53 protein-coding genes are annotated in these 55,464 nt (G+C 73.8%); 25 read left to right on the top strand and 28 right to left on the bottom strand.

The features are described 5' to 3' along the window. Positions 1–210 precede the first annotated feature (210 nt). The 3 genes from IE305_RS31175 to IE305_RS31165 all read left to right on the top strand — a co-directional run bounded on the left by IE305_RS31175 (position 211) and on the right by IE305_RS31165 (position 4,614). Positions 211–2,097: a lectin-like domain-containing protein gene (locus tag IE305_RS31175; RefSeq protein ID WP_190133195.1), complete on the top strand. Its 1,887-nt coding sequence runs from the start codon at positions 211–213 to the stop codon at positions 2,095–2,097. A gap of 116 nt (positions 2,098–2,213) precedes the next feature. Further along, the gene (locus IE305_RS31170; RefSeq protein ID WP_190133194.1) at positions 2,214–3,836 is read left to right on the top strand and encodes an amidase family protein; all 1,623 of its coding nucleotides are present in this window, start codon (positions 2,214–2,216) and stop codon (positions 3,834–3,836) included. A 112-nt stretch (positions 3,837–3,948) separates the two neighbouring features. After that, positions 3,949–4,614 (top strand): hypothetical protein, encoded by a 666-nt coding sequence (locus IE305_RS31165; RefSeq protein ID WP_229891767.1) that lies wholly within the window; start codon positions 3,949–3,951, stop codon positions 4,612–4,614. 42 nt (positions 4,615–4,656) lie between these two features. Here IE305_RS31165 and IE305_RS31160 read toward each other — a convergent pair whose 3' ends face one another. The 4 genes from IE305_RS31160 to IE305_RS31145 all read right to left on the bottom strand — a co-directional run bounded on the left by IE305_RS31160 (position 4,657) and on the right by IE305_RS31145 (position 7,815). After that, on the bottom strand, positions 4,657–5,229 hold the full coding sequence (locus IE305_RS31160) for a GNAT family N-acetyltransferase (protein ID WP_190133193.1): 573 nt from the start codon (positions 5,227–5,229) through the stop codon (positions 4,657–4,659). 42 nt (positions 5,230–5,271) lie between these two features. After that, entirely contained in the window at positions 5,272–5,454 is a 183-nt protein-coding gene (locus IE305_RS31155; protein WP_190133192.1) for a hypothetical protein, read from the bottom strand. Between the two features lie 110 nt (positions 5,455–5,564). Then, positions 5,565–7,151 (bottom strand): APC family permease, encoded by a 1,587-nt coding sequence (locus tag IE305_RS31150; protein ID WP_190133208.1) that lies wholly within the window; start codon positions 7,149–7,151, stop codon positions 5,565–5,567. Between the two features lie 67 nt (positions 7,152–7,218). After that, positions 7,219–7,815 carry a GNAT family N-acetyltransferase gene (locus tag IE305_RS31145; protein ID WP_190133191.1) on the bottom strand — a complete coding sequence of 199 codons (597 nt, stop codon included), beginning with the start codon at positions 7,813–7,815 and terminating at the stop codon, positions 7,219–7,221. Between the two features lie 222 nt (positions 7,816–8,037). Here IE305_RS31145 and IE305_RS31140 point away from each other — a divergent pair, with 222 nt between their 5' ends. After that, positions 8,038–8,574: a hypothetical protein gene (locus IE305_RS31140; protein ID WP_190133190.1), complete on the top strand. Its 537-nt coding sequence runs from the start codon at positions 8,038–8,040 to the stop codon at positions 8,572–8,574. A gap of 59 nt (positions 8,575–8,633) precedes the next feature. On the opposite strand, the gene IE305_RS31135 is transcribed toward IE305_RS31140, so the two are convergent. Both IE305_RS31135 and IE305_RS31130 read right to left on the bottom strand, forming a co-directional pair. Next, a complete protein-coding gene (locus IE305_RS31135; protein ID WP_229891766.1) occupies positions 8,634–9,764 on the bottom strand; it encodes a serine hydrolase domain-containing protein in 1,131 nt (376 codons plus the stop codon). 132 nt (positions 9,765–9,896) lie between these two features. Continuing rightward, positions 9,897–10,070, bottom strand: coding sequence for a hypothetical protein (locus IE305_RS31130; protein ID WP_190133188.1), 174 nt, complete (start codon positions 10,068–10,070; stop codon positions 9,897–9,899). A gap of 135 nt (positions 10,071–10,205) precedes the next feature. Between IE305_RS31130 and IE305_RS31125 the strand changes: the two genes are divergently transcribed. Genes IE305_RS31125 through IE305_RS31115 form a run of 3 tightly spaced genes read left to right on the top strand, consistent with a single transcriptional unit; the run spans position 10,206 to position 13,773 of the window. Next, a complete protein-coding gene (locus tag IE305_RS31125; RefSeq protein WP_190133187.1) occupies positions 10,206–11,402 on the top strand; it encodes an ROK family transcriptional regulator in 1,197 nt (398 codons plus the stop codon). Positions 11,403–11,426: 24 nt separating this feature from the next. Then, complete coding sequence (locus tag IE305_RS31120; RefSeq protein ID WP_190133207.1) at positions 11,427–12,725, top strand: 6-phospho-beta-glucosidase; 1,299 nt, start codon at positions 11,427–11,429, stop codon at positions 12,723–12,725. 1 nt (position 12,726) lies between these two features. Beyond that, a complete protein-coding gene (locus IE305_RS31115) occupies positions 12,727–13,773 on the top strand; it encodes an N-acetylglucosamine kinase (RefSeq protein WP_190133186.1) in 1,047 nt (348 codons plus the stop codon). Here the strand turns inward: IE305_RS31115 and IE305_RS31110 are convergent. Further along, a complete protein-coding gene (locus IE305_RS31110; RefSeq protein ID WP_190133185.1) occupies positions 13,755–14,720 on the bottom strand; it encodes a CHRD domain-containing protein in 966 nt (321 codons plus the stop codon). The two genes, IE305_RS31115 and IE305_RS31110, sit on opposite strands and share 19 nt — an antisense overlap. A gap of 178 nt (positions 14,721–14,898) precedes the next feature. On the opposite strand from IE305_RS31110, the gene IE305_RS31105 reads away from it, so the two are divergent. Both IE305_RS31105 and IE305_RS31100 read left to right on the top strand, forming a co-directional pair. Beyond that, positions 14,899–15,438 (top strand): sigma-70 family RNA polymerase sigma factor, encoded by a 540-nt coding sequence (locus IE305_RS31105; RefSeq protein WP_190133184.1) that lies wholly within the window; start codon positions 14,899–14,901, stop codon positions 15,436–15,438. Next, positions 15,435–16,169 (top strand): zf-HC2 domain-containing protein, encoded by a 735-nt coding sequence (locus tag IE305_RS31100; protein WP_190133183.1) that lies wholly within the window; start codon positions 15,435–15,437, stop codon positions 16,167–16,169. Before IE305_RS31105 ends, IE305_RS31100 begins: the two co-directional genes overlap by 4 nt. A 34-nt stretch (positions 16,170–16,203) precedes the next feature. Here IE305_RS31100 and IE305_RS31095 read toward each other — a convergent pair whose 3' ends face one another. Then, positions 16,204–17,211 (bottom strand): Lrp/AsnC family transcriptional regulator, encoded by a 1,008-nt coding sequence (locus IE305_RS31095; protein ID WP_190133182.1) that lies wholly within the window; start codon positions 17,209–17,211, stop codon positions 16,204–16,206. A gap of 155 nt (positions 17,212–17,366) precedes the next feature. Between IE305_RS31095 and IE305_RS31090 the strand changes: the two genes are divergently transcribed. From IE305_RS31090 to IE305_RS33940, 3 genes are all read left to right on the top strand, one after another. After that, positions 17,367–18,902, top strand: a complete 1,536-nt coding sequence (locus tag IE305_RS31090; protein ID WP_190133181.1) for an MFS transporter — start codon at positions 17,367–17,369, stop codon at positions 18,900–18,902. Between the two features lie 126 nt (positions 18,903–19,028). Next, positions 19,029–20,114 (top strand): hypothetical protein, encoded by a 1,086-nt coding sequence (locus tag IE305_RS31085; protein WP_190133180.1) that lies wholly within the window; start codon positions 19,029–19,031, stop codon positions 20,112–20,114. A gap of 87 nt (positions 20,115–20,201) precedes the next feature. Further along, a complete protein-coding gene (locus IE305_RS33940; protein WP_373311794.1) occupies positions 20,202–20,279 on the top strand; it encodes a 50S ribosomal protein L37 in 78 nt (25 codons plus the stop codon). Positions 20,280–20,308: 29 nt separating this feature from the next. Here the strand turns inward: IE305_RS33940 and IE305_RS31080 are convergent, their stop codons facing one another. Together IE305_RS31080 and IE305_RS31075 are read right to left on the bottom strand one after the other, a co-directional pair. Beyond that, a complete protein-coding gene (locus IE305_RS31080; RefSeq protein ID WP_190133179.1) occupies positions 20,309–21,865 on the bottom strand; it encodes an AMP-binding protein in 1,557 nt (518 codons plus the stop codon). 102 nt (positions 21,866–21,967) lie between these two features. After that, positions 21,968–22,855 (bottom strand): LysR family transcriptional regulator, encoded by an 888-nt coding sequence (locus tag IE305_RS31075; protein ID WP_190133178.1) that lies wholly within the window; start codon positions 22,853–22,855, stop codon positions 21,968–21,970. A 111-nt stretch (positions 22,856–22,966) separates the two neighbouring features. On the opposite strand from IE305_RS31075, the gene IE305_RS31070 reads away from it, so the two are divergent. Next, the gene (locus IE305_RS31070; RefSeq protein ID WP_190133177.1) at positions 22,967–23,455 is read left to right on the top strand and encodes a macro domain-containing protein; all 489 of its coding nucleotides are present in this window, start codon (positions 22,967–22,969) and stop codon (positions 23,453–23,455) included. A 30-nt stretch (positions 23,456–23,485) separates the two neighbouring features. On the opposite strand, the gene IE305_RS31065 is transcribed toward IE305_RS31070, so the two are convergent. Continuing rightward, positions 23,486–24,670, bottom strand: coding sequence for an erythromycin esterase family protein (locus IE305_RS31065; RefSeq protein ID WP_190133176.1), 1,185 nt, complete (start codon positions 24,668–24,670; stop codon positions 23,486–23,488). Positions 24,671–24,758: 88 nt separating this feature from the next. On the opposite strand from IE305_RS31065, the gene IE305_RS31060 reads away from it, so the two are divergent. Then, a complete protein-coding gene (locus IE305_RS31060; protein ID WP_190133175.1) occupies positions 24,759–25,445 on the top strand; it encodes a TioE family transcriptional regulator in 687 nt (228 codons plus the stop codon). On the opposite strand, the gene IE305_RS31055 is transcribed toward IE305_RS31060, so the two are convergent. Next, positions 25,427–26,056, bottom strand: coding sequence for a TetR/AcrR family transcriptional regulator (locus IE305_RS31055; protein WP_190133174.1), 630 nt, complete (start codon positions 26,054–26,056; stop codon positions 25,427–25,429). The genes IE305_RS31060 and IE305_RS31055 overlap by 19 nt on opposite strands. Positions 26,057–26,141: 85 nt before the next feature. Between IE305_RS31055 and IE305_RS31050 the strand changes: the two genes are divergently transcribed. Both IE305_RS31050 and IE305_RS31045 read left to right on the top strand, forming a co-directional pair. Next, complete coding sequence (locus IE305_RS31050) at positions 26,142–26,561, top strand: DUF4345 domain-containing protein (protein WP_190133173.1); 420 nt, start codon at positions 26,142–26,144, stop codon at positions 26,559–26,561. Positions 26,562–26,598: 37 nt separating this feature from the next. Beyond that, a complete protein-coding gene (locus IE305_RS31045; RefSeq protein WP_190133172.1) occupies positions 26,599–27,060 on the top strand; it encodes a MarR family winged helix-turn-helix transcriptional regulator in 462 nt (153 codons plus the stop codon). Between the two features lie 89 nt (positions 27,061–27,149). Here the strand turns inward: IE305_RS31045 and IE305_RS31040 are convergent, their stop codons facing one another. Next, entirely contained in the window at positions 27,150–27,704 is a 555-nt protein-coding gene (locus IE305_RS31040; RefSeq protein ID WP_190133171.1) for a carboxymuconolactone decarboxylase family protein, read from the bottom strand. A 373-nt stretch (positions 27,705–28,077) separates the two neighbouring features. Beyond that, positions 28,078–29,082, bottom strand: a complete 1,005-nt coding sequence (locus tag IE305_RS31035) for an alpha/beta hydrolase (protein WP_190133170.1) — start codon at positions 29,080–29,082, stop codon at positions 28,078–28,080. A 166-nt stretch (positions 29,083–29,248) separates the two neighbouring features. Between IE305_RS31035 and IE305_RS31030 the strand changes: the two genes are divergently transcribed. Both IE305_RS31030 and IE305_RS31025 read left to right on the top strand, forming a co-directional pair. Continuing rightward, positions 29,249–29,827 (top strand): HAD family acid phosphatase, encoded by a 579-nt coding sequence (locus tag IE305_RS31030; protein WP_190133169.1) that lies wholly within the window; start codon positions 29,249–29,251, stop codon positions 29,825–29,827. A 170-nt stretch (positions 29,828–29,997) separates the two neighbouring features. After that, a complete protein-coding gene (locus tag IE305_RS31025) occupies positions 29,998–31,566 on the top strand; it encodes a pyrrolo-quinoline quinone (RefSeq protein WP_190133168.1) in 1,569 nt (522 codons plus the stop codon). Between the two features lie 29 nt (positions 31,567–31,595). Here the strand turns inward: IE305_RS31025 and IE305_RS31020 are convergent, their stop codons facing one another. The 4 genes from IE305_RS31020 to IE305_RS31005 are packed head-to-tail and all read right to left on the bottom strand — an operon-like array spanning position 31,596 to position 33,977. After that, entirely contained in the window at positions 31,596–32,012 is a 417-nt protein-coding gene (locus tag IE305_RS31020; protein WP_190133167.1) for a hypothetical protein, read from the bottom strand. A gap of 45 nt (positions 32,013–32,057) precedes the next feature. Continuing rightward, on the bottom strand, positions 32,058–32,540 hold the full coding sequence (locus IE305_RS31015; RefSeq protein ID WP_190133166.1) for a DUF6508 domain-containing protein: 483 nt from the start codon (positions 32,538–32,540) through the stop codon (positions 32,058–32,060). 35 nt (positions 32,541–32,575) lie between these two features. Then, positions 32,576–33,004, bottom strand: coding sequence for a nuclear transport factor 2 family protein (locus IE305_RS31010; protein ID WP_190133165.1), 429 nt, complete (start codon positions 33,002–33,004; stop codon positions 32,576–32,578). 52 nt (positions 33,005–33,056) lie between these two features. Then, positions 33,057–33,977: a zinc-binding dehydrogenase gene (locus tag IE305_RS31005; RefSeq protein WP_190133164.1), complete on the bottom strand. Its 921-nt coding sequence runs from the start codon at positions 33,975–33,977 to the stop codon at positions 33,057–33,059. Positions 33,978–34,105: 128 nt separating this feature from the next. Here IE305_RS31005 and IE305_RS31000 point away from each other — a divergent pair, with 128 nt between their 5' ends. The 3 genes from IE305_RS31000 to IE305_RS30990 all read left to right on the top strand — a co-directional run bounded on the left by IE305_RS31000 (position 34,106) and on the right by IE305_RS30990 (position 37,123). After that, positions 34,106–35,149, top strand: a complete 1,044-nt coding sequence (locus IE305_RS31000; protein ID WP_190133163.1) for a LysR family transcriptional regulator — start codon at positions 34,106–34,108, stop codon at positions 35,147–35,149. Between the two features lie 137 nt (positions 35,150–35,286). Then, complete coding sequence (locus tag IE305_RS30995; RefSeq protein WP_190133162.1) at positions 35,287–35,997, top strand: GNAT family N-acetyltransferase; 711 nt, start codon at positions 35,287–35,289, stop codon at positions 35,995–35,997. A gap of 172 nt (positions 35,998–36,169) precedes the next feature. After that, entirely contained in the window at positions 36,170–37,123 is a 954-nt protein-coding gene (locus IE305_RS30990; RefSeq protein ID WP_229891764.1) for a CPBP family intramembrane glutamic endopeptidase, read from the top strand. 34 nt (positions 37,124–37,157) lie between these two features. Here the strand turns inward: IE305_RS30990 and IE305_RS30985 are convergent, their stop codons facing one another. After that, on the bottom strand, positions 37,158–38,075 hold the full coding sequence (locus tag IE305_RS30985; protein WP_190133161.1) for a PhzF family phenazine biosynthesis protein: 918 nt from the start codon (positions 38,073–38,075) through the stop codon (positions 37,158–37,160). A 91-nt stretch (positions 38,076–38,166) separates the two neighbouring features. On the opposite strand from IE305_RS30985, the gene IE305_RS30980 reads away from it, so the two are divergent. Together IE305_RS30980 and IE305_RS30975 are read left to right on the top strand one after the other, a co-directional pair. Then, complete coding sequence (locus IE305_RS30980) at positions 38,167–38,820, top strand: hypothetical protein (RefSeq protein WP_229891763.1); 654 nt, start codon at positions 38,167–38,169, stop codon at positions 38,818–38,820. A gap of 47 nt (positions 38,821–38,867) precedes the next feature. Continuing rightward, on the top strand, positions 38,868–39,512 hold the full coding sequence (locus IE305_RS30975) for a maleylpyruvate isomerase N-terminal domain-containing protein (RefSeq protein WP_190133160.1): 645 nt from the start codon (positions 38,868–38,870) through the stop codon (positions 39,510–39,512). 38 nt (positions 39,513–39,550) lie between these two features. On the opposite strand, the gene IE305_RS30970 is transcribed toward IE305_RS30975, so the two are convergent. From IE305_RS30970 to IE305_RS30955, 4 genes are all read right to left on the bottom strand, one after another. Then, positions 39,551–40,870: a ricin-type beta-trefoil lectin domain protein gene (locus tag IE305_RS30970; protein WP_190133159.1), complete on the bottom strand. Its 1,320-nt coding sequence runs from the start codon at positions 40,868–40,870 to the stop codon at positions 39,551–39,553. Between the two features lie 136 nt (positions 40,871–41,006). After that, positions 41,007–41,597 (bottom strand): hypothetical protein, encoded by a 591-nt coding sequence (locus tag IE305_RS30965; protein WP_190133158.1) that lies wholly within the window; start codon positions 41,595–41,597, stop codon positions 41,007–41,009. Between the two features lie 63 nt (positions 41,598–41,660). Beyond that, positions 41,661–42,104, bottom strand: a complete 444-nt coding sequence (locus tag IE305_RS30960) for a hypothetical protein (RefSeq protein ID WP_190133157.1) — start codon at positions 42,102–42,104, stop codon at positions 41,661–41,663. Between the two features lie 68 nt (positions 42,105–42,172). After that, a complete protein-coding gene (locus IE305_RS30955; RefSeq protein WP_190133156.1) occupies positions 42,173–42,493 on the bottom strand; it encodes an ArsR/SmtB family transcription factor in 321 nt (106 codons plus the stop codon). A 98-nt stretch (positions 42,494–42,591) separates the two neighbouring features. Here IE305_RS30955 and IE305_RS30950 point away from each other — a divergent pair, with 98 nt between their 5' ends. Both IE305_RS30950 and IE305_RS30945 read left to right on the top strand, forming a co-directional pair. Beyond that, on the top strand, positions 42,592–43,815 hold the full coding sequence (locus tag IE305_RS30950; protein WP_190133155.1) for an MFS transporter: 1,224 nt from the start codon (positions 42,592–42,594) through the stop codon (positions 43,813–43,815). 188 nt (positions 43,816–44,003) lie between these two features. Continuing rightward, a complete protein-coding gene (locus tag IE305_RS30945) occupies positions 44,004–45,242 on the top strand; it encodes a serine hydrolase domain-containing protein (RefSeq protein ID WP_190133154.1) in 1,239 nt (412 codons plus the stop codon). 16 nt (positions 45,243–45,258) lie between these two features. On the opposite strand, the gene IE305_RS30940 is transcribed toward IE305_RS30945, so the two are convergent. From IE305_RS30940 to IE305_RS30920, 5 genes are all read right to left on the bottom strand, one after another. Next, positions 45,259–46,395 carry an acyl-CoA dehydrogenase family protein gene (locus IE305_RS30940; RefSeq protein ID WP_190133153.1) on the bottom strand — a complete coding sequence of 379 codons (1,137 nt, stop codon included), beginning with the start codon at positions 46,393–46,395 and terminating at the stop codon, positions 45,259–45,261. After that, a complete protein-coding gene (locus tag IE305_RS30935; RefSeq protein ID WP_190133152.1) occupies positions 46,392–47,624 on the bottom strand; it encodes a cytochrome P450 in 1,233 nt (410 codons plus the stop codon). Before IE305_RS30935 ends, IE305_RS30940 begins: the two co-directional genes overlap by 4 nt. Positions 47,625–47,838: 214 nt before the next feature. Beyond that, complete coding sequence (locus IE305_RS30930; RefSeq protein ID WP_190133151.1) at positions 47,839–50,754, bottom strand: AfsR/SARP family transcriptional regulator; 2,916 nt, start codon at positions 50,752–50,754, stop codon at positions 47,839–47,841. Between the two features lie 98 nt (positions 50,755–50,852). Next, the gene (locus tag IE305_RS30925; RefSeq protein WP_190133150.1) at positions 50,853–52,886 is read right to left on the bottom strand and encodes an AfsR/SARP family transcriptional regulator; all 2,034 of its coding nucleotides are present in this window, start codon (positions 52,884–52,886) and stop codon (positions 50,853–50,855) included. A gap of 206 nt (positions 52,887–53,092) precedes the next feature. After that, positions 53,093–55,009, bottom strand: a complete 1,917-nt coding sequence (locus tag IE305_RS30920) for an ATP-binding cassette domain-containing protein (RefSeq protein WP_190133149.1) — start codon at positions 55,007–55,009, stop codon at positions 53,093–53,095. Positions 55,010–55,464: the final 455 nt, after the last annotated feature.

Genomic DNA, 55,464 nt, shown 5'->3' with positions numbered 1-55,464 from the left:
ACTTACCCGTCCAGCTCCGCGCTTCCGCGGCTCCTCGTCATCGTCCGGTGAACGGCGGGAAGCGATCGGACGGTCGTTCAGCGCCCCCGAGGCTCAAAAGTCCGGGCGGCTCCGCATACGCGGTCAATACTTCTGCTGCGACCGCTCGACCTGTCCGACCGCTCCGACCGCTCCGACCGACTCGACCGATTCGACGACCGGAGGTCCCGCATGACGGCGTCCATCTTCCCGTACAAGCAGTCCTTCGCCGGATCCACCGTTCCGCCCGACTGGAAGCTGTACGGGTCGGCGAGGATGACCGGCAAGGGCTGGCTCAGCCTCACCCAGGCGCAGGGGTTCCAGGCCGGCACCGCCCTGCTGAACCTGGCCTTCCCCAGCAGCGACGGCATCTCCGTCCAGTTCGACCTCGCCGCCTACGGCGGCTCCGGCGCCGACGGCCTCTCGTTCTTCCTCATCGACGGGGCGTACGAGACCGGCGTGGGCGGCCCCGGCGGTGCCCTCGGCTACGCCTGCTACCACAAGGCGGACGCGCACGACCGCAAGCCCGGCGTGACCAAGGGCTACATCGGTGTCGGCATCGACCAGTACGGCTCGTTCTCCGACCCGACCCAGGCCGGTGACACCGGTCCCGGCCCGAAGCCGAACAACGCCGTGCTCCGCGGCTCGGGCGACCAGTACGACGGCTACCGCTACCTCGCCGGCGCCGCCCTGCCCTCGCTGAGCCTGACGCGCGAGACCCCGGCCCGCATCCTGCTGTCGGTCGACGACCGGCGCGTGACGGTGGCCGTCCGCAAGGACAACGCCTGGCTGAAGCTGATCGCGTACGACCTGCGCGACGCCACCGGTCAGGTGCCGCTGCCCGGCACCCTGAAGCTCGGTCTCTCGGCCGCCACCGGCGCGAACACCAACCACTATGAGGTCCGCGACCTCGAGGTCACGCTCCCTGCCGAGACCGACGTCACGCCGACGGCCCCGGAGACCGCCACCGCCGGTTCCCCGATCGGCTACCGCATCACCGTGGTGAACAAGGGCCCCAACGCCGTCCCCGACGCCAAGCTCACCGGCAAGATTCCCACGGAGGTCACGGGCGCCGCGTTCGGCACGGTCGAGCTCTCCGGAGGCGCCACCGCCGGGACGGGCACCATCGTGAACGGCACCTACACCCAGCCGCTGTCCCTGCCCAAGGGCGGACAGGCCGTCGTGCCGCTCAACGGCACGATCGGCACCGGCGTCGTCGGCGACATCACCCTGGACGCCACCGCCGTGTCGGAGACGCGGTCCCTCGTCGGGAAGTACTCCGGATCGGCCACCACCAAGGTGACCGCCCCGCCGACCGCCGACGTCCCGATCGGGCTGCGCGGGCCGGCCACGGCCGACTTCGGCAAGCCGGTCTCGTACACGGTGACCGTCGACAACAAGGGGCCGGGCGCCGTGCCCGAAGCGAAGATCACCGGTACGTTCCCGGGGCAGCTCACCGGAGCGACGTTCGAGGCGCCCGTCCTTACCGGCGGCGCCACCGCCGGCCAGGGCACCATCGCCGCCGGCGCCTTCACCCAGCCGCTGAACCTGCCCAAGGGCAGCCGGGCCGTCATCCGCGTCAGCGGCACCGTCCAGGCCAACTACACGGGCGACCTCACCGTCACCGCGCAGATCGACACCGGCAAGGTCATCAACTCCTCGCCGTACAAGTCCGCCACCTTCACCACCAAGGTCAGCGCGCCGAAGATCGATGTGACGGTCAAGGAGAAGACGGGCTTCGACCAGACCTGGCCTCCGGAGGCCCAGGGCTACGTGTGGTCGTACCTCTTCGAACTGGCGGCCAGCAAGAACCGTGTCCAGCAGTGGCAGCTGTCCTTCGACGGCCTGCCGGCGGGCAGCAGGTTCAACCCGCAGTACAAGGAACACTGGTACACCGTGGTCAAGGACGGCAGCACCGACGGCCAAGTCCTCATCGAGTCCCCGGCCACCGGCCACAGCATCGAGCCCGGCACACCGCTCCAGGTGCGCGTCCAGGTCCTCCACCACTCCAAGGCCGGGTCCAACGACGGCACCCTCTACAACCTCCAGGGCATCGCCCTGAAGGAGAGCGCCCACTGACCGTCCCGGCAATCCCGCGGCCGGACACCGCTGCCCCGCGCGGCCGGTGTCCGGCCGCCGCACGCCCGAAACGGCACCCTTGCACCCGACGAGGACGGCGGGGTCGGCTACCCCGCATGAGGAACCCGAGAACGAGCAAGAGAATCGTTGCCGCACTGACGGCCGTGACCGCCCTGGCCGCCGGAGCACTGCTGCAAGAGCCCCTCGGCCGGCCCGCGGAGGCCGCCCCGGCGAAGCCCGCACCCGCAAAGGCCGCACCCGCGAACGTCGCCCCGCACCACCCGCCCGGGCTCGCCGGCACCGATCTCGACACCGTGACGATCCCCGAGCTCCAGGCCCGCATGGCCGCCGGATCGCTCACCTCCACCGCCCTGACGGCCGCCTACCTGCGGCGGATCGACACGGTCGACCCCCTCGTCCACGCAGTGCTGCGCACCGACCCGACGGCCCTGCGCCAGGCCGCCGCCAGCGACGCCCGGCGCCGGCAGGGCACCGTCCGCGGTCCGCTCGACGGCATCCCCGTCCTGCTCAAGGACAACGTGAACACCCGTGACATGCCGACGACGGCCGGGTCGCTGGCCCTCGCCGGCAGTCCGCCGGACACCGACGCCGCGCTGGTGACCCGCCTGCGGGACGCCGGGGCGGTGATCCTCGGCAAGACCAACCTGTCCGAGTGGGCGAACTTCCGCGCGGACCGGCCGACGTCGGGCTGGTCCGCGGTGGGCGGCCAGACCCGCAACCCCCACGTCCTGGACCGCAACCCCTGCGGGTCGTCCTCAGGCTCGGCCGCCGCGGTCGCCGCCTCCCTCGCCCAGGTGGCCATCGGCACCGAGACGGACGGCTCCATCGTGTGCCCCGCGGGCATGACCGGCGTGACCGGCCTCAAGCCCACCCTCGGCACCGTCAGCCAGGCGGGTGTCGTGCCCATCTCCGCCCAGCAGGACACCGCCGGGCCCCTGGCACGCAACGTCACCGACGCCGCGCTCACCTGGTCCGTGCTCGCCGGCCACCGGGCCGCCACCGCACCCCCGGCGGACCTGCGCGGCCGGCGGATCGGCCTGTGGCGGCTGCCCGCCCTCGGCCCGGAGGTGGACGCCCTGATGACCCGTACGGCCGGCGCGCTCCGGGCGGCAGGGGCCGAGGTCGTCGAGGTGACACCGCCGTACCAGGAGCGCCTCGCCGCCCTCGAGTTCCCCGCGCTGCTCAGCGAGTTCCACCGGGACATCGACGCCTACCTCGCCACCCGCCACGGCCCCCGGGACCTTGCCGGACTGGTCCGCTTCAACCGCACCCACCCGGCCGAACGGACCTGCTTCGCCGGCCAGGAACTCTTCGAACGGGCCCTCGTCGCGCCGCCCGCCGCCGGCCGCGAGCACCGGGCCCGGCGCGCCGAGCTGACGGACCTGGCCCGGCGGTCCCTGGACGGGACGCTGGCCGCCCACCACCTGGACGCCCTCGCCGCACCGGCCAACCCGCCCGCCTGGACGACCGACTGCGCCCGCGGCGACAACGACGTGATCCCGTCCTCCACCCCCGCGGCCGTGGCCGGCTACCCGTCGCTGGCGGTGCCCGCCGGGTTCGTGGGCGACCTGCCCGTCGGCCTCCTCCTGATGGCCGGCGGCCACCAGGACGCCCGGCTCCTGTCCCTGGGGGCGGCGGTGGAACACCGGCTGGCGGCCCGGCGCGCCCCGCGCTACCTGCCCTCGACGACGGCCGGCGGGAGCGGGCCGGGCAACTGACCGGGCACCGGTGGCGAGCGGGCGTCCCCGGTAGGAGAGGATGCTCCGCACGGTGCACGCCGCGTCCGGACGCGGCCCCGTCCTCACGCACCGCAGGAAGGACACAGGAAGCATGAACCACCAGGTCCCCCAGGGGCCCCCGCCACCCGCCGCCCCCAGACGGTCCGGACGCAACCCGGTCATCGTCGTCCTGGCCGTGATCATCGGCCTCGGCTACGGGGCGTTCAAGGTGTTCGACCACGACAAGGGCGGGTCCCGCTCGACCCCCTCCTCGTCGGCCTCCGCCGGGCACAAGGGCGGCGAGTGGCAGGTGGGCGACTGCGGGGGACCCGACCCCGACCGTGCTCCCGACGGCTACAAGCCCTACGACTGCGGCGACTCGCACGCGTCGTTCAAGGCCGTCGAGATCAAGGACGGCACGTTCATGCCGGAGTCCATACAGTGCCCCGGGGGCACCGACCTCATCATCCGGGTGAGCGTCTCCTTCGGCTCCAAGAGCAGCTCGGGCGGCGGCATCCCCACCAAGACGGTCTGCGGGCGCAACCTGGCGGGGAACCACCCCGGTGACCCGGGCGCCGGCGGCGGCCAGCTGGTCAAGGGCGACTGCGTGACGTCCACCGCCAAGGAAGTGCCCTGCTCCGGGGCGGCGTCGGACTCCTACAAGGTGCTCGACCTCGTCAAGAACCAGAACCAGTGCCCCGCGGGCACCACCGAGCCCATGGAGCTCACGCTCGCCATCGGCAGGCCGTACGACGTGATCTGCGCGGCGAAACAGTAACCGGAGCAGCAGCCGGCGCGCAGCAGCCGGCGCCGGGCGGTCTCAGCCGGCCGCGTCCGCAGCCAGGTCCCTGCCCGCGTCCGCGTACGACGGTGTCGTCGCCGGCCGCACGGCCTTCTCCCACAGGGTGAACGACTTGGGCGGACCGGCCGGCTGCGGCTTGCCCTCCGCGTGGCCGACGGCCCGGTAGCCGGCGTCCCGGTAGTAGGCGTGCAGGCGGGCGTTGCCGGCCAGGCAGTCCAGCCGGACGCACGCCCGGCCCGTCTCGGCCACGCGGCGCTCCGCGGCCCGCAGCAGCAGCCGTCCGGTGCCGGGGGCGGCGTGGCGCCGGTCCACCATCAGGCGGTGGACGTAACCGGCCACCGGGGGCTGCGGCCCCCAGGCGTCCTCGTCGTCCCACCACAGTTCCCAGGCCCCGGCCGGCCGCCCGCCGGACTCGGCGAGCCAGACCTCGCCGGCCGCCGCGACCCGGCGGAAGTGGTCCTCGCCGAGCTCGCCCGGCCGCCACTGGCCGGTGACGCCGAGGCCGAGCATCCAGCGCGCGGCGTCGTCGCGCAGGCGGACAAGGGCGGGCAGGTCGGCCTCTTCGGCGAGGCGGAAGTGCAGATCGGTCACGCGGTGATCTTCGCACGTGCCCGCCGCGGGCCGGACGGCCCGTCAGTGGCGTTCGCGGCGGTCCGCCAGCAGCACGTGGGTCTGCGCTCCGGCGGCCATGGCCATCGACGCGCAGGCCAGGGCGGTCACCCAGGCGGGGTACTGGTGGTCGCCGAGGACCAGCATCAGCAGGAAGGTCAGCAGGGCCACGGCACAGGACCAGGTGACGGGGCTCGTACGGGGCATCGTGGGCTCCTCCGGTCGTACGGAAAGGCTGTGGCACGCGCGTACCCGCGCAGCGCCGGCCGAGCCGGGCACGGCGTCAAACCACCCGTGGGAGTGAGCCGGGCGCCGGTTCAGCCGTGACCGCCCTGCGGGGCCGTCGCCCGGTGCCGGATGCCCGAGCGCACCGCCCAGTGGAAGATGCCGAGCGTCACCACCGCCACGGTGAGGGAGTCGTACGGGGCGGGCAGCCGGCCGGAGCCCTTGAAGGTGCCCAGCCAGGACAACAGCGTGAGCACGGACAGGTAGCACAGCAGCCACGCGCCGTCCCGGAGTTCGACGGCGAGGGGCCGGTCGTGGCCGGAGCGCCGCATCCCGAGGAAGAGGACCAGCCCGGCCAGGACGACGGGCAGGGCGAGGCGCAGGTCGTGCCAGCCCGACCAGTACACGAACTCGCTCGACACCACGAAGCTGACGGGCGCGATCCAGCGCAGGCCCGGCACCCAGTCCGCCGTCCGTGTGCCGGGATCGGCGCGGAACACGGCCACGGCGACCGCCGAGGCCGCGTAGATCAGCAGGTACATGTCGCCCATGATGCTGACGATGCGCTGCCAGCCGCCGAACGGCAGCAGGAAGACCACGATCACGGCGAGGTTCAGGGCGAGCGCACGGTGCGGGATGCCCGTCCGCCGGTCGACCTGCATGAAGGTGCGGGGCAGGGTGCGGTTCTTGGCGAGCGCGTACGTGTGGCGGGCGTTCAGGGCCACGCCGACGTACGCCGACCCGCCGGGGGAGACCACCGCGTCGGCGTAGAGCAGGCTGGACAGCCAGTGCAGGTTGAGAATCAGGGCCAGCTGGCCGAACGGCGACTCGAAGTCGACGCCCTTCCAGCCGTGGCCGAGCAGGCTCTCGGGCACGGTGAAGAGGAAGGCGAGCTGAAGGGCCAGGTACATCAGCAGGGCGAGGCCGATGCCGGTGAGCACGGAGGCCGGGATCGTACGGCGGGGGTTGCGGGTCTCGCCCGAGAAGTCGAGCGGTGCCTGGAAGCCGTTGACCGAGTAGACGATGCCGCCGCCGGCGAGGGCGGACAGGCAGGCGGCGTAGCCGTACGGGGCGAACCCGCCATGGTCGGTGAGGCGCCCGGAGTGCCAGCCGGAGGCGAACAGGGCGATCACGGTGACCACGGGAACGGCGATCTTGAAGACGGTCACCAGGTTGTTGAGCCGCGCGAACGTCCGCACCGCGAACCAGTTGAGCGCCGTCAGCAGCACGCTGAGGCCCACGGCGACCCCGAGACCCGTGGGGGTCAGGACGTGGCCGTGGTAGAGGTCCGGCAGGTAGTGGTCGGCGTACTGCATGATGGCGCTGATCTCCGCCGCCGTACCGCCCACCGACAGCAGCACCGACCAGCCCACCAGCGTCCCGACGAGCCGCCCGCTGGCGTACAGCGGCCAGCGCACCGTGCCGCCGCCCTCCGGGCGCGAGGCGCCCAGCTCGATCATCACCAGCGCCACCAGTGCGCACAGCAGCCCGGCACCCACCCAGGTCAGCAGGGACGCGGGCCCGGCCGTGCGGGCGCCGTACATCGCGGCGAACAGCCAGCCCGAGCCGACGATGTTGGAGAACCCGATCGCCGTGAGGGCCCGGAAGCCGAGCTCCCGGTGCAGGCGCCGCTCCTGTCGCGCCGCCTCCTCCCCTCCGGCATCCGGCGGTACGGTCATGTGATCGGCTGTCACGTCGGCCCCCTCGTCGTGCCTGAGTGATCACACAACCGTAGGTGACGGGCGGTCATTCCCCGTCCATGCCGCACCCGGGGTGTTCCCGCTCCCACTCGCTCCTCGTCAGGGCGTACTCGACGTCGCCGTGCTCGGAGCCCTCCACGACGTCGGGCCAGTCGCCGAAGAACGTCCGGACGTACCGGAGCCCGGCCTTCTCCATCACCCGCCGCGACGCCGTGTGGACGGTCATGGCGTTGGCGGTCACCCGCCGGACGCCGAGTTCGGTGAAGCCCTTCCGGATGAGCGCGCGGGAGCCCTCCACCGCATAGCCCCGGCCCCACGCCTCCTTGCGCAGCCGGTAGCCCAGTTCGACCTCGTCCGGGCGGTCGTCCACCAGCGGCCGGAACTCGAACCAGCCCAGGAACGCCCGGGCGTCGTCCCTCGTCTCGGCGGCCCAGTAGCCGTACGTGCCCAGGCCCGGGTGGACGTGGCGGAACCGGGGGAGGCGCTGGGTGCGCATCTCCTCGCGGGAGGTCGGCCGGCCTCCGTTGATGTACCGCATGACGTCGGGGTCGGCGTCCAGCGCGACGAGGAGGCCGAGGTCCTCGTCGTTCGCGCGGAACGCGCGCAGCCTCATGCGCCGGGTCTCCAGGAAGGTGTCGTCCATGGGCCGCATCCTTCCCCCTACCACGCCGGGGGCGGGCGGCGGCGCTGTTCACGCGGTGTGCCGTCCTTGTCACATCGGGGCAGGAGCTCCTGACTTCCCGTCCGTTCTCTGCTGTTCTTTCCGGCGACAGTCATGAAATGAGCATGACGACGGGATCGGAGTGACATGAAGAGACAGTTCCGTTTAAGTGCCCCTTCGGGTGCAGGCCCGCACAGCACCTCGGTGGTCCGGCGCGCGGTCGCCGCGGCCCTGGGAGCCCTCGCACTGATCGCCGCGGCCCTCACCGGCGCGGCCCCCGCCACCGCCGCGGCCCGCGCGGGCGGCTGGTCCTGCTCGGGAGCACCCGTCCCGGACGGGTACGTCATCACCGCGTACGACCGCAACGGGTGCCGGGGCGCGGGCGCCTGGTACCAGCAGCCCGTGCAGGACGGCATCTGGACCTGCTCCGGGTCGCCCATCGTCTCCGGCTACGTCATCACCAACTACGACCGCAACGGGTGCTCCGGCATCGGCGCCTGGTACCACCAGCTCGCCCGTGACGGCCGCTGGACCTGCGCCGGCTCGCCCATCCCGTCCGGCTACGTGACCACCAACTACAACCGCACCGGCTGCAACGGCATCGGTGCCTGGTACCACCAGCTCGTCCGCAACGGCATCTGGACCTGCCCCGGCTCCCCGATCCCGCCGGGCTACCGCAGCACCACCTACAGCGCGGGCGGCTGCGGCGGCCTCGGGGCCTGGTACACCGTCCGCGCCTGACGCCCGCGCCCGGGCGGGCCGCACGGCCGGCGGCCCGCCCGGGGCCCGTCAGGGGTCCGTCAGGGGTTCTCGCACATCGCCGAGCTCGCGGCGGCGTACATCTTCGCCATCGCGGCGTCGAGATTCAGCACGGCCTCGGAGTTGGTCATCACGGCCACGTGACGGCCGTCGGCCGACGCCATCGTGAACGACAGGTACCCGGGCACCCCGCCGGTGTGCCCCCACGCCACCCGGCCGCAGGGCAGGTCCAGACGGTTCAGGCCCAGGCCGTACGGGGCGTAGGCGCTGACCTTCTGCATCTCGGCCAGGCCCGCCGGCGACAGGAGCCTCCCGTCGACGAGCGCCTGGTAGAACGTGACCATGTCCTGCTCGGTGGAGGTCATCGCCCCCGCGCTGAGGAACACCGACGGCTCGAACTCGGTGGTCACGTCACGCCAGAAGAACAGCGGGCCCACCCGCAGGCCGCGGTAGCCGTGCACGTAGGGCGTGGCGAGGCTCCGGTCGCCCGGCGCCGGGAAACGGGTCTCGGTCAGGCCCAGGGGCTCGATGATCCGGCTGGTGATCACCCGGCCCACCGGCGTCCCGGTGATCTTCTCGACGAGCATGCCGAGGATTTCGAAATTGGTGTTGCTGTAGTGGAAGGCCGCCCCCGGCGCCGACGCCGGCGGGTGGCTCAGCCCGTCCCGCACCAGGGCGGCCAGCGTGTACGTGCCGTCGGGACCGGCCTGCGCCGCCGGGTTGCTGGTGGGGATGCCGCTGGTGTGCTGGAGGAGCTGCCGCACGGTGATGGCGTTGCCGTCGTAGCCGTTGCCGCTGACGACACCGGGCAAGTACCGCTCGATCGGGGCGTCGAGGGACACCTTGCCCTCGTCGGCCAGCTGCACCACCGCGACGGCGGTGAACGTCTTGGTCTGGCTGCCGATGCGGAAGTGCTCCGTGGGCCGGACCGGGCGCTGCCCACCGGTGTCCCCGGTACCGACGGCGAGGCTCCAGGACTCGCCCCGGTCCCCGGCGTACAGCCCGGCCCCCGGACCGCCCACCGCCTGCAACTCCTGGAGCGCCGCCTGCGTGGCCGCGTGATCGCCCTGTGCCCGGCTCTTCGCCTGGGCCGGCGCCGGCAGCACCGACACGGCGGCGACCACCGCGCCGGCCACTGCTGCGAGTCTCCACTTGCCTCGAATGCGTGCCACGGGAACTCCTTGCCGGATGGACGCGGATGGACGCGTATGAGCGACGGCCATCCTGCTGCACCGGGCGTACGGAGAAGAGATCGTCTTCGGCCAACTACCGGTCACCCCGGCGGGAGTTCCCCTCCCCGGGCGTCAGAGCGGGGCGAGGCACATGAGCACCTCGTCGCGGTCGCCCGCCGGCAGCCGGAGCACACCGGGCCGCCGGCCGGTCTCGCGCCAGCCGAGCCTCCCGTAGAACGCTTCGAGACCGGCACCGCCCCGTACGGCGATGTGCAGCTGCCCCTGTTGCGACGGCTGCGTCTGCACGTGGTGGAGCGTTCCCCAGTGCGAGACGAGGGGTCCGGCCCATTGACAACCGACAGGAAACCTTCCTGATAATGCGGCGGAACGGTTGACGGTCAGTGCTTCACCCCCGGCGGCTGCGGAAGGGGCTCCCAGGACGTGACCACCCCCGGACAGCACCACGCCCGTACCCCCGGCACGCCCAGCCTGCTGCGCGCCCTCAACGACCGCGCCGCCCTCGACCTGCTGCTCGCCCACGGACCCCTGTCCCGCAGCCGGATCAGCACGCTCACCGGGCTGTCCAAGCCCACGGCCTCCCAGCTGCTGGCCCGCTTGGAGGCCGCCGGGCTGGTCGTGCCCGTAGGCACCACGGCCGGCGGGCCCGGCCCGAACGCCCGGCTCTACCAGGTCAACCCGGCCGCCGCCCACGTCGCCGCCCTCGACGTGACCAGCACCGAGGTCCGGGTCGCCGTCGCCGACCTCACCGGCACCACGCTCGCCGAGCACCGCGCCCCCACCACGGGCTGGGCCACGGACGCCACCGCCACCGAGGTCGCCCACGCCGTCGCCCGCACCGTACGGGCGGCCGGCCTCCCCCCAGGGGCGGTGGACCAGGCCGTCATCGGCATCGGCGGCGCCCTCGACCCGGCCACCGGCCGGCTGCGCTACGCCGCCCACCTGCCCGGCTGGCACTCCCCGCAGCTCGTCCCCGCGCTACGGGCCGCCATCGGCGCACCCGTGTCCGTCGAGAACGACGTCAACCTCGCCGCCGTCGCCGAGCAGACCCACGGCGCGACCCGCGGCTGCGACGACTTCGTCCTCCTCTGGGCCGGAAGGGGCATCGGCGCGGCCGTCGTCATCGGGGGCCGGCCGCACCGGGGCTTCACCGGCGGCGCGGGCGAGGTCGGCTACATGCCGCTGCCCGGCGCGCCCGTCGTCCGCGACGTCCGCCGGAAGAACTCCGGCGGCTTCCAGGAACTCGCCGGCGCCCCGGCGGTCCTGGCCCTGGCCCGGCAGCACGGCCTGACCGCGCCCACCGCCGGACAGGCCGTCGCCGAAGCCCTGCACACGCCGGGGAAGGGCGACTCCTTCCTCACCGGGCTCGCCGGACGGCTGGCCCTGGGCCTGGCGTCGATCGTCACCGTCGTCGACCCGGAACTCCTGGTCCTCGCCGGCGAGGTGCCCGCCGCCGGCGGCGAACGGCTGCGCGCCCTGGTCCAGGACGCCCTGCACGACCTCACCGTCGCCCGCCCCGAGGTGCGCTCCAGCACCGTCCGCGGCCACCCCGTGCTCCGCGGCGCCCTGCAACGCGCCCTCACCACCGTCCGGGACACCGTCTTCACCACCCACCACTGAAGGAGCTGAGGGCTGATGTCCGCACTGAAGCTGGCCGTCGTCGGCGGTGGCTCCACCTACACCCCCGAACTCGCCGACGGCCTCGCCCGCCTCCGGGACACCCTCCCCGTCGGCGAACTCGTCCTCGTCGACCCCGCCGCCGAACGCCTCGAACGCGTCGCCGGCCTCGCCCGCCGCATCCTCGCCCGCCAGGACCACCCGGCCACCGTCACCACCACCGCCTCCGTGGCGGCCGGCGTGGAGGACGCCGACGCCGTGCTGCTCCAGCTGCGGGTCGGCGGGCAGGCGGCGCGCGAGCAGGACGAGACGTGGCCGCTGGAGTGCGGCTGCGTCGGCCAGGAGACCACCGGCGCCGGCGGCCTCGCCAAGGCACTGCGCACGGTCCCGGTCGTCCTCGGCATCGCCGAACAGGTGCGCCGCACCGCGCCCCGCGCCTGGATCGTCGACTTCACCAACCCGGTGGGCATCGTCACCCGGGCCCTGCTCACCGCAGGCCACCGGGCCGTCGGCCTGTGCAACGTGGCGATCGGCTTCCAGCGGAGGTTCGCCCGGCACCTGGGCGTCGACCCCGGACGGATCCGCCTCGACCACGTGGGCCTCAACCACCTCACCTGGGAACGCGGCGTCACCCTGCTCGACACGCCCGGCGCCACCGGCGGCCGCGAGGTGCTGCCCGAGCTGCTGGTCGGCTTCGGCGAGCAGATCGCCGCCGACCTGCGCCTGCCGCTCCCGCTGATCCGGCGGCTGGGCGCCGTCCCCTCCTACTACCTGCGGTACTTCTACCAGCACGACACGGTGGTGGACGAACTGCGCACCAACGGCTCGCGCGCCTCCCGCGTCGCCGCCATCGAACGGCAGCTGCTGGAGATGTACGCGGACCCCGCACTCGACACCAAACCGGACCTCCTCGCCCAGCGCGGCGGTGCCTTCTACTCGGAGGCCGCCGTCCAGCTCGTCGCAGCACTGCTCGGCACGGGCTCCGGATCCGGCTCCGGGGACGGGGCCGGCGTCCAGGTGGTCGACACCCGTAACGACGGCACCCTGCCCTTCCTCCCCGACGACGCGGTGATCGAGGTGCCCGCCGCGGTGGACACCGACGGCGTGCGGCCCCTGCCCGTACGCCCGGTCGAGCCGCTGTACGCCGGCCTCATCGCCCACGTCACCGCCTACGAGCAGCTCGCCCTGGAGGCCGCGCTGAAGGGCGGGTACGACCGGGTCCACAGCGCACTGCTCGCCCATCCGCTGATCGGCCAGGCCGAACGGGCCGACCGGCTGACGGACCGGCTGATCGCCCACAACCGCGCCCACCTGAGCTGGGCCTGACATGATGCGGCGGCAGACGGAACAGATCCCGGGCGTCCTCGCCGTCGACGCCGGGAACAGCAAGACCGACGTCGCCCTGGTCGCCCTCGACGGCACGGTCCTCGGCACGGCCCGGGGCGCCGGTTTCCGGCCCCGGCACGACGGGGCCGACGAGGCGGTCGAGGGACTCGCCCCCCTGGTCGCGGAGGCCGCCGCCCAGGCCGGCCTCCGGCCGGGGCGCGTGCTCACCACCCGGGTCAGCGCCTGCCTCGCCAACGCCGACCTGCCGGTGCAGGAGGAGCGGCTGCGAGCGGCCGTCGCCGCCCGGCCGTGGGGCCTGACCACCGGCGTCGCCAACGACACGTTCGGCCTGCTGCGGGCCGGCACCGACGGGCCGCGCGGCGTCGCCGTGGTCTGCGGCGCCGGCATCAACTGCGCCGGGCTGCTGCCGGACGGCCGCACCGCCCGGTTCCCCGCCCTCGGCAGGCTCACCGGCGACTGGGGCGGCGGCGCGTGCCTCGCCACCGCCGCCATGTGGCACGCCGCCCGCGCGGAGGACGGCCGGGGCGTCCCCACCGCGCTGTCCGCCGCCATCGGCGCCCACTTCGACCTGCCGGGCGCCAACGCCGTCGCGGAAGCGATCCACCTGGGACTGCTGCCGCAGCAGCGCCTGCACGAACTGGTCCGCGTGCTCTTCGCCACCGCCGACGCCGGCGACCCCGTCGCCCGCCGCCTCGTCGACCGCCAGGCCGACGAGATCACCCGCCTCGCCGTGATCGCCCTCCGCCGGCTCGGCCTGCTGGAGGAACCCACCCCCGTCGTCCTCGGCGGCGGCGTCCTGGCCGCCCGTCACCCCTTGCTCATCGACAACCTGACGGCCCGCCTGGCTGCCGAGGCCCCCCTGGCCGAGCCCCGCGTCGTGACCACCCCACCCGTCCTGGGCGCCGCCCTCCTCGGCCTCGACCACCTCGGCGCCCCGACGGCCGCCCACCAGCGCCTCCGCGCCACGTACCCGCCCCCGGCCCCGGCCGGAGGGCCGGGCCGGCCTCATCAGGGGACGAAGACGTAGTCCGCCGTGTACGGCACGGCCGCCCGCTGCCCGGGGGTGCACGTCCCGGCCGGGGCGACGCCGCCGCGCGTGTTGAGGCGCAGGACCTCCCGGGTGTCCGCCAGCAGCCCCTTGTCCGCGCCCGACCGTGTCGCCTTCAGGTCCAGCTCGGGGATGTTTCCCGCGCCATTGGGCGCCTTGTCCGTCACCTCGCCGGTGACCGCCGAACCGTCCGGCGCCTTCCACTGCGGGGCGCCGCCGGGGCGTACAAAGGAGTGGGCGATGTTGCCGCCGAGGGCGGCGGACACGTTCTCCTGCGTGAACGCCGCCGACCCGTCGGGCTGCTTGACGCAGGCGTAGACCTGGCTGCCCCGGACCACGGACGCCTGGAAGCCGCGCCGGGCCACCGTGTCCATGTCGACCGGCGCGGCGAGCCGGTGGAGCTGGCCGCGGACCGCCCCACCGGGGAACTCTCCCGTGTGCAGGTTGGCGTAGAAGCCGCCGGGAGCGGAGGTGAGCGAGGCGAGCAGCTCGCGGTCCGGCACCTTGACCGTGCCCGTCACCGACGTCCGCCCGTCGGGCAGTTTCGACGTGCTCGGCGCACTCGGCGCACTCGACGCACTCGACATGAAGAAGGGGATCTTCACGTCCCCGTTCTTCCCGCGCCCGCCCTGGTGCACATGACCGGCCGTGGGCGTCGCGATCCCCCGGAAGGTGAAGGCGTACGCCACCTCGTCGCCCCGCACCCGCAGAAAGACCAGGGCCCGGCCGTCCTTGTCGCCCACGGCGGGCCCGCCGGGCGTGGGCACCTCCTGGTCACCGGACATGCTGCCGGCGAAGAAGACGGTTTCGGCGCCGGAACGGTCGCCACCGGCGGCGTCGTCCGGCAGCACGGCCAGGGCGGTGCCGGCGGCAGCGGCGGCGACCACGACGGCGGCCGCGCCCACGGCAAGAGCCTTGCGCTTCATGATGGTTCCCCCAGTTCTGCTGTCCCCCCCCGGCGGGTCCTCCCCGCGGGGCCTCCCACCGTCCCGTACGGACGCCGGACCCCGGCCGTTCAGTCCCCCCGCCGTTCCCCGGCCCGGTGAACGGATTCCGGCCGTTGTCCGTACCCCCTCCGGAGGCGCTCTCGACCCAGGGGGAGACGTGCGCGAGGATGCGGCCGTGGCCGACCGGACCAGTCCCGACGAGGACCTCATGCGGTCCCTGTACGAGGAGCACGCCGGCCCGCTGCTCGCCTTCGTCTCCCGGCTGGTGGGCGGGGACCGGCAGCGCGCCGAGGACGTCGTCCAGGAGACGCTGCTGCGCGCCTGGCGCAACGCCGACCGGCTGCGCGGCGCGACCGGTTCCGTACGCCCGTGGCTGGTGACCGTCGCCCGGCGCATCGTCATCGACCACCACCGCAGCCGGCAGGCCCGCCCGCCGGAATCCGACCCCGCACCGCTCGAACTGCTGCCCGCCGCCGACGAGATCGACCGGGCCCTGCGCCTCATGACGCTCTCCGACGCCCTGCGCGACCTCACCGGCGCGCACCGGGAGGCCCTGATCGAGACCTACTTCGAGGGACGCACCGTGAACGAGGCCGCCGCGGTCCTGGGCATACCCCCGGGGACCGTCAGATCGCGGGTCCACTACGCCCTGCGCTCGCTGCGGCTCTCGCTCGAGGAACGAGGAGTGACGCCATGAACCGCCCGGCAGCACCCGACCCCGGGCACTCCGCGGTCGGCGCCTACGCCCTCGGCGTGCTGGACGAGGCAGAGGCCGCCCGCTTCGAGGAACACCTGGCCGGCTGCGACCGCTGCGGCGCCGAGCTCGACGACCTCATGTGCCTCACCCCGCTGCTCGACGAGGTCAGGGAGGCCACGCCCGACCCCGCCGTCCTGACCGGTGCCCCGCGCCCGCAGGTGCTCGACGCGCTGCTCGACGAGGTCACCGCCACCCGCCGGGTCCGCCGTACGCGCCGGCTGTGGCTGACGGCCGCGGCGGCCGCGCTGGTCGTCGCCGGCCCGCTCGCGGGAGCGGCCCTGAGCGACCACGAAACCCCGGGCCACAGCGGAGTGAGCGCCGCCAAGCAGATGTACGAGGAGGGCGACAAGACCGGCACCGTCGACCCGGCCACCCGGGTGGACGCCACCGTCTCGCTCCAGGACAAGCCGTGGGGCACCCATGTCGCCCTGAAGCTGGGCAACGTCAAGGGCCCCTTGACCTGCGACCTCGTCGCCGTCGGCCGCGACGGCCGGGAGCAGACGGTCACCACCTGGGCGGTGCCCGTCCCCGGTTACGGCCTGAAGGAGGGGGACGGGCCCGGCCGCGAACCGCTCTACACCCACGGCGGAGCCGCTTTCGCCCGCACCGACATCGCCCGCTTCGAGGTCCGTACGCTCGACGGCCACCGCCTGGCGACCGTACGGATGTGACGACGGGCCGGGGCCGGTCACGGCAACGGTGGCGTCACGACAGCGGCGGCTCGTGGAGGCGGTTGCCGTCGCTGAGCAGGCCCGCCCGCTTGACGTGCCGCAGGACCGGCAGCACCTCCAGCTGCTGCACGGCGTGCAGGCCGCCGATGCCTTCGGTCATGTACCGGTACAGGTCGCGTTCGTCACGGCACAGCACGGTGGCGGCGAGGTTGGCGGCGCCGGTCGTGGCGGCCGCGAAGGGCACCTGGGGGTGCGCGGCGAGCGCGCGCCCGGCCTCGGCCAGGTCGCCGGGGGCGACCGTGGCGTGGATGCCGGCCTCCGTCTGGTAGCCCAGGTGCCGGGGGAGGACCTCGACGTGGAACTCCAGGGCCCCGGCACGGCGCAGCTGTTCGAGACGCCGCCGGACGGTGGACTCCGAACGGCCGGTGGCCCGGGCCAGTTCCGGATACCCGGTGCGGCCGTCCCGGCCCAGCACGGCCAGCATCGCATGGTCCTGCGCGTCGAGACGGAGGAGGTCGTCCGACGGGCCGGTCCCGGGCGGCGGGGTCAGGGCCCTGATCTGCTCCTCGTCGAGCCCGTCGCCGCCCAGCCAGCGGACCGGGTCCGCGGGGAAGCGGTGCAGCATGCTCTGGGCGGAGACGCCGGTGACCTGGTGGGTGCGCGGCAGCTTCCGCAGCAGCAGCGTCTCGTGGTCCTCCCGGGTGCGCGAGGCGAGCAGACAGCCCACCTCCGTACCGCCCGAGAAGATCTTGACCCAGCCGGTGTCGGGCCGCCGGGCGAGCGACTCGGCGATCGCGACGGCGGCCCCGGGCGCGCACTGGATGCGCAGCCTCGACTCGAACAGCCCGACGCGCTCCGCCACGGGCAGCCCCAGCACCCGCAGCAGCCCGGCGCCGCGCAACCGCCGGTAGCGGCGGATCACCGTCTGGTCCGTCGTGTCCAGCACGGCGGCGATCCGGCTGAACGCCGCCCGCCCGTCGATCATGAGCGCATGCGTCAGCCGCCGGTCGAGAACGTCGAAGCCGGCTTCGTCACTGTCCATGGAATCCATCATGACAGAGGGCCCTGCTGTGGGAATCCGTCACCGCTCCCGTACTGGGTTCCGGAAAGCGGCCGGCCGGTGCGACCTTCGACCTCCTCGGCTTCCCGAGCCCCACCGATGACACAACCGATGACACGTACGACGGAGGAAGATCCATGCGCAAGTGGCTGCCGCTGACCGCGGTGTGCCTGGGGACGTTCATGCTGCTGGTGGACGTCACGATCGTGGTCGTGGCGCTGCCCGACATGGCGGCCAGCCTCCACACGTCCTTCGCCGACCTGCAGTGGGTGATGGACGGCTACGCCCTCGCGCTCGCCGCCCTCCTGCTGGGCGTCGGCGCGCTCGCCGACCGGGCCGGTCACCGGCGCGTGTACGTGGCGGGCCTCGGCTTCTTCGCGGCGGCCTCGCTGGCCTGCGGGCTGGCGACCGGACCAGAGGCCCTCGTCACCTTCCGCGTGGTGCAGGGCGTCGGCGGCGCCGCGATGCTCGCCACCACCACCGCCCTGATCGGCCGCATGTACCACGGCCGCGACCGCGGAGTGGCCTTCGGCGTGTGGGGCGCGGTCAGCGGCGCCGCGTCGGCCGCCGGACCCGTCCTGGGCGGCCTGCTGACCGAGCACCTCGACTGGCGGTGGATCTTCTTCGTCAACCTGCCCCTCAGCGTGCTCGCCATCGCCATGACCCTGCGGTGCGTGCCCGTCCTGCCCGGCGTCCGCTCGCGCGGCGTCGACCTGCCCGGCACGGCGGCCTTCACGGTCGCCGCCGGCAGCGTGACGTACGCCCTCATCAAGGGCAGCGACAACGGCTGGACCTCCGCCACCACCCTGGGACTGTTCGCCCTGGCCGCCGTGGCCCTGCTCGCCTTCGTGGCCGTCGAGCGGCGCCGCGAGCAGCCGCTGCTGGACCTCTCCCTCTTCCGCGGCGGCTCCTTCACCGGCCTGATGATCGTCGGCGTGCTGCTGTCCGTGGCCGCCTTCTCCTACCTCGCCTACATCTCCCTGTGGCTCCAGTCGGTCAAGGGCATGGGCCCGGTGGCGGCCGGCCTGTCCTGCGTCCCGATGAGCGCGGCCGCGTTCGTCGTCGCCTCCCTCTCCGGACGCCTGCTGCACGGCGTCGCGCCGCGCTGGACGATCGGCGCCGGCATGCTCCTCATCGGTGCGGGCGCGCTGCTCCAGGCCCTCCTCGACGCGGACTCCGACTGGACCGCCCTGGTGGCGGGCCTGGCCGTGACGGGAGTCGGCGTCGGCCTGGCCACGCCGGTCCTCGCCTCCTCGGCGATGGCCTCCGTCAGCCCCGAGCGCGCCGGCATGGCCAGCGGCGCCGTCAACACCGCCCGCCAGCTCGGCAACGCCCTCGGCATCGCCGTCCTTGGCGTCGTCTTCCACGCCGGCCTGGCCGGCGCGCTGAAGAACCACGCCCCGGCCGTCGCCGACCCCTCCGCCGCGGCCGACGCCCTCGCCGGCGGCCAGGCCGCGGCCGTCGTCGCCCACGCGGGCCCGGGCGGATGGGCGCTGGCCCAGGAGGCGTTCGCCACCGGCCTGCGCCACACGTTCCTCGTGTCCGGCACGCTCGGCATCCTCGGCGGCCTCGTGGCGCTCCTCCTCGTCCGCCGCGCCACGCCCCCCGCGCCGCCGGCGCCGACGCCCGCCGCCCGCCCGGCGGACAGCGAGGCACCGGTGCCGGCGGCATAGCCGGCCCCCGGGGCTTCCGGAGTCACGTCGTGCACTTGATGCGTTCCGGCCCCGCCCCCGGGCCCGGACGAGCATGATGACGCCGTCCGAGCACCACCGGCACCCATGAGACCGGGGGGAAACCAGATGACGAGACGTATCCGGAGACATGCCCGTGGCGCGGTCACCGTCGCGGTGGCCGCACTCACCCTGGCGCTGCCCACCACGGCGGTCGCCGCCACGCACGACGCCCGTCCGCCGGCCGTCCTCCCCGGGCCCGGCGGGCCGGAGTTGCGCCTCCGGGTGGTCGGCACGCTGGAGGACGGCGGCGACGTCGCCCGCGCCATGAACAAGCACGGTGACGTCCCGTTCCGTACGGCGCAGGGCGAGCCCATGGTGTGGAACGCGGTGACCGGCAAGCAGCGGGCCCTGGCCGGCGCCCCGCTCACCGCGCCGACCGACATCGCCGACGACGGCCGGGTCGTGGGGGTGCGCGGTGTCGAGGGCGTGGTGCTGTGGAACGCGGACGGCACCGTGACCACCCCCGGCCTCCCGCCCGGCGAGATGTGGGCGGGGACGGCGCGGCTGGGCGCGGACGGCACCCTGTTGGTGACGGCGTCCCACCAGTTCATCGGCTGGCCGGGAGGGCACCCGCGCGTCGCCACGTCGTACTACCTCTGGCGGCCCGGAACGGGCTTCCAGCACCTGGCGGGGCCGAATGACGGCGCCTACCCGTGGGCCCTCAACGACAAGGGGCTCGTCGTCGGCACGAAGAACGACGCGGGTACCGCATGGCGCCCCGACGGCACCGTGGCGACGTACGCCGGCTCGGTTCCCGGCACCACGCGCACCTGGCTGCACGGTGTCAACAACGATGGTGTGGCGGTCGGCGGGGAGCTCCACCCGGACGGCACCGCGGCGGCGATCCGCTGGGACGCGCCGGACACCCCGCGGCGGCTGCCCGACGAAGGAAGCGGCGGGCAGGCCCGGAACGTCAACGACCGCGGCTGGGTCACCGGCGTGACCCGCGCCACCGACGGCACCGGCCCCACCGACCACCCCGTGGTGTGGGACCCGGACGGCGGCCTGCACCGCATCGACACCCTGCTGGACCTGCCGGAAGGCAGCTCCGTGCAGTCGATCGAAGCGATCAACGATCACAACCTGCTGCTGCTCAGCATCCGCGACGCCGACTCCGGGCGCACGAGCACGCTGGTCGTCCAGCTCATCTGATCGTCCGCCGCCGCCCTGCCGCCCCGACCGGCACATCGCGACCAACCGGGCTAAATTGGTCGGAGTGCACGGGAGAGGAGGGACGGCATGTCCTCGAAACGGCGCCGTAAGAAGAGAAAGTCCCGCCTGAAGGGCGCCAACCACGGCAAGCGCCCGCAGAGCTGAACAGCCCCGGTGTCCCGGGCGGCGTTGCGTCATGCGCCGCCCGGCACCTGCGACCGCAGCAGCTTCTTGTCCGGCTTGCCCGCCGCCGTCAGCGGGATGGCGGGCACCAGGTGCAGGGCCTCGGGAGCGTAGAGGCGCCCCTTGCGGGCGGTGACGAAGGCACGGACGTCCTCCAGCGTGGGCTGCTGCCCGGCGACGGGCACGACCGCGGCGTGGACGTGCTCCACCGACTCCGCGTCCCGGACGCCGAAGACCGCGCACTGGGCGACGGCGGGGTGACCGAGCAGCAGTTCCTCCAGCTCCGCCGGGTAGACGTGGCCACCGACGACCACGATCATCTCCTTGATCCGGTCGACGATGTAGAGGTAGCCGTCCTCGTCGAGGTAGCCGACGTCACCGGTGTGCACCCAGCCGTCCTTCAGCACCTCGGCGGTCAGCTCCGGCTGCTTCCAGTAGCCCCGCATCACGTAGGGCGAACGCACCTGCACCTCACCGGCCTCGCCGGCCGGCAGGGTGGTGCCCGCGGCGTCCCGGACGGCGATCTCCACCTCGGGCAGGGCCCGGCCGACCGTCAGATGCCCGCCCCGGCCGGTCCGCTCCTGGTCCCCGGGGCCCGCTTCCGTGATGTGCTGCGCCTCGGCCTGCCCGTAGATGCCGTGGAGCACGGGCCCCAGGGCCTCGGCCGCCTGCCGCAGCCTCGCGGGCGAGGCGGCAGTGCCGCCGTAGGTGATCCGGCGCAGGCTGGACAGGTCGGTGCCGGCGAGGTCCGCGTGGTCCAGCAGCTGGTAGAGCAGCGGCGGCAGCAGCCAGGTGTGCGTGATGCGCTCACGCTCGATCGTCGCCAGGACGTCCCCGGGGTCGAAGGCGTGCCGCAGGACGACCGAACCACCCCGGTACAGCGTGATGTCGGCGAAGATGCCGGCGAGGTGGGCGAGCGAGGTGCACGCGAGGTAGCGGGGCGGTTCACCGGCGGCCGTGAGCAGATGGCCCAGGCTGCGCCGGTAGGAGCCGTGGGTCATCCGGATGCCCTTGGGAATGCCGGTGGTTCCGCCGGTGTGGCGGATGCACCAGTCGTCCTCGGGGCCCACCAGGCCGCGCACCGGCCGTGCCGGGCGGTGTGCGGCCGCCGCCAGGACGTCCTCGGCGAAGCCGGCCGGCCCCAGCGAGAGCATCGGCGGCACGCCGTCGCCGGGGAGCCGCAGCAGCTCGCCGGCGGTGACGTGCAGTTGCTCGTCGACCAGCAGGACGGAACAGTCGACGCTCGCCATGATGTGGGCCATGGTGGGCGGGCTCATGCCCTCGTAGAGGCCGACGACCCGGGCTCCGGCGAGGTTGGCGGCGTAGCGGGCGACGAGCGCCTCGGCGGTGTTGCCGGTGAGCAGGGTGACGGTGCCGCCCCGGCCCACCCCGCGTTCCGCCAGCTCCGCGGCGAGCCGGTGGACCTGGTCGCGGAACTCCGCCGCGCTGACGACCACCCCCTCGGCGGTGGTGACGGCCGCACGCTGCGGCTCGGCAGCCAGTACGTCGAGGACGGCCTCCGCATAGCTGGTGAAACCGCCTCCGGTGGCGGCAGGTTGCTGGCTCATCGCTCGTGCTCTCCCTGGTCGGAACCGGCCGGACGGCTGTCCGGACGCCTTCGACGCTAGTGCGGTCCCTTCATGCCTTCCACGACCACTTGCATCATGTGTTCATGCCTTGTCGGGCATGAGCCGTTCGCCGGCCAGCCGGCGGAAGGCCCGGGCGGCGGGGGAGAGGTAGGCGTTCTCGCGCCACACCAGGGTCAGCGTGCGGTGGCAGTCCGCGGCGTCCAGCCGGAGCCAGGCCACCGGGCTGCGGGCGCCGAGGGTGCGCCGGGCGACGGCCGGCATCAGGCCGATGCCCAGCCCGGCGCCGATCAGCTCCGAGGTGGCGGCGGCCTCGTCGCCCTCGCAGATCACCCGGGGCGTCAGCCCCTCGCGGGCGAACAGCCGCTCCAGCAGGGCCCGCTGCCAGTGCCCGGAGCGCGCACTGACGAACTCCTCGCCGGCCAGCTCGGCCACCGTGACGTGCTCCCGCCCGGCGAGCGCATGCCCCGGTGGCACGGCCAGCAGCACGTCCTCCCGCACCAGCTCCTGCGAACGGAGCCCGGTCCCGGCCAACGGCTGGGAGGCGAGCGCGAAGTCCACTTCGCCTCTCAGCAGGTGGCGCCGCATCGACTCCAGCGGCGCCTGGAACAACCGCACCTCCACGCCGGGGCACTGCGCCCGGAACGGGGTCAGCACCGCGGCCAGCTGCACGAGCGTCTCGGCGGCGACGGCGACCCGCCCGGGCCCGGCGACGGCGGCATCGGCCAGCTCCCGCCGCGCGTCGTCGAGCTCGTTCAGCGCCCGGTCGACCCGGCGCAGAAAGGCCGCGCCGTGCTCGTTGAGCCGTATCCGGCGCCCGTACCGGTCGAAGAGCGGCACGCCGAGCTCCGACTCGAGCCGGATGATGGTCCGGCTCACCGACGGCTGGGCGACCCGGAGTTCCTCGGCGGCCCGGCTGATGTGCTGGTGACGGGCCACGGCCTGGAAGTATCGCAACGAGAGCAGATCCATGACGCCAGTCTCGTATTGTTCTGCGGTGCACAGCTCCGAGCAGCGCCCGCTGCTGTTCCTCGATGTCAGCCGTCGTGAGCGGGTGTCAGACCCGGCCGTTAGCGTCGAGGCGTGACCGAGAACATCACCTGCACCGTCGGAGACGCGACCAGGCCGCAGGGGCCGGGGTCGAAGATCATCGCTCATGTCTGCAACGACATCGGGGGATGGGGCGCCGGCTTCGTCCGGGCGCTCTCCCGCCGGTGGCCGCAGCCGGAGGCCGCCTACCGCCGGTGGTACCGCGAGCGCGCGACCAACGACTTCGCCCTGGGGGCGATACAGCTCGTCCAGGTCGAGGACGGCCTGTCGGTGGCCAACATGATCGGCCAGCACGGCATACGCAGCCGAAGCCGCACCTCGCAGGCGGCCCCCGTGCGGTACGAGGCCATCGACCGGGCCCTGACCGCACTGGCGGCCCACGCGTCGGCCACGGCGGCCTCCGTTCACATGCCCCGCATCGGCTGTGGCCTCGCGGGCGGGCGGTGGGAGGAGGTCGAACCGCTCATCACCCGCCGCCTGTCCGCCCGCGGCATCGCGGTGACCGTCTACGACCTCCCGTGATCCCCGGCCCGGCCACCGCGAGGGGGTGACTCAGATCTCCCTGACGAAGACGACGGCGTCCGCCCGGTCGATCGTCGCCGGGTCCAGCGAGGCGTACGTGTGGTCGGCCGGCACACGGCGTGCCGGCTCGGGGCCGAGGGCCGTGGTGAGGCGGGCCGGGTCGATGACGGCGCGGGCGTGGGGGAGTGCCGACAGGAGTCCCTCGGGCGTGCCGGGGGCCGGGACGTCGTCGCCCCGGGAACCGAACGTGGTGGCGGCGAAGGCGTACTCGTCGCCGATGCGGCTGCCGACGAGGGCGCCCGCGCTCCACCACCGGAGGTGCTGCCCGGCGAAGGCCATGCTGCTCCGGTCCCGTTGCAGGTGGGCGTTGTGGGCGAAGACGAGCACAGGACCGCGGGGGGCCTCGCGCCGGACGACCGCTTCGAGATTGTCGGCCATCATGCCGTCCCGCAGGTACAGGAGCGGGCCGAAGCGGGTGGGCGCCGTGTCGGCCAGGGCGGCGTGGTACCGCAGCAGTCCGGTGGCGGTACGGGCGTACAGGCCGGCGAGCCAGAAGGCGTCGGGCGACGTCGCAGCCGTCAGGTGCGGGGCGTGCGCGGCCAGGAGCGCGGTCAGGTCGTCGGCGATCAGGCGCAGCTCCTTCGCCTCCTCCGTGCGGCCGGCGGACCGCGCGGGGTCCGTCATGACGTCCGGGTGGGTCCAGCGTTCGTCGGGGCCGAGCAGGCCGTCGAGGGTCTCGCGGCTCCACGCCAGGTCGAGGTGGCCGGCCAGGTAGTCGTACAGCGCGGTCAGGGCCCGGCGCGGGGCGGCAGCACCGGTGATCTCAAGAGGGCCGTCGAACCCGTAGAAGCGGAGCCGGTCCCTCGGGGCCACCCGCTCGTTGTGCGCGCGCATCCAGCGCAGCAGCTCCCGGTTGGCGGGCGAGGCCCCGAAACCGTGGCTGAAGCCGTGGCTCATCGCGTCGTCGAGGGTCCCGGCGCCCCCGGCCACGTACGCGTCGGCGGCCAGGGCCGCCAGGCAGTCGCTCTCGAGGGCCACCGAGCGGTAGCCCTCGTGCTCGACGAGGTGGCGGAAGAGCTCGTTGCGGAGTTCGGGGAACGCTTCGACGCCGTGGGTGGGCTCGCCGAGGCCCAGCAGGCGGGTCGTGGGGGACAGGAGCGCGGTGAGGGCGCCGCCACTGAAGGAATGGGCGGCGGCCCGGATCGAGGCCGTCATGCCTTCAACGCTATCGTTGAAGCCCCGGTGTAAACTTTCGCGGCGAAGTCCCGCCCTGAACAGGGCAAGGGACGGGGAGAAGCTTCAAATGCGCTTGCGGCCGATCGATCTGGCGCGGGAACACGGTCTGTCCACGCAGGCCGTGCGCAACTACGAAGACGCGGGGATCCTGCCGCCGGCCGACCGCTCGCCGCACGGCTACCGCGCCTACACCCCGCACCACGCGGCGGCGCTGCGCACCTTCCTCGCGCTCCTCCCCGCCCACGGCCACGCGACCGCGACGGCGATCATGCAGGCGGTGAACGGCGGCGCCGCCGAAGAGGCGCTGCGGCTGATCGACGAGAGCCACGCGCAGCTGGCCGAGGACCGGCGGACACTGCACGCGGTGGAAGCGGCGCTGCGCGACCTCGTACCGCCGCGCGACACGCAACCGGGCGTGACGTTCATCGGGCCGCTGGCACGCCGGCTCGGCCTCCGGCCGGCGACGTTGCGCACCTGGGAGCGGGCGGGGCTGATCGTCCCCCGGCGCGACCCGCGCACCGGCTACCGCGTCTACACCGCCGCCGACGTCCGCGACGTGCTGCTGGCCCATCAGCTCCGGCGGGGCGGCTACGGTCTGGAGCGCATCGCGCGGGTCCTGGAGCAGGTGCGGACGGCGGGCGGCACCGAACCCTTGCAGGCGGCGCTGCACGAGTGGCGCGAGCGGCTGACCGCCCGCGGCCGGGCCATGCTGGCCGGCGCGGCGGCACTCGACCGCTACTGGACGCCGGACTGACCTGCCCCGGGGAACGGCGCCGTGAGCGGGCCCGGCGCCATGAGGGGGGCGAGCGCGCCCGTCAGGGCGCCGAGACAGATGTCGCGCAGTTCGCCGCGCGAACACGTCTCCTTCGTCAGCCAGTCCACGCACAGGGTGCGGACGAAGACCAGCCAGCTCATGAGCACGGCCGACACCAGCTCCGCGGGTATGCCGCCGAGGGTGTCCGTGCCGAGCAGGCGCTCCCGGAGCACCGCCATCTCGTCGAGGACGACGGCCTGGATGACCGGGTCGCCCGCGAGCACCCGGTTGGCGGCCAGCACGGTGTGGCGGTTGGCGGCGAAGTAGTCGATGTGCCGGTCCAGGCCCGCGCGCACCTGCGGGAGCAAGGGGGAGGACGGGTCGATCCGTGTCTCGACGAGCAGCTGGTCGGCGGCCTGGCGGTAGACGGCCGCGAAGAGATCCCGCTTGCTCGGGAAGTGACGGTAGAGCAGGGCCCGGGAGACGGCGGCGCGCTGCGCCACGTCCTCCATGAGCACCTCGTCGTACGGCTTCGCCGCGAACAGCTCCGCCGCCACCGTGAGCAGCTGGTGGCGTCGCTGCTCCGGCCTCAGTCTGCTCCGAGTGGTCACGTTTCCAGGGTAGTTGACGCCCGTTCCCCGGCTGCCGTACGTTCGTTCCCACGCTAGTAGATGCGTGTCTACTAAGGGGGTGGGCATGGCACGGCTCCTCGGATGGCTCTCGCTCGCCATGGGTGTCGCATCGATCGCGATCGGCGCCGCGCACCTCGTCGCCGGCATCGCTTCCGTACCGGGCGAGGGTTCCGCCGGCGCGACCGTCGACAGCCGCGAACGGTTCTACGGCGCGGTCTTCCTCGGGTACGGCGTGGCCTGGGTGTACGCGGCCCGGCAGTCACCGGTGCGGGTGGTGGTCGTGCGGTGGCTCGCCGGGATCTTCCTGCTCGGCGGCCTCGGCCGGCTGCTGTCCCTCGTCGTGCACGGCCGGCCGCACTGGTTCCAGCTGGTCCTCACCGCCGTCGAGCTCGGCCTGCCGCCGCTCTACATGTGGCTGGCGGGCAGGGAGGGGAAGACGGCCGAGGAGGGAGTCCGCGGTTCCGGTACGACTACCATCGTATGACGTCACCGCGATACCAGCTGGAGCGCCCACCCCCGCCATGCCGCCCGAACGCCCCGGAAACGCCCTGCCCTTCCTCCTCCTGACCTCCTTCCGCGTCCTGATCGACGAACTCCACGCGCGCCTCGCCGAGATGGGCCACCCCGACCTGCGTCCGGCCCACGGCTTCGCCATGCAGATGATCAGCCGGGGCGGCAGCATCTCGGACCTCGGACGGCGCCTGGGCGTGTCGAAGCAGGCCGCGAGCAAGACTGTGGCCGGGCTGGAGAAGCTCGGCTACGTCGAGCGCAGGCCCAGCGCCCTGGACCAGCGGCAGATCGACGTGGCCCTCACCGCCAGGGGCGTCGAGGCCCTCACGGCCTCCGGCGAGATCCTCAACCAGCTGCGGGACGAATGGGCGGACACCGTCGGGGAGCAGGAGATGCTCCTCGTCGAGGACGTCCTGGCCCGGCTCGGCGGCTTCGACGGCCTCGACCGCTTCGTCGGCTGGCTGGGCGCCTGACCACGGCCGCGTCCCCACTTGCGCCGTACCGGGTGCACATCTGCGTCGGGTGGAAACCGCCGAATACTACCGGCCCCCCGGGATCGTCGTCAGTGCTTGCCGTGCCACTCGAACGACTTGAACGGCTCGTCCAGCGGCGCGTCGGTCATCCGGTTGGCGAAGGTCGAGATGGTGTAGGCACCCAGGCCCAGCACGACCTCGAGGGCGTTGCGACGGGTGTAGCCGGCCACGAGGAACGCCTCCATGGCCTCGGGGGACACATGGCCGTGGCCCTCCATGACGGCCAGGGTGAACACCCGCATGGCCTCCAGCTTCGCGTCCTCCAGCGGGGTGCCGGCGCGCAGCGCCTCGATGAGCTCCTGACCGGCGCTCTGGCGGGTGAGGATGGAGGAGTGCATGGCCACGCAGTAGTGGCACTCGACCGTGGTGGCCATGGTGAGGATGAGGACCTCCCGTTCCAGCGGGCTCAGCGTGGTCTTGTTGAACAGCGCGTTGCCCGTCATGAAGCCTTCGAGCAGCTCCGGCGACTCGGCCATGAGGGCGACCGGGGCGGGAACGAACCCGAAGCCCTTCGCGGTGTTCTCCAGGATGGGCCGGGCCTTCTCGGGGGCCGAGGAGATGTCGTGGCGGGTGAACTCGCTCATGAGGACGTCCTTTCGGGACGGTGGGGACCGGACGACGGGGTTCGCCGCCCGGGAGCCGGGGATGCCCCAGGCCGTGCGAACCACCGAGGCGAGCGCCCCGGTCCGGCCTCGCAGTCACCATGACACCCCCCGTGATCGTCAACGCGGTTGACCATACAGCGCTTTCCGGCCGTCCGGACGGCGCGTATGTGCGATCACGGCCGCGCCGAGGCGGTCCCCGGCAGCGGGGAAGTGTGAATTTCTCGTGTCGTTTTTTGCCGGTCAACCACACTGACCTGCAAGGATGGTGACGTGACGAGTGCGGAGCGTGGCCTCCCACTTGACATTCGTGATCTCGGTCATATGGCCGGTCGTTGGAGGGTGCGGTGGCCGGTCAGGAGTCGCTCGTCCGGGACTGGTCGAGGAGGCGCCGCAGCCAGCGCGTGCGGGTGTCGCGCGCGTCCCGGGTGAGGGCCGCCTGTGGGGCGAAGCCGTCGAAGCCGTGGAAGGCTCCGGGCCACACGTGCAGTTCCGCCCGGCCGCCCGCCCGCCAGATCGCGTCGGCGTACGCCACGTCCTCGTCGCGGAAGATCTCGGCCGACCCGACGTCGATGTAGGCCGGCGGCAGCCCGGACAGGTCCGTGGCGCGGGAGGGTGCCGCGTAGGGCGGCACGTCGTCGGCGCCGTGGCGGTCGCCCAGCAGGGCCTGCCACGCGGTCGTGTTGGAGGTGAGGTCCCACAGGCCGAGGCCCGTCATCTGGTGGCTGGAGAAGGTGGTGCCGCGGTCGTCGAGCATCGGGCACAGCAGCAGTTGCCCGAGGAGTCGGGGCCCGCCGCGGTCACGGGCCAGGAGGGCGAGCGCCGCGGCGAGCCCGCCGCCGGCGCTCTTCCCGCCGACGACGATGCGGTCGGCGTCGATGTCCAGATCGGCGGCGTGTGCGGCGGCCCAGGCGAGCCCGGCGTAGCAGTCCTCCAGCGGTTCCGGGTACCGCGCCCGCGGCGCCAGCCGGTACGCGACGGAGAGGACGGCCAGCCCCAGCGGCAACGCCCATTCGCGGAGGACACGCGGAAGCACGGACCACGCGTTGCCCGCGATCATTCCGCCGCCGTGCATGTAGTACAGCAGGGGCAGCGGCCCGGCGAGGCCGGACGGCCGTGCGCCCACGAGCGTGACCTCCGGCCCGCCCGGCGGCCCCGGCACCCGGAACTCCCTCACCTCGAAGCGTCCGTCGGCGCTCAGGTCGTCGGCCGTCGGCGCCGGCCTGGCCGCGGCGTCCCGCTCCTGCCAGGCGGCCAGATTCGCGGGCGTGACCAGTTCCCTCGCCTCCGCGCTCAAAGCGGCGAGGGCGAGGCGGAGTTCGGGGTCGAAGGGCGGCGGTGCGGCCTGATGGGCACTCATGCGGCCCAGCCAATCACGGGCCCTGGGCAGGCCCTTGAGGGGGTCGAAGCGGACGTGGCCCGTCCAGGCATGTTCACGTCATCTCCACTTGTTCTTTCCCCGCGCGTTCTCCCGCGGTGGTCCCCTTTCGGCCAGTCGAGTCGATCAATGGAGAGGGGCAGGCCCGATGGCCGTCAGAAACTTCCGCATCGCCGTTCTCGGCGCGCTGGCAGCGGTGGCGCTCCCGGCCGCCGCGCTGGGCGCCGCAGGAACCGCGCAGGCCGCCACGGACGCGGGGCTGCCGAGCTACCAGACCTGGCAGAACGACGTGCAGAAGGCCGTCGCGCCCGCCATCCCGTGGCTGCGGGACGCGGTCGACGCCGGGCGCGGCGGAAAGCCGGCCATCGTGCTGGACATCGACAACACCGCGCTGGAGACCCACTACCACGAGGGCCGCGCGAACAAGCCCGTGCTCCGCGTGGCCCAGTGGGCGCACGAGCACGACATGGCGGTCCTCTTCGTCACGGCCCGCACCTCGTCCTCGTCGGCGCAGCGGCAGCTGGAGGAGGCCGGCTACCCGGTGGACGACATCTGCGTACGGGAGCACGGCGAAGGCAAGGGAGACGGCAAGGAGCGCTGCCGGCAGGAGCTCACGGACGACGGCTACCGGATCACCGCCAACATCGGCAACCGGTTGACCGACTTCGAGGGCGGCTACTACGAGAAGGGCTTCAAGCTCCCGGACTACGGCGGCCGGCTCTCCTGACCGGCCGGCTCTCTTGACCGGCCGGCTTTCCTGACCGGCCGGTTTTCCTGACCGGGTCGTCCCGTTGCCGGTCGCTCCCGCGGTCGTTGAGCCGGGTGGCCGCCGGGAGGGGGAGGCGGCGGCCGGCCCACGTGCCCTGCGCCCCTCCCCGCCGCGGGGAGGACCGCCCGATGAGCACCGCTCGGCCGCCGGCCTGTGTGACCACGCAGCACAACGACAACCTGCGCACCGGTGCCAACCTTCTCGAGACCGCCCTCCACCCGGGCAGCGTCGGACCCGGCACCTTCGGCAAGCTCTTCACCCGGGCCGTCGACGGGCACGTCTACGCGCAGCCGTTGTACGTGCCCGCCGACCGGCTCCCCGGCGGCCACGGACGGAACGTCGTGTACGTGGCCACGATGCACAACAGCGTCTACGCCTTCGACGCCGACGACCCCGCCGCGGCGGCACCGCTCTGGCACGCCTCGCTCGGCCCGTCCGCCCCGCTGCCCGACCCGGACATCGGGCCGCCCGGCTACCGCGACATCGCCGTCGAGGTCGGCATCCTCGGCACGCCCGTGATCGACACCGGGCGGCAGGTGCTCTACGCCGTCGCCTTCACCAAGGACGCCGACGGTCACCACCACACCCTCCACGCGCTGGACCTGGCCACCGGCCGGGCGGCGCTCGGCGGCCCGGTCCGCATCGCCGCCACCGTGCCCGGGACCGGCGAGGGCAGCAGCAGTGGCCGGATCACGTTTAGGAGCCACCGCCAGATCCAGCGGGCCGCCCTCACCCTCGCCAACGGGCAGGTGTACGTGGCCTTCGCGTCGTACGGCGACCGGCGGCCCTACCACGGCTGGGTGCTGGGCTTCGACGCCGGCACCCTCGCGCCGACCGGCGCGTACGTGACCACGCCCGGCACGGGACTTGGCGGCATCTGGCAGGCCGGGCAGGGCCTCGCCGTCGACGAGCAGGGGTACGTGTACTTCCTGACGGGCAACGGCGGTTTCCGCCCCGACGGTTCGGAGCTCGGCGACAGCGTCGTCAAACTCCGCCCCGACCTCACGCTGGCCGACTGGTTCTCGCCCCACGACAACGCCGCCCTCGACGCCCAGGACGCCGACCTCGGCTCCGCGGGCCCGCTGCTGCTGCCGGGCACGCGACTGCTCGTCGCCGGCGGCAAGGCCGGCCGGTTCTACCTGCTGGACCGCGATGCCATGGGCCACTTCCGGCCGGACGCCGACAGCCAGATCCCGCAGAGCTTCGCCGTCGTGGAGCCCGACGGACACAGTCACCACATCCATGGCGGCCCGGTCCACTGGGACTTCCCCGGCGGCCCCTGGATCTACGTCTGGCCCGAGAACGGCGCCCTCCGCGCCTACCGCTTCACCGGCACCCGCTTCGACCCCACGCCGGTCTCCGTCAGCACGACCACGGACCCCACGGGCGTACCCGGCGGCTCCGCCGGCATGCCCGGCGGCTTCCTCTCGGTCTCCGCCCACGGCAGCGACACCGCGTCGGGCCTGCTGTGGGCCTCCCACCCGTACAAGGACGACGCGAACCAGGCCGTGGTCACCGGCGTCCTACGGGTCTACGCGGCCGCCGACCTGACCCGCGAGCTGTGGAACAGCACCCTCGACGCGGCGCGGGACGACGTCGGCCTGTTCGCGAAGTTCACCCCGCCCACGGTGGCGGACGGCAAGGTCCACCTGGCGACCTTCTCGGGCGCCATGCACACGTACGGCCTGCTGGGCTGACCCTCCGGCGCGCCGCTCGACCGTGCGCGTCAGCCGGAGGCGGGCCCGTCGTCCTGGCGGTGGATGTCCATCGCCGCGAGGTGGACGGACAACGAGCCCTGATCCGCGTCCTGCCGGAACTCCACGCCCGAGCGCTCGACGCGCGACCAGACGACTTCCGGCTCGTAGGGATGGGGCTCTTCGGTGATGCGGTAGCCCGCCTCGGCCAGGGAGGCCACCAGGTCCGGAAACGCCGGGAGCGGTTCCCGGACACGCTCTCCCGGGCCGGCCGGAAAGGAGACGCTCGTCCCGCCGGGCTCGATCTGGAGGTACCAGAGTCTGCCCTTTTTGGTGAAGCCGAGCTCCAGGTCGCCGTACAGGCAGTAGACCGGAGCGCGGCTCGCGAACGCCTCGGGCTCGCCCCACTGGCCCACCACGTCACGGTAGTGGACGCCAGGAACGGCCACACCCAACGTTCCCGTACGCAGGAAGCGTGAAAGGACCGACACGGCTCATGCCTCCGGCCGGACGGTGACGTGCTGCGCGCGCTGCTCGCCGTACCAAGCCGCCAGCGAGGACAGCACCGCCCGCAGGGTGCCGTCCTCCACCGCGCTGCCGATGCAGCCGTCGCAGAACCGCTCGCCCCGCACCACGGCAGTGGCCAGGCGGACCGCGTCGGCCGGAGCGAGCTGCCCGCCGTCGGGCACGGTCGGCGGGCGGTGGGATCCCCAGTGGTAGAGCGGGGTCACCGCGCCCACGCCGACCAGCGCCTCCCGTGCGCGCTCCACGCGCTCGCCGTACAGGGGGTAGCCGGTCACCATCACACCGTCCGGGCGCTGTTGCGCCGGGTGCCACCGGAAGTCGTCCGGGTGCTGCGCCACTTCGGCGAACTCCCGGGCGACCTCCAGTAGCCGATGCCACGTTCCGGCGCGCTCTGCGGTCGTGTCCAGCTGCGCCAACAGCACGGCGTCGTCAGGATTGCCCTTCTTTCTCATCCCGAGATCGTAGGCCCCCGCTGTGCCGCGCCGTTTCATACCTCCGGACGATCCCCACCGGGGAAGAGGACCTGCCCCACGTGCCGCGTGTCCGTGTATTCGACGACCGAGGTGATCCGGCCTCCGCGCACGGTGAAGATGCCGAGGCACCGGTTGTCGTACGTACCGCCGTGGACGGTCCGCGCCTGCGACGTCCACTCGGCGACCACACGGTCGCCCTCCGCGATCATGCCGAGCAGCTCGATCCGCAACGTACCGGGGACGAGGACGGGGCCCATGCCGCCGAGGAAGTCGTCGACGATCGCGTCCCGCCCCCGCCACACCTTCGAGATCGGCAGGTCGCCCGGGTAGTGCCAGGTCGCGTCGTCCGCGAAGCTGTCGCGGACGACGCCGGCGTCGCCGTCGCGGACGGCCTCCACGTAGCGGATGACGACGGCACGGGGGTCGGTGGCCGGGGTGTTCATGGTCGGGCTCCTTCGGTCGATGGCGTTGCGGGTGTTGTGAGCGTTATGGGCGTTACGGGAGGGTGAGCACGGCCTTGCCGCGGATGCGGCGGTCGCGCAGGTCGGTGAGGGTGGTCGCGGTGTGGGCCCAGTCGGCGACGCGGCCGATCTCCGGGTGCAGCCGGCCCTGTGCGGTCAGACGGACGAGCGTCGCGAGGTCGTCGCCGAAGCCGGAGCGCGGGTCCAGGTAGTGGAAGTGGCGGATGACGGCCGACTCCGGCCCCGAGAAGAAGTCGAAGAAGTCGAGCTTCGCCGGCGTCCGGCTGGCCTGGCCGAACCAGATGAGCGTGCCGCGCCGCGCGAGCCGCGCGAGGGCCACGGGCAGGGCCGCGCCACCGGTCGACTCCAGCACGACGTCGTACGGACCGCGCGCGTCGGCCGGGTCGTGGACGACCTCCGCCGCACCCAGTTCGAGGAGCCGGGCCCCGCGTTCGGCGTCGCGCGTCACGGCGGTCACCTCCGCCCCGGCCGCGGCCGCCAGCTCGGTCACGTAATGCCCGACCCCGCCCGACGCACCGGTCAGCAGCACGCGGCGCCCGGGCAGCGGCCCGGCCGCGCGCAGCAGCCGCAGCGCGGTGATCCCCGCCAGCGGCAGCGCCGCGCCCCGCACCGCGGAGACGCTGTCGGGCAGGACCGCGAGCGCGTCCGTCGGCACCGCCACGAACTCCGCCCAGCCACCCGCCATGGGATGGCCGACGACACGCGTGATCCCGGCCGGCCCGCTCCCGTCCGCGGCCGGCTGGACGACGAGCCCCGCGACGTCCTTGCCGGGCCGTTCACCCGGCACGGGCATCTCCAGTCGGAACGTCTCGCCGCGGTTGACCGAGAACGCCTCGACCTTCACCAGCACTTCGCCGGCGCGGGGCGTCGGCTCGGGCACGTCGGCGAGGACGACCGGCTCGGCCGGGTCCCCGGTCGGTACGAGCGCTTTCATTCCGTTCCGCCTCTCTCGGTGGTGTCTGCGCCCATCTCATCGGGAGCGCCCGGGACCGGGCCAACAACGCAGGCCCCCGGATGACAACGCACAGTTGTCACTCCAGGTCAGTCGGCTAGGGTCGGGGCATGGATCTCGACCTCGCCCTGGTCCGCGCATTCGTCACGACCGCGGAGACGCTGCACTTCGGGCGTGCCGCCGAGCGGCTGGGCACCAGCCAGCAGGCCCTCTCGAAGCGCATCGCCCGGCTGGAATCGCTGTTCGGCACCCGGCTGATCGAACGCGACCGCGGCGTGCGCGGCACCCGGCTGACCGAAGCCGGTGAGCGCTTCGAACCGGCCGCACGCGAGGCTCTCGCGGCGGGCGAGCGCGCCGTCGCGGCGGCGCTCGGCGCCGGGCAGGCCGTCCGGATCGACGTGTGGGGCCACCTGTACGCCCCGCTGCGCACCGTCGCTCAGGCGACGGAGGCCGTGGAGCCGCTCGGCACGGTGCAGTGGGAACCGGGGCCCGCACGTGACTGGCCGTCGGCCGCGCAAGCGCTGCTGCGCGGTGACACCGACCTGGGCCTGGGCCGGGTGCACCCGCTGCCCGACGGCACCGACGCGGGCCTCGCCCACCGGCTCGTCCGCCTCGAACCCGTCGACGCGGTGGTCGGCACGTCGCACCCGCTGGCCGGCGCGGACGAGCTGCGCCCGGCCGACCTGCGCGACAGCGTCCTGTGGTGCCCGGCCGAGCTGACCCGCCTCGACTTCCTGCGGCGCTTCGCCGACGAGTTCGGCATCACGCGCCGCCAGGACGGCCCCAACCTGGGCCTGGACCACCTCGTCCGGCACCTCCGCACCGACCCGGCGTGCTTCACGCTGTTCCCCGCCGACGCGCCGCTGCCGGGCGACGCCGGCCTGAGATCCGTCCCGCTGGTGGCGCCGACACCGCTGTACGCGTGGTCGCTCGTGTGGCGCGAGTCCCACCGCCACCCGCTGCTCGACGGCCTGCTGCGCGGCTTCACCGAAGCGGGCCGGACGCGCCGCTGGCTGGACTACGCGCCCGGGCGCGACTGGCTCCCGGACACCGACCACACGAAACTCACGCTCCTCGCACCCGCAGAAAAACGGGGAAACCAACGGGGAAACCAACGGGGAAACCCGCCTCGTGAAGCCGTCGGCCGGCAGTAGGACCGCGGCCCGGAGCCGGCACCCGGTGTTCACCCGGATGTCCACCGCCGTTCGCACCGGCCTCGCCGGACGGGCGCCTTCCGGCACCGATACTGGCCCGGCCCCGCCTCCCCCCGCTGCCGAAGGACCACGGCGCCATGCCCCTCCCCGTCTTCCTCCACGGCCGCGCCGTACGACTCGAGCCGCTCGGCGAACACCACGTCGAGGGCCTGGCCGCCGCCGCAGCCGAGGACCGCAGCGGCTACGGCTTCACCCCCGTGCCCAGCGGCGTCGAAGCGACACGCCGCTACGTCGCCGACGCCCTCGCCGCCCAGGCGGCCGGCCGGACCCTCGCCTTCGCCACCGTACGGAACGCCGACGGCCTGCTGCTCGGGTCCACCCGCTTCTGCGAGCTCGACTACTGGCAGGGCCCCGTGCCGTGGCCACCCGCGCCGAGCGGCCCGGAGGGCGACCCGCTCGCCGCGATCCCCGACGCCGTCGAGATCGGCGGCACCTGGCTCTCCGCCCGTGCCCAGGGCACGGGCGCCAACACCGAGACCAAGTTCCTCATGCTGCGCCACGCCTTCGAGACCTGGGGCGTCCGCCGCGTCTCCCTCCGCGCCGACGCCCGCAACATCCGCTCGCGCACCGCGATCGAACGCCTCGGCGCGACCTTCGAAGGCACGCGCCGCGCCCACGCGCGCGGCCTCGACGGCGTCGTCCGCGGTACGTCGTTCTACTCGGTCCTCGACGAGGAATGGCCCGAGGTCCGGGCCCACCTGGAACAGAGGGTGGGCGCCTGCTGCACCGGACGGGCCGCTGTCAGGGAGCGGCAGCCGGCCGGGCCGCTGCGCCTCGCGGCGTGCTGAGGCCGCGCACCTCACCACCCGGCCGACGGGCCCTTCCGATGCGTCGTCAACGTGTTCACCACCGCTCAAGGCCGGCTTCTGTACCGGGAGCACGGAGGTGCAGAAAACTGCACCTCCTAAGCGGTGGCCGACCGGATTACGTGCCCGCGCGCCGCTCCGTAGCGTCCTCCTCATGACCACATCGACGGGGGACACACCCCTCCGTGCCCGTTCGGCCCCGCCCGCACCTCCACCACCGGCCGGCCGCGGGCACCGCGACCTGATCCTCTACCTCGGGGTGGCGTACGCCGGCATGTGGCTGGCCATGGCGCCGCTGCTGGCGGCCGGGTTCCGGCGCGGCGACGCCCGCCAGAGCACGGGCACGCTGGAAGAACTCTGCATCGCGGCGGCGATGTTCGCGCCCGCGCTCGCCGCGTTCGTCGCCGTCCGGTCGCGCCGGTCCGCGGGCCGGGACGGGCGCGTGCGCGACGCCCTGGCGCTCCGGTGGCCGAGGCCCTGGGGACGTGCGATACGGGACTGCCTCACGGCCGCCGCCGTTCCCGCGGGCCTCACCGCCGCCGCGCTCGCCCTCGGAGCCCTCACCGGCCACTACCCCGTCCGCGGGGTGGACGCGGGCGGCCTGGCCGGCTGGGCGGCCGGAGCCCTGCTCGGCATGGTGGTGTCGCTGCCGCTGTTCCTCGGTGAGGAACTGGGCTGGCAGGGCTACCTGTTCCCGCGCCTCCTGGCGCCCGGCCAAGGGCCTGGCCGGCCGCCCCGGCTGCTCCGGGCGTACGTGCTGACCGGGGCCGCCTTCGCTCTGTGGCACCTGCCCACGCTGCTCATGGGCGGCCAGTACCCGGGCCGGCCCTGGTACGTGTCCGTCCCCGCGATGGTGGTGAGCTGCACCTTGGTGCTGCCGGTGTTCACGTGGCTGCGCCTGCGTTCCGGTTCCGTGATACCGGCCGTCGTCGCGCACGCCTTCGTCAGCTCGGTGAGCGTGGGCATGGTCAAGGAGTTCGCCGGCCCGGAGGCGGCGCTCGACCCGTTGACCATGGGGCTCACCGGCTGGCCGGGCTGGGTCGTCATGGGCGTGTTCACCGGCTTCCTCGCGTGGACGGGACGGCTCCGGCCGTGGCCGGACCGGTGAGCCGTCCCCGGGAGGGCCGGCGCCGGGGCGCCCGTCAGCCGATCCGCGTCGCGGTGCCCGTCACCCGGACCCGGGGGTCGCCTGCACGGAGGGTGACCTCCAGGAGGCCGGGACGGCCGAGGTCGTGGCCCTGGTGCAGGGTGAGCGTCGCGTCGGTGCCGACGAGACCCCGCTCCCGCAGGTACGCGCCGAGAGCGGCGGCCGCCGCGCCCGTGGCGGGGTCCTCGACCACGCCGCCCACGGGGAAGGGGTCGCGGACGTGGAAGACGGACGCGCTCTCGCGCCAGACGAGCTGCACGGTCGTGAGGTCCAGCTTCCGCATCAGGCCGGCCAGCCGGTCGAAGTCGTAGTCCAGGTCGGCGAGGCGTTCCCGGGTGGCCGCGCCGAGCACGAGGTGGCGGGCGCCGGCGTAGGCGATGCGCGGCGGGAAACCGGGGTCGAGGTCGGCGGCGGGCCAGCCGAGCGCGGCCAGCGCCTCGGCGACGTCCTCGGGGGCGGCCTCCTCCGTGTGCGGCTCGACGGAGGTGAGGGTGGCACGCAGGGCGCCGTCGTGCTCGTCCACGGAGACCGGGACCGTACCGGCCGGGGTGGCGAAGACGAACTCCCCGGGACCGTGCCGCTCGGCCAGGGCCACGGCGGTGGCGACCGTCGCGTGGCCGCAGAAGGAGACCTCGGCCAGCGGGCTGAAGAAGCGGAGGGTGTACGTCCGGCCGGGAATGGTGGCGGCGCCCTCGGGCGGTGCGGTGAGGAACGCGGTCTCGCTGAACCCGACTTCGGCGGCGATGCCCAGCAGGGCCGCGTCGTCGAGGCCGGTGGCGTCGAGGACGACGCCGGCGGGGTTGCCGCCCGCGGGGTCGGCGGAGAAGGCGGTGTAACGCAGGACCTCGGGGGAGGCGGCAGCGGTTCCGGCAGTGGGGGAGCTGGATGCGGCGAGGCCGTCGTTGATCGTCATGGACACAACCAACCGCAGGCGGTCGATCATGTATTCCTCGCCGGGCGGGAAAGGCGGGGACACGGCCGGCCAGGGAGGTAATGATGGGTCCATGACACCGATCACCAGCATGGACCTCACCGGTTTCACGGAGCGCGAGCCCGGGGTCTGGACCGACGAGCAGGGGCTCGTCCTCTCCCTCCACTTCTTCGACCTCGTCCCGGACCTTCCCGCGCCTCTCGACGAGCCGGACCGGCTCCGGTACGGGCTGGCCCACTCCGCCGCCCAGGCCGGCGGCGGCCTGATCGAGGCCCTGCTCGGCGAGGTGGACGGAGTGCCGGCCGTCCGGCAGCTCATCAAGATCCCGCGGCCCCACGGCCACGGCCTGGTGTTCATCGGTTCGTGGACGGTGCCGCGCGCCGGGTGCAGCACCGTGGTGAAGGTCCAGGCGGCCGAGGCCGGCACCACAGGCGTGCGCGAGGCCGTCGTCATGAGCCAACTGGACCCGCAGCACTACTTCACGCCCCACCCCTACGGCCCGGACATCACCGGCGGCCTGCCGTACCTCGCCGCCGACCACCCGCAGTGGGACGCGCAGTTCCCCCACCACCCCCTCACCCTCGTGCGCACCACGCTGGAGCGGCTCACCCCCACGCTCACTCTGCACGACGGCTTCAAGGCGCTGCCGCCCTTCGCGTCCGGGAGCCGGCCGGAACCCCCTCGCGGCGACTCCGGCCCTCGCCGCTGGTTCCGCCGCCGGGGCTAGCGCGACTCGGGACCGGCGAGCCGGGGGGCGGCGGCTAATCTGACCGGATGACGAACACCATGCGTTCCCTGTTCCTCGACGTCGCACGGTCCGCCGCCGGCCTGATCGCCGACCCGAAGGTGGCCGCCGCCTGGAACGAGCCCGGCGCCCTGCCGAAGATGACGGTCGGCGGCATCGCCGAGCACCTGGCCTTCCAGATCCTGGCCGTGCCGCAGGTCGTGGCCGAGCCGGTCGAGGGCGCCACGGAGCTGGACATCCACGGCTACTACGCCCAGCTCCGCTGGATCGGCGAGGACGTCGACAGCGACTTCAACACCGCCATACGCACCAACGCCGAGCAGAAGAGCGCCGAGGGACCGGCCGAACTGGCGGCACGCACCACCGCGACGGTGGCGGAGCTGGCGACCCTGCTGCCGTCCGTCCCCGGCCACCAGGTGCGGATGAGCCACTGGCAGGAAGGCATCTCCGTGAGCGTGGACACCTTCCTGCACACCCGACTGCTCGAACTGCTCATCCACAACGACGACCTGGCCGTGAGCGTCGGCCTGGAGCCCCCGGCCGTCCCGGCCGCGGCCACCGAGTCCGTGGTGGACGTCCTGACCCGTATCGCCATCCGCCGCCACGGCCCGGTGGCGGTCCTGCGCAGCCTGTCCCGCGCCGAGCGCGCCCCGGAGGCGATCAACGCCCTGTAACCCGGTGGGGCCGGCTGTGTGCGGCCCCACCACCCCTGCTACTTCGGGACGGTCCAGAGCTGGCGCTTGGCGGTGCTCGCCGTGTGCAGCTGGACCGGGGTGCCGTTGGCGGTGCTGCCGCCGGTCACGTCGAGGACCTTGCCCGACGCGGCGTGCACGATCTGGCCCTTGGCGTTGACCGACCAGCGCTGCGACGGGCCGCCGTGGCAGTCGAAGAGCTCGATCTTGTTGCCGTCGGTGCCGGCGTTGCGCGCGTCGTCCAGGCACTTCCCCAGCGCCCGGAACGTACCGTCCTTGCCCAGGATCCACGACTGCGCCGCGGACCCGTTGCACGCGTAGAGCTGGATCTGCGTGCCGTTGGCCGCCTTGCCGCCCTTGACGTCGAGGCACTTGCCGCCGAGCCCGCTCACCCTGCCCTGCGGCGGGACGGCCGCGCCGCCGCCGGCGGCGAGGTACCGCAGGCCCTGCACGTCGAACTGCTGGACGTACGTGCCGGCGCGGGCGTCCTGGTAGCCGTGGGTGGTGGCGGTGCACATCACCGGCTTCTCGCCGGAGTCCTTGCCGACGGCGCAGTCGCCGCGGGTCGCGCTGCGGTCGGCGTGCGTCAGGCCCATGGTGTGGCCGAGCTCGTGGCTGATGTGGTTCCGCAGGAACGTCTCGCCCCAGGAGGGCGAGGGCTTGCCGTCCGCGGTGAAGAACTCGGTGTCGATGTAGGCGTGCCCGCTGGTCACCGTGGCGGGGATCGACGAGGAGATGAACCCGCAGCTGAGGTTGGCGGTGCCCGAGCCGTCGCGGACGACCTTCCAGCCGGTCTGGCCGCCGTCCGCCGGCGGTACGCAGGGGCGCTTGAGCACGCCGATGACGATCTCGCCCTTGGGCCGGACGTAGTCCCAGCCCACAGGGTTGGTGTTCACGGTGACGGGCAGGCCGGTGATGCGCTGGAGGTCGGCGGCCGACGCCTTCACGTAGCGGCTCAGCCAGTCCACGGACTTCTGGTCGTAGAACTTGACGGTGTAACCGGTCGACAGCGACTTGGTCACGCCGTTCGCCGCCTTCCACCCCTCGCCCTGGGGCTCCGCCCCGGCCGTCACCGCCGCTGCCCTGGCGTGCACGGGCGCCGCGTCGCCCATCGACATGACGCCGCCACGGAAGACGGTCCCGTCGGTGCCGGAGACGCCGGCATCCACCGGGCCGACCGCGTCGTCGGCCGGCCCTGCACTCGGCGCCGGCGCGGCGGCGGTCTCCGCCTTGCTGTCCTCGATGCCGAACGCACTGGGTGAGATCTGCGCCGTCACCGCGAGTGCCGCCACGGCACCCGCGGCGGCGACGACTATTCGGCGCTTCCCGGCAAATCGCATGTCCTGACCGGCCCTTTCCCCGTTGACATGACGTCGTACGACGCGTCGTACGCCCGGGCACGCACGGTTCCGGCGGCCCGGGCAGGGGGTGATCCTAGAGCGTCGGTCCGGCAGCCGATCACGCCGGGGGAGGGACTCAGGAGGGCGCGGACACATCCGGAAAGACGGAAAGGCGGGTGTTCGGGCGGTCTTCCGGGATTTCGATGCCCGTCTCGGTTCCCAGAGCGGACGCCACGACGGCGCCTGCCTGCTTGGGGGTCCGGGGCCGCTCGGGGGTCAGCCGGGCGACGACCCGGTCCAGCCATTCGGCGTCGCCGAGCCGCTGCAAGGACTTCGCGGCGAGCAGCCGGCGAAGCAGCGCTTCGGCCATCATGATCTCTGACCAGGAATAGCGACGGGCGTGGTGGCTGAACCGCCCCACCCACGGCTCGTACGGAGTTCTCAGCATGCCGGTGAGGCAGGAGCCGTTGCTGTTGACGCCGCTCTCTGCATCCCCGAAAACGGCGTTGAGCGTACCGGCGGTGCGCGAACTGGACCACCGCCGGGTGGTGACCTCCATGGAGAGCCCCATGAATCGCCACCAGGCCACGCGTTCCTGTTCCTCGCCGGCGACGAAGACGCGCAGGCCGTCGGGGCAGAGCTCCAGATGGGCCCCGCCCTTGCGGCCGGGATCGCCGATGACCCACCGGATGCCGGTACGCTCCAGCGGGCCGAGGTGTGCGTGCACAATCCCCCCTTGTGTGGGTTCTTCCATGACGGGCTCGACGGGCACCACGTGACCGACTGCCGGTCAGGGGGTGAGCGCCTCGAGCTTGACCAGGGCGGTGTCCGTGCCTTCGTAGGCGATGTCGATGTACACGGACGACGCCTCGCCTCCCGCGGAATCGTTCTGCGCGGACGGGGGAAGCATCTGCTTGTCCACCTGCCCGTGTCTGATGCCGGCCCGCGGGAACGCCCGGACGAGCCGGGCGGCGACGTCCTTGCGGGGCATGCGGAACTCGGCCGTGTAACTGGTGTCCTGCCAGCCGCTTGTGTCGAGGCATTTCACGTCCGTGGCCTCTTCGGGTATGCGTCCACCCGCGTAGTCCTCGACCTTGGTGCACCTGGTCGGCCGTGGTGGGAACGGATCGGCCGTCAAGAACTCGTGCACCGCGGTGACGACGAACCAGACGGGCAGGACCACCAGGGCTGTGACGAGCCCTCGCTTGAGCCATTTCCGCATGTGTTGCTGCATGTCCTGCCCTTTCCGGTGATCGGGGACAGTATGCACCAGCCCCGAAGGCGCGCCGCGGGCGCGCGTGCTCACCGCTCCGCGGCGCCGAGGACCGAGTCCAGCAGGCCCGGGAAGCGGGCGTCGAGGTCGGCGCGGCGCAGGCGTACGAAGCGGTTGCGTCCGCTGGTGCGGGTGGTGGTCACGCCGGACTCGCGCAGGACGCGCATGTGGTGCGAGACCGTCGACTTGTGGAGGTCCTCCAGGCCCAGGTCGCACTGGTCGCAGTTGTGCTCCTGGTCGTCCGCGTAGACCGCGAGCAGTCGCAGCCGCACGGGGTCGCCGAGGGCGCGCAGGACGGTGACCAGCTCGATCTCGTCCCGCGCCGGCTGCGGAAGGGTCTCGTCCGGCATGGTTCCTCCTCGGGTGCTGCAACTGAATTGTTTGACAATCATCCACCCATCCCCCACTGTTTGACGAACATCAAACGATCAAACGGGAAGGGGGACCCGTGCGTCTCCGCCTGCTCCTGCTCGCCCTCGGCACCTTCGCCGTGGGCACCGACACGATGGTGACGGCCGGAATCCTCGGCCAGGTCGCCCATGACCTCCACGTCTCCGTGCCCGCCGCCGGGCAGATGGTGACCGTCTTCGCCCTCGCCTACGCGCTGCTCGCGCCCGTGCTCGCCACACTGACCACACGCTGGTCGCGCAGGCGTCAACTCCTCACCGCACTCACGGTGTTCACCGCCGGCAACGCGCTCAGCGCCCTCGCGCCCGACTACGCGACCCTGCTCGCCACCCGCGTCCTCGCCGCCGCCGGTGCCGCGCTCTACACCCCCAACGCCAGCGCCGCCGCCACCGCCCTCGTACCGGCCGAACGCCGCGGCCGCGCCCTGGCCACCGTGCTCGGCGGCATGACCGTCGCCACCGCGCTCGGCGTACCGCTCGGCACCTACCTCGGCCGGGCCGACTGGCGGCTGACGATGTGGCTCGTCGTCGCCCTCGGCGCCGGCGCGCTGCTCGGCCTGGCCGTCCTCCTCCGCGACCTCCCCGCCACCGCCCCTGCCGTCGCCCTGCGGGAACGGATCGCGCCCCTGCGCGACCGGCGCGTCCTCGCCGCCGTCACGACCACCTTCGTCTTCTTCGTCGCCTTCAACACCGTCTACGTCTACCTCGCCACCGCGACCCGCCCGGCCACCGGCGGCGACGCCGGCCGGCTCAGCCTGCTGCTCCTCGTCTCCGGCCTCGCCTCGGTCGCCGGCAGCTGGCTGGGCGGCCGCGCCGTCGACCGCCTCGGCACCCGCGCCGTCCTGCTCGCCGGCAGCACCGGCGCGGCCCTGGCCTTCGCCGCCCTTCCGTGGCTGGCCCGCACCATGCCCGGCGCCCTCGTCTACGCCGCCGTCACCCCCCTGCTCGGCTGGTCCGTCTCCGTCGCCCTTCCGCACCGCCTGGCGTCCCTCGCCCCCGCCAGTGCACCGCTGCTCCTCTCGCTCAACAGCAGCGCCCTCTACCTCGGCATCGCCGCCGGCGGCGGCACCGGCAGCGCGGCCATCACACTGCTGGGCGAGCGCTGGTTCCCCCTCACCTCGTCGGTGCTGGCGCTGCTCGCGACGGTGCTCGTCGCCACGACCACCCGTCGCCCCACGACCCCCGGCCCCACGCCCACGACCACAACCACGACCACACCCACGACCACGCCCGACCCCGCGCCCCGAGTCCCCACAGCCTCCTGACCACCCCGCCGCGCCCTCCGGTCTGCACGCTGGTGACGGTCCTCCGTCACCCACCGTCCGGGCCCCGTTCCCCGAGTGACCGTCAGGGACGTCTCAGGGTTTGATCAGGGTCTTCCCTGTCGAGCGGCGTGCTCCCGGACGGAAGAATCGAAGAAGTCGATCACCGCCTCTCAGCAGTGGAGTTGTCCATGCGCCGTTCCTCTTCCGTAGCCCTGGCAGCCGCGATGACCGCCGTCGCGGTCGTCGGAACCGTCGCCCCCGCCGGAGCCCTGACCGGCGCGTCCACGGGCCGGCTCGCGGAGGTCCGGAGCGCCGCCGACGGCCCGGCGCTGAACCGTGCCGCCCTGCGCGAGGCGATCGCCGTGCAGCCGCAGGACGGCGCGGCCGGCGTCGTGGCCGAGGTGCACAAGGACGGGCAGACGTGGCGCGGCACCTCCGGCGACGTCGTCGGCGGCCGGCGGGTCGAGCCCGGAGCGCACTTCCGCATCGGCAGCATCTCCAAGCCCATGGAAGCGGTGATACTCCTCCAGCTGTCCGCCGAGGGCCGCGTCGACCTGGACGGGACCGTCCAGCACTACCTGCCCGGGCTGCTGCCGGAGGACCGGTTCACGCAGCCCGTCACGGTCCGGCAGCTGCTCGACCACACCAGCGGACTGCCCCAGGACTTCGAGGGCGCCCCCGACACCCCGCAGGACGAGACGATCGACCGGCGCACGGACTCGATGACCTTCGACCAGATCATCCGGGCCACCCTCCGCCCCGACGGCCGGCCGGGCCCCGGCCCGCGCTTCGCCCCCGGCACCAAGCAGGAGTACAACTCCTTCGGCTACCGCGTCGCCGGGAAGCTCATCGAGGAGATCACCGGGCACTCCTTCCAGCAGGAGGTGAGCACCCGCATCCTCAAGCCCCTGAAGATGCGGAACACCGCCACGGCCGTGCCGGGCCGCAGCACCCCCGTACCGCGCCCCTACCTGCCCGGCTACCTGCCGCGGACCAGCGGCGAAATGGTCGACGTCAATGAGCAGGGCGGGCTGCCCTCCAGCATGACCTCGACCACCGCGGACCTCGACCGCTTCATCACCGGCCTCTTCGACGGCCGGCTGCTGCGCCCGCAGCAGGCCGTCGAGCTCTTCACCGTGCCGCGCGGCGCCGACGGCAAGCCGCTGCCCTATGCGAACGGGTCGAACTGCAATGCCGGCCCCGCCAAGGGCACGGCCTGCTTCAGCGTCGGCCTGATGTACTCGCCGCTGCCCGACGGCACGGTGCTGTGGGGCAAGACGGGCAGCGACCCGGGGTACCGCAGTGGTGTCTTCGCCTCCCGCGACCTGACGAAGCGCGCCGTGTACGCCATAGGCACGTCGTCCTCCGACACCAGCGGCGCTCCGGCCGTGGCCCAGCGCCTGGCCCTCGCCGCCTTCGCCCACTGACGCCGGGGCCGCGAGGTCACTCGATCCGCAGCGCCTGGCCGTCGAGGGCCGCGCACAGCGCCTCGGCCGTCCGGCCCCGGGCCGGCGGGTGGAAGGTGAGACCGGTCGCGGCCGAGGCGAGGTAGGTGCCCTCGTCGGAGCCGAGGAAGGCGGTGCCGCCAAGGGCCGCCAGGGCGCCCTGCGTGGCGCGGGCGATGGCGTCCTGCGCGGCGTACCGGGCGGTCAGCGCCTTGACCAGCAGGGGGTCACCCCACTCGGCGGTGTCCCCCATCTCCCGGGCCACGGCCTCCACCGCCAGCATGGCGGCGTCCAGTCCGGTGACGAGCGCGGCCCGTTCGGCGGCCGAGCCCCCGCCGCACCGCAGCACCCGCTCCACCAGGGCGCCGGCGGTGCCCAGATAACCGGCCGTGATCAGCACTTGGAACCACAGGAAGCCCGCGAGGTGCACGGGCCCCGGCGCCGAGGAGCCTGTGGAGACGTCGGTGAGCACGACCAACTGCGGGTCCAGCACCACGTCGGTGAGGACCACCTCCTCGCTCTCCGCGCCGGCCAGCACGGAGCTGCGCCAGTAGGGCCGCACGGACACGCCGGGCGTCTGCGCGGGGACGAAGGCGAGCGCGAGGCGTTCGGTGCCGTCCTCGTCGGTCGTCGTCACGGAGGCAGCGAGCACGTCCATGGAGTGGGCGAGGCTGCACGGCTTCTTGCTGCCGTTGAGCAGGACGTTGGCGCCCCGCCGCCGGGCGGTGATGCCGGGGCGCAGGAACGACTGGCCGGTGCGGCCCTCGGCGAAGCCGGACGCCAGCAGCAGGTCGTCAGCGACGATGGCCTCCAGCAGCATGCCCTCGAAACCGGTCCCGTGCCTGCCGGCCTCCACGAGACCGGCCACCGCGAAGTGGTGCATGGTGGTGGCGACCGCCAGCGAGGGGCAGCGGGCCCCCACGGCCCGCTGGAGCCGCACGGCTTCCAGCGGGGTCGCGCCGAGGCCGCCGTGCCGGTCGGGCACCAGCACGCCCGCGCCCCCCGCTTCCCGGAACGCCGCCACGGCGGGGGAGCCCGGCCGCTCCAGCCGGGCCAGCGGGTGGGCGGCGAGCGTGGCGTCGAGGCCCGGGAGCAGCCATTCGAGCACCTCCCGCTCGGTGTCCAGGAAGCTCATGCGGTCGTGGCCCTTCCCCAGTGCGGGACGAACGCCGCGGCGGTGGTGGCACCGCCCGCGACGGGCAGGTCCGCGAAGACGCGCAGCGTGAAGGACCGCCGGCGCACCGGCTTCCCGGCCGGCACCAGGCGCGGGAAGCGGGTCAGCAGCCGGCGAACGGCCACCGTGGCCGCCGTACGGGCCAGGGCGGTCGCCACCCCGTGGTGCGGCCCGGTGCCGAAGCCGAGCAGTTCGCTGCCCGCGCGGGCGACGTCGAAGCGGTGCGGGTCCGGGTGCCGTGCGGGGTCCCGGTGCGCGGCGGCCAGGACGACCGTGAGATGGGCGCCCTCCGGGATCCGTACGCCACCGATGATGCCCGCCCGCCCGGCGATGCGCTCGGCCATCAGGACGGGCGTGTCCCAGCGCACGGCCTCTTCGACGGCGGGCGGCACCAGGTGCGGGGCCGCCGCCACCATGGCCCGCTGGGCGGGGTGCGTGAGCAGGGCGTGCACCGCCGGGCCCAGCAGCCCGGCGGTGGTCTCGACGCCGCTGAGAAAGACGAGCAGCAGTGCGTCGACGAGATCATCGGCTGGCTCCAGCCGGCGCTGCTCGGCCAGTTCCCGGAAATAGGCGCGCAGTTGCTCCACGGCCAGTGCGGCCCGCGACCACTCCGACCGGGTGCGTATGGGCTCCAGCAGCCGGCCGGCGTCGTCGCCCAGCGCCCGGAACCGGGCACGGTCGGCCGGCGGCACACCGATCAGCTCGCCGATCACCTCCACGGCGAGCGGATGCCCCACCACCGCCTGGAAATCGACGGTGCCGCCGTCCCACAGGGCCTCGGCGAGGTCGTCGAGCAGACCGTGGGTGATCCTCTCGACGGCGGCTTCCAGCGAGGCCACCCTGCGGGGTGTGAACTCCTCGCCGAGGAGCTGACGCAGCCGGGTACGGCCCGTGCCGTCGGCCCCCGGCACCGAGGAGAGGGCGGAGCGGAAGTAATGGGCCGCCGGGCGCTCACGCCAGCCCTGCGGGTCGTCCGGACGCCAGACCAGGTCGGGCGCACGGTGCGCCGGGTCCGCGAGAACGGCCCGGCAGTGGGCGAAGGACGTGAGGAAATAAGTGTTCAGGCCCGGGGCGTGGTGGACGGGCGCGGTCCGGCGCAACGCCTCCAGGGCGGGATGCGGGTTCTCCCGCCCTTCCGGTGAGAAAAGGGAGAAGAGCAGGGCGTGCGCCTGCGGTGCCGGGGAGTCCAAGACGAGTACCTCGACGGTCGACGGGGGTGCGGCCGCCTGCCGGCGGCAGGCGGCCGCCACCCGGGGCCCGTCGTTCCGTGGGGAAGGCCGCCGGGCGGCTGCGACGAGCGTGTCACCGCCCGATTGGCAGCCGATCAACCCCGCGTCAACACCTTGTCAGCGCCCCGCTCACGCGCCCAGCCCCCCGCGCCCGCCCCTGCGCCCCTGCCCGGCGTCAGCCGTTCAGCCGGGCCGCCATCTCCCGGGCCTCCGGCATCCCCAGCCGCTCGAAGAGGGCCTGGGCCTCACGGTAGTGGAACGCGGCCCGGCCCGCCCGGCCGCGGGCCGCGGAGGCGTGACCGAGCTGCGCCAGGGCCCGCCCCAGCAGGTAGCCGCCGCCGTGCTGCTCGGCGCTCTCCCGCGCCTCCTCCGCGCACGCCGCCGCCTCGTCGGGCCGGCCCAGGAGGTTGTGGGCCTCCGCGAGCAGGCTCAGCCCCAGGGACTCGCGGAACCGCGAACCGGTGGCCCGCCACAGTTCCAGGCTGCGGGTGAGGCAGTCCAGCGCCTCGTCCGGCCGGCCCAGCCACAGGCAGATCTGGCCCAGCACGCGCAACGCCTGCGCCAGGCCCTCCCGGTCACCGGACGTCTCGGCCACCGCGACCGCCGTCCGGCCCGACTCCATCGCGGCCTCCGGCGCCCCGTTCGCCAGCTGCGCCAGCCCCAGGAAGCCCCGCACGTACGCGACGCAGCCGGGGCTCTGCGCCGCCTCGGCCAGCGGCACGGCCTCGGTGAGCCGCTCCAGCGCGCCGGCGAAGTCGTGCAGGCCCAGCTCACAGCCCCCCAGGACGCCGAGGGTGAGGGCGAGCAGCGCGGGCTGCCCCGCGCCGCGACAGATGCCGGCCGTCACCTCGAAGTGCCGTACGGCCGTGGCCAGCTCGAAGCGCTGCGCGTGCGCGCCGCCCAGCATGTAGTGCGCGACGGCCTCGGCGCCGCGGTCGCCGGAGCGTTCCGCGGCCTCCAGAACGGCCCGCGCCGCCCGGTCCAGGCCGAGCGGCTGGTTCGCGTGGCGGCCCAGCGGGTCGGTGGCCAGCAGCAGTTCGGCGGCGACGGCCACCGGGATACGAGGGGTACGGGCGGCCTGCCCGGTCAGGGCCAGCAGCGCGGGCAGCTCGTCGACCAGCCACCGCGCCGCCCCCTCCTGCGAGGGGAAGTGGCCCTCCGCGGCCGGCACCGCGGTGAGCGAGACGGGAAAGGCGTCGCCTGCGGTCGCGGCACGGTAGGCGTCACGGGCCAGGGCGACGTACACCTCCAGGAGCCGCAGCAGCGCGCCGTCCCGCTCGCCGGCGGCTATCTCCTCGGCGGCGGTCTTGCGGGCGTACAGGCGCAACAGGTCGTGGTAGCGGTAGCGGCCGGGCCCGACGGACTCCAGCAGGCTCAGGTCGACCAGGGTCTCGCACAGGTCCTCCGCCTGCCGCTCCGTGCGGTCCAGCAGCGCCGCCGCTGCCGCGCCGGTCAGTTCCGGCACGTCGGGCACGGCGAGCAGCCGGAACGCCCGCAGCTGCTCGGCGTCCAGCAGACCGGTGCCCAGCCGGAACGTGGTCTCGACGTCGTCGGTGTCGCCGGACAGCTCGGCCAGGCGCCGCCGCTCGTCGGCCAGGGCCCGCGCGGTGTCCGCGACGGAGGCGGCCGGCCGGGCCACCAGCCGGGCCGCGACGACACGGATCGCCAGCGGCAGCCGCCCGCAGTCCTCGAGCAGCTGCCGCGCGGCCTCCTCCTCGGCCCGTACGCGCCGCTCGCCGACGAGCCGTTCGAGCAGGGCCCACGCCTCGTGCGGCGCCGGCTCCCGCAGGTCGACCAGGGCCGCGCCGGACAGCCCGGCCAGCCGCGTCCGGCTCGTCACCAGCACACCGCAGCCGGACCCGCCGGGCAGCAGATCACGGACCTGGCCGAGGTCGCGGGCGTTGTCGAGGACCACGAGGACCCGGCGGTCGGCCGTCAGGGAGCGGTACAGCGCGGCGCGTTCCGCCGCCAAGGCGGGCACACGCCCGGGAACGACGCCCAGCGCCCGCAGGAAGTCGCCCAGCACCTGCGCCGGATCGGCGGGCAGGGCGTCGGTGCCCCGCAGGTCGACGAAGAGCTGCCCGTCGGGGAAGCGCTCGCGCAGGCCGTGCGCCACGTGCACGGCCAGAGCGGTCTTCCCGACACCGCCCATGCCGCTCACGGCACTCACGGCCACGACCCGGCCGCCCTCCAGAGCGGCCCGCAACCGGCCGACGACGTCCTCACGCCCGGTGAAGTCGGCGGTCCCCGGCGGCAGCCGCAGGGCCGCCGGCTCCCTGACCGCCCCGGGGGCCGCGGCCCCGGCGAGGATGCGCCGGTGGACCCGCCCCAGCCGGGGGCCCGGCACCGCGCCCGCCGCCCGCAGCGCCCGCCGGGCACGGTCGTGCACCTCCAGCGCCTCGGCCTGCCGGCCCGCCTCGTACAACGCGGTCATCAGCAGTTCCTGCGTCCGCTCCCGCAGCGGGTGGTCCTCGGCCAGAGCCCGCAGCGGGCCGGTCGCGGCGGCGTACCCGCCGAGGTGGAGCTCCGCCTCCCAGCGCGCCTCGACGGCGGCCAGGCGCCGCTCGGCCAGCCGGGCCCGCTGCGCGGCGGCGTACGGTCCGGGCACACCCGCCAGGGGCTCGCCCCGCCACAGCCGCAGAGCCGCCTCCAGCAGGGAGCGCGCCTCCTGCGCCCGCCCGGCGGACCGCGCCCGCTCGGCCGCCTCCGTCAGCCGGTCGAACTCCGCCAGGTCGAGCGCCCCCGGCTCCACCCGCAGCACATAGCCCTCGCCATGGGAGACCAGCACCCGGGCCGGGGTACGCGCGGCGCGCCCGGGCTCCAGCAGTCCGCGCAGGCGGGACACATGGGCGCGCAGCGCGCCGAGCGCGCGCGGTGGCGCGGCGTCGCCCCACACGTCCTCGATGAGTGCGGCCGCGGAGGCGGGCCGCCCGTGCCGCAGCAGCAGAGCGGTCAACACGGCGGCGCACAGCGGCGGCCGTACGTCGGCCCCGACGCCGCCGGTGACGGCCTGGACGGGGCCTAGGACGCGGAACGACAGCTGCTGGGGCGCGTCGTGGGCATCGGCGGGGGCGGGGGTGGCATGGGGCACGGCGTACTCCGGGTCGCTGAGGTGGTGCGGGGGAGGGGGTCACCGCCGTGCGGCCGACCAGCCGTACGGGCTGCGGCGCCACGGCGGTGAGCCGGGGCTCAGAGGGCGCAGACGGTGCAGGAGACCGAGCCGGGCAGTGCGTCGGTGAAGGAGGGCTCCAGGCACGGAGGCACCTCGCGCTCGGCACGGGTCCGCGCAACGGCGGATGCGTACGGCGCAGCCCCGAGCCGACGGCTGCGGGGGAGACGCCGGGCCGGGGCCACCACGAACGACCGGGAGACCGGACAGCCCGGCCCGGAGCCGGCCGCCGTGGCGGCACCGGCGGTGCCGCGGGTGCTGCCGGCGTCGTCGCCGGCCGGCCCGCGGGCGAACTCGGCCAGCAGCTGGTGGAAGCGGTACCAGCCCGGTGCCGGTGACTCCAGCAGGCTGACGTCGACCAGCGACTCGCACAGTTCCTCGGCGCCGGACGGGGACGTGCCGAGGGACGCCGCGAGGCCGGCGGCCCGGAAGGCGGCGTCCGGCTCGCCGGCCGGGGGCAGCAGCCGGAAGGTCCGCCGCAGCGGCGCGGGAAGCCGCTCGTACTCCCGGCGGAAGACGCTCTCCACCGCAAGGTCCCCGACCTTGAGCTCGGCCAGCCGGCCGTCCCCCGCCGTCATGCGCTCGACGAGCGAGGCGACGGTCCACGAGGGCCGGGTGGCCAGGCGTACGGCCATGATGCGCACCGCCAGCGGGAGGAAGCCGCACGCCTCCACGAGGCGGGCGCACGCCTCCGCCTCCGCCGCCGCCCGCTCCGGGCCGATCACCCGCCCCAGCAGAGCCAGGGCCTCGTCGGCCGCCATGGCGTCGAGGTGCACGAAGCGGGTGCCCGGCAGCCCGGCCGGCTTGGCGCTGCTCGTGACGAGGACGGCGCTGGAGGCGGTCGCGGGCAACAGGGGACGGATCTGCTCACTGCCGGCGGCGTTGTCCAGGACCACCAGCAGGCGACGGCCCGCCGTCCGGGCACGGAAGAGGAGGACGCGTTCGGCGGTCCGGGCGGGGATCGCGTCGTCGGCGACGCCGAGCGCGCGCAGGAACGACGCGAGCGCCACGGCCGGGTCGACGGGGTGCCCGCACGGGTGTCTGAGGTCCGCGTACAGCTGCCCGTGCGGAAAGCCGACCCGCACCCGGTGCGCGGCGTGCAGCGCGAGTGCGCTCTTGCCCACTCCGCCCAGGCCGGACACCGCCACGACGGTGACGCCCGTCTCCGGTGGTGTGCCGAGCAGGTCGCACACGGCACGCACGGCACGGGCGCGCCCCGTGAAGTCCGCGATGTCGCCCGGCAACTGGGCGGGGCAGGGCAGCCCGTCCGGCGCCGGGTGCGGTGACGCGGGGGCGTCGGCGGCGATGTCCCGGGCGAGGGCGGACAGTTCGTGCCCGGGGTCGACACCGAACTCCTCGGCCAGGGCACGGCGGATGCGCGCGTAGGCCGCCCGGGCCTCGTCCGGCCGGCCGCACAGCACCAGCGCCCGCATCAGCAGCGCGTACAGCGGCTCCCGCAACGGATGGCGCTCCGCCAGCGCCACCAGTTCGCCCAGCACGGCGGCGTGCCCGCCCAGCTCCACATCGAGGGCGAGCCGGCTCTCCAGCACCGCGAGCCTGCGGTCGGCGAGCCGCGCCCGCTGCGCCTCGATGCCGGGCCCGGCCAGCCCCTGCAAGGGCTCCTGCCCCCACAGCGCGAGGGCGGAACCCAGCAGGTTGCGGGCCTCGGCGGCGCGCCCGGCCAGCCGCTCGCGCTCGGCCGCGGCCACGAACGACTCGAATTCCCCCAGGTCCAGGGCGCCCTGCGGCACGCGCACCGCGTAGCCGTCGGCGACCGACACGAGGACCTCCGGTGCGGCACCCGCATCACGCCCGGGCTCCAGGAGCTTGCGCAACCGCGACACGTACGTGCGCAGCGTCCCCACCGCCCGCGGTGGCGCGTCGTCACCCCACACCCCGGCCACCAGCCCTGCGGCCGTCACCGGCTCACCCTGGCGCAGCAACAGCAGCGCGAGGAGGGTCTGTTGCTGCCGCGAGCCGAGCTCCAGCTCGCTGTCTCCCCGCCAGGCCCGTAATCGCCCGAGCACGGCGAAGCGCACGATGCCGACCGTCATGAACTCCCGCCCCTGCCACCAGCCGCTACAGCGTGGCGATCGCTACGACAACCACCTCTCATGAATATCATCAAAAATACGTACCACCACGTGCTTTCGGCCGTGGCGCACGGGCCGCGGTGCGCTCCGCGGCTGGGGCGAGCAGTCCGTTGTCAGTGGGCCCACACCAAGGGCACCACTGACAACGGACAGTGACGACGGCCCGGTCAGCCGGACGCCCCCTTGCGCGGGGCGGGGACGGCGGAGGCAGAGGCGGAGGCGTACTGGGCGGCCTGGAGCTCGTACAGCTCCCGGTAGTGACCGCCCTCGACGGTCATCAGCTCGGCGTGGGAGCCGGCTTCCACGAGATGCCCCTGCTGGAGGACGTAGATCAGGTCCGCGGTGGCGGTGGCGGCGAGCCGGTGGGTGATCAGCAGGACAGTGGTGACGCCGTCGTCGGTGAAGGACCGCAGCGACTCGAACATGTCGATCTCGGCCTTCGCGTCGAGCGCGGCCGTCGGCTCGTCGACGACGAGCAGCTCCCGCTCGCGGTAGACGGCCCGGGCGACGCCGACGCGCTGCCACTGGCCGCCGGAGAGGCGCACACCGCGTTCGAAGCCCTTCACCGCGATGGAGTCCCACCCGTGGGGCAGGCCCTCCAGCACGGGCCGGATGCCGGCCCGCTCGGCGGCGGCCTCGACCTTCTCCTGGCGGACGGGCCCGGAGCCGTCACCGATGTGGATGTTGGCCCGTACGGTCATCGGCCAGCAGCCCACGTCCTGCGGGAGCAGCGCCACCCGGTCGAAGACGCTCTCGCGGTCGGCCTGCCGGATCTCGACCCCGTTGTGCGAGACCTTCCCCGCCGTCGGCAGGTACAGGCCGGCGACGATCCCGGCCAGCGTGGACTTCCCCGACCCGTTCTCGCCGACCAGCGCCACGACCTTCCCCCGCGGGATGGTCAGCGACACCCCCGTCAGCGCGTCCCGGTCGGCCCCCGGATACCGGAACGCCACGTCCTCCAGCACCACCTCGACCCCCTCGCCCTCCACCGCGATGCCGCTCGCGGGGATGGCGTACCGGGCGCCCAGCTTGATGGAACGGTCCATGTCGGCGAGGTACAGCGACTCCTCGCACATGCGGTTGAGCTGGGAGACGATCTGGTTGAGGCACTGGGTGGCGTTACGGATGGCCAGAACGGCCGTCCCGGCGGCGGCCAGCGGCATCCCGCCGGCGACCAGCAGCCACCACAGCAACCCGTAGGCGAGGATGCGGGCGGTGCCGGACAGGGTGGCCGCCACGATCTCGGTGCGCGCCTCCGCGTTCGCCAGCCGCGCCTTCTCCCTCGCCGCCGTGAGACCCATGTCCTTCTGCGCCCGGACCAGCAGCCTGCCGGCCCCGTGGACGCGCAGCTCCGGCGTCGCGTCCGCCCGCGTCATCGGGTACAGCAGCACGTCGATGGCGCGCCGGTGATCGATCCACACGTGCCGGGAGGCGTAGGCACGGCGCATCACCACGACCGCGCCCCACCAGCGCGGCGCGGCGATCAGCACGAGGGCGCCCAGGAGCAGCGGGTGCAGGGCACCGAGGACGACGGCGGCGGCCGCGAGGCTCATCAGGCCACTGGTGACGGTGACGGCGTTGGACAGCATGCGCTGCACGGAGTCGGTGCCGTAGCGGCCGAGCGCGAGCTGGCGGTGGATGTCCTTGTTCTCCATCGCGGACATCTCGACGCGCGTCATCATGCCGTAGTACGCACTCGTGCACGACAGCTCGATCTTCGGGTAGAGCTGCCCCTCGGTCTTCACGACCACGCAGCCCAGCAGCACGGTGCAGGCCGACGACAGCCCGGCCAGCAGCAGCGCGGGCAGCGCCTCGCGCAGCTTCTCCGGTGTGGGGCCGTCGGCGAAGAGGTGGACGAGGACCTGGTTCGTCGCGACGAGCAGGAACGCCGACATCGCGCCGGAGGCGAGCTGCGCGATCAGGAGGACGACGAGGGACCGGGGGTCCTCGCGCCACGCGATGCGCGTGATCATGGCGAGCATGCCGGGGAACTGCCGGGCCATCGCCCAGAACGACATGCGCAGCAGCGGGTCCTCGTGGATGGCCCACGCCTTGTCGTGGCGCAGCGCGCCGGAGAACAGCATTTTCTCGCTCTCGGAGAGCGGTACCTGGGTTCCGCCGCGTTTACCGCCCGCGGAACCCGTTGAGCCTGACGAACTTGCCACCTGCCCCTTCTCCCTCCCCTGGTGGGTAAAGGGCGCCGGATTGGAGGCACCCAGTGCTTAACTGACTCCGCCGGGTAATGGTTACGGGCAGGTGCCGGGGGGCTGAAGGTGAGGCCGCCCATAGGGCGCGGATCACCTTGGGTGCGGGGTAGTAGAGAAGCGCTTCCGTGGGTCGCGGAAATACGGGGGAGTGGCTTGTAGACGCTTGTTGTTTCTGGGGTGTGGGGATAGTAGGTCACACACTTGTCGGGGGTTTTCGCCGCCGCTAACAATTACGGGGTCGCTGCGGCGCCGTGGATGTGGAACGGCGCTTCTTTCGTGCCCTGTGTGTGGGCCGGTGCGATGTCCCCGACTGGATGAGGTTCTTTCCGCTT

It is taken from the genome of Streptomyces mashuensis, assembly GCF_014654785.1.
GTDB lineage: Bacteria > Actinomycetota > Actinomycetes > Streptomycetales > Streptomycetaceae > Streptomyces > Streptomyces mashuensis.
The sequence above is the reverse complement of the archived record's forward strand: the minus strand, read 5'-3'. Positions and strand labels throughout refer to the sequence as shown.

Excerpts from the sequence above, each read along its gene's own strand:
- IE305_RS31175 (WP_190133195.1), top strand. The coding sequence starts at position 211 with ATGACGGCGTCCATCTTCCCGTACAAGCAGTCCTTCGCCGGATCCACC.
- IE305_RS31170 (WP_190133194.1), top strand. The coding sequence starts at position 2,214 with ATGAGGAACCCGAGAACGAGCAAGAGAATCGTTGCCGCACTGACGGCC.
- IE305_RS31165 (WP_229891767.1), top strand. The coding sequence starts at position 3,949 with ATGAACCACCAGGTCCCCCAGGGGCCCCCGCCACCCGCCGCCCCCAGA.
- IE305_RS31155 (WP_190133192.1), bottom strand. The coding sequence starts at position 5,454 with ATGCCCCGTACGAGCCCCGTCACCTGGTCCTGTGCCGTGGCCCTGCTG.
- IE305_RS31150 (WP_190133208.1), bottom strand. The coding sequence starts at position 7,151 with ATGACCGTACCGCCGGATGCCGGAGGGGAGGAGGCGGCGCGACAGGAG.
- IE305_RS31145 (WP_190133191.1), bottom strand. The coding sequence starts at position 7,815 with ATGGACGACACCTTCCTGGAGACCCGGCGCATGAGGCTGCGCGCGTTC.
- IE305_RS31115 (WP_190133186.1), top strand. The coding sequence starts at position 12,727 with ATGATGCGGCGGCAGACGGAACAGATCCCGGGCGTCCTCGCCGTCGAC.
- IE305_RS31110 (WP_190133185.1), bottom strand. The coding sequence starts at position 14,720 with ATGAAGCGCAAGGCTCTTGCCGTGGGCGCGGCCGCCGTCGTGGTCGCC.
- IE305_RS31100 (WP_190133183.1), top strand. The coding sequence starts at position 15,435 with ATGAACCGCCCGGCAGCACCCGACCCCGGGCACTCCGCGGTCGGCGCC.
- IE305_RS31095 (WP_190133182.1), bottom strand. The coding sequence starts at position 17,211 with ATGGACAGTGACGAAGCCGGCTTCGACGTTCTCGACCGGCGGCTGACG.
- IE305_RS31090 (WP_190133181.1), top strand. The coding sequence starts at position 17,367 with ATGCGCAAGTGGCTGCCGCTGACCGCGGTGTGCCTGGGGACGTTCATG.
- IE305_RS31085 (WP_190133180.1), top strand. The coding sequence starts at position 19,029 with ATGACGAGACGTATCCGGAGACATGCCCGTGGCGCGGTCACCGTCGCG.
- IE305_RS33940 (WP_373311794.1), top strand. The coding sequence starts at position 20,202 with ATGTCCTCGAAACGGCGCCGTAAGAAGAGAAAGTCCCGCCTGAAGGGC.
- IE305_RS31080 (WP_190133179.1), bottom strand. The coding sequence starts at position 21,865 with ATGAGCCAGCAACCTGCCGCCACCGGAGGCGGTTTCACCAGCTATGCG.
- IE305_RS31075 (WP_190133178.1), bottom strand. The coding sequence starts at position 22,855 with ATGGATCTGCTCTCGTTGCGATACTTCCAGGCCGTGGCCCGTCACCAG.
- IE305_RS31065 (WP_190133176.1), bottom strand. The coding sequence starts at position 24,670 with ATGACGGCCTCGATCCGGGCCGCCGCCCATTCCTTCAGTGGCGGCGCC.
- IE305_RS31060 (WP_190133175.1), top strand. The coding sequence starts at position 24,759 with ATGCGCTTGCGGCCGATCGATCTGGCGCGGGAACACGGTCTGTCCACG.
- IE305_RS31050 (WP_190133173.1), top strand. The coding sequence starts at position 26,142 with ATGGCACGGCTCCTCGGATGGCTCTCGCTCGCCATGGGTGTCGCATCG.
- IE305_RS31045 (WP_190133172.1), top strand. The coding sequence starts at position 26,599 with ATGCCGCCCGAACGCCCCGGAAACGCCCTGCCCTTCCTCCTCCTGACC.
- IE305_RS31040 (WP_190133171.1), bottom strand. The coding sequence starts at position 27,704 with ATGAGCGAGTTCACCCGCCACGACATCTCCTCGGCCCCCGAGAAGGCC.
- IE305_RS31035 (WP_190133170.1), bottom strand. The coding sequence starts at position 29,082 with ATGAGTGCCCATCAGGCCGCACCGCCGCCCTTCGACCCCGAACTCCGC.
- IE305_RS31030 (WP_190133169.1), top strand. The coding sequence starts at position 29,249 with ATGGCCGTCAGAAACTTCCGCATCGCCGTTCTCGGCGCGCTGGCAGCG.
- IE305_RS31025 (WP_190133168.1), top strand. The coding sequence starts at position 29,998 with ATGAGCACCGCTCGGCCGCCGGCCTGTGTGACCACGCAGCACAACGAC.
- IE305_RS31015 (WP_190133166.1), bottom strand. The coding sequence starts at position 32,540 with ATGAGAAAGAAGGGCAATCCTGACGACGCCGTGCTGTTGGCGCAGCTG.
- IE305_RS31010 (WP_190133165.1), bottom strand. The coding sequence starts at position 33,004 with ATGAACACCCCGGCCACCGACCCCCGTGCCGTCGTCATCCGCTACGTG.
- IE305_RS31005 (WP_190133164.1), bottom strand. The coding sequence starts at position 33,977 with ATGAAAGCGCTCGTACCGACCGGGGACCCGGCCGAGCCGGTCGTCCTC.
- IE305_RS31000 (WP_190133163.1), top strand. The coding sequence starts at position 34,106 with ATGGATCTCGACCTCGCCCTGGTCCGCGCATTCGTCACGACCGCGGAG.
- IE305_RS30995 (WP_190133162.1), top strand. The coding sequence starts at position 35,287 with ATGCCCCTCCCCGTCTTCCTCCACGGCCGCGCCGTACGACTCGAGCCG.
- IE305_RS30990 (WP_229891764.1), top strand. The coding sequence starts at position 36,170 with ATGACCACATCGACGGGGGACACACCCCTCCGTGCCCGTTCGGCCCCG.
- IE305_RS30985 (WP_190133161.1), bottom strand. The coding sequence starts at position 38,075 with ATGACGATCAACGACGGCCTCGCCGCATCCAGCTCCCCCACTGCCGGA.
- IE305_RS30980 (WP_229891763.1), top strand. The coding sequence starts at position 38,167 with ATGACACCGATCACCAGCATGGACCTCACCGGTTTCACGGAGCGCGAG.
- IE305_RS30975 (WP_190133160.1), top strand. The coding sequence starts at position 38,868 with ATGACGAACACCATGCGTTCCCTGTTCCTCGACGTCGCACGGTCCGCC.
- IE305_RS30970 (WP_190133159.1), bottom strand. The coding sequence starts at position 40,870 with ATGCGATTTGCCGGGAAGCGCCGAATAGTCGTCGCCGCCGCGGGTGCC.
- IE305_RS30960 (WP_190133157.1), bottom strand. The coding sequence starts at position 42,104 with ATGCAGCAACACATGCGGAAATGGCTCAAGCGAGGGCTCGTCACAGCC.
- IE305_RS30955 (WP_190133156.1), bottom strand. The coding sequence starts at position 42,493 with ATGCCGGACGAGACCCTTCCGCAGCCGGCGCGGGACGAGATCGAGCTG.
- IE305_RS30945 (WP_190133154.1), top strand. The coding sequence starts at position 44,004 with ATGCGCCGTTCCTCTTCCGTAGCCCTGGCAGCCGCGATGACCGCCGTC.
- IE305_RS30940 (WP_190133153.1), bottom strand. The coding sequence starts at position 46,395 with ATGAGCTTCCTGGACACCGAGCGGGAGGTGCTCGAATGGCTGCTCCCG.
- IE305_RS30925 (WP_190133150.1), bottom strand. The coding sequence starts at position 52,886 with ATGACGGTCGGCATCGTGCGCTTCGCCGTGCTCGGGCGATTACGGGCC.
- IE305_RS30920 (WP_190133149.1), bottom strand. The coding sequence starts at position 55,009 with ATGCTGTTCTCCGGCGCGCTGCGCCACGACAAGGCGTGGGCCATCCAC.